The organism is Clostridium sp. AM34-9AC, from assembly GCF_003480225.1.
In the GTDB taxonomy this organism is placed as follows: Bacteria; Bacillota; Clostridia; order Lachnospirales; family Lachnospiraceae; genus Acetatifactor; species Acetatifactor acetigignens.
Genome location: NZ_QUIU01000003.1, coordinates 145781 through 203451, shown reverse-complemented (window position 1 = coordinate 203451; position 57671 = coordinate 145781). Strand labels below are relative to the sequence as shown.

Genomic DNA, 57671 nt, shown 5'->3' with positions numbered 1-57671 from the left:
CCAGTTTCATTACTTCCTCTTTTTCAATATCATTGAGTCTGGAAGTATAAACACTCTCCAGGAATAACACAGCCTTCTCACCTGCGGCAGACTTTCCGGTAGCCGTGTTCTCCTGCGACAAATCAGCAAAAGAAAAATCGATGGCAGGTGGTTTTTGAAATGCACCTTTTGTCAGACGGAGGCAGGCGCGAGCCACCACTGTTTCATCCTTTTTCACAAGAATAATCTTCTTGTTAGAGTCAAAGGCGGCTAACAGGCACTCTCTCTGGCTTCCAGTACGGTAAGACAGGCAGGTACCATGAGGAAGCTCCCCAAGCCGCAGAGTGTGGTAAAAATCATCCACCTCTTCTGCCAGAAATGCACCTCGGGCCAAAGAAAGATTTTTCTTCCAGAGGCTCTCCTGCATCTCGCTGACAGGGTAGCGGATCTCACGCTGCAGGTCACCGGCAAAATATTTGAGTTTATAGAACTGGCCCATCAATTCAGCCTGTACGATCCGTCGCAGCGCTTCAACAGCCAACTCCTGCCCGTCCAGTTCCCCATAGAGAGCGCGTACCATAGCCGCGTCACCCCGCAGTAAAAACTCCGTGACAGTCTCCCTGTTCTGCTCCACAAAATCATCCGAGAAGACCAGCTTGTCTTTTAGTTCCAGCCAGTCTGCATCTGTTGTCAGAATATCTTTGCGTACCTGCTTCCAATCCGTCCTTTCCAAAAGAGCCGTCATATTGTTGAGGGCAAATACCGCATCCGGCTCCGCAGTGAAAGCCGGTATGAATGTCTGCAGCTTCGTATAGTGTTGTAACAGTTCCATGGCAGTCCTCCGGGTCAGTCCACGGATATGTCCAAATGAACTCCGGTACCATTCGCTAAATGGCCTTTCCAACAGACATTTTCCAAGCTGCTCCAGCTCTGTATCTCCTGTATACTGGCTGACCAGCTCCCGCTTTATCAGCTGCCGAAGTGTCAGCAAACGCTGATCCACAGGAAGAGGTGTCAGCATGGTGTATAGCCGAACGTAAACCTCTTTCTGATGCCAGAGCTGATACATTTCCTCGAAGGTGTACTGCTGCCCTTCTTCCAGAAGCGTAAAAAAGCTGTCATTGCGGTTCACAGAATCGCTGGCTTTCAAATTCTTCAGCGTCAGAGAATTGATGTTGCAATGCTCACAAAAGCCTGGCTCAAACAAAAGTGAGTATCTCCCCAAGGACAGGAACACTTCACTGTTCTGATCCACCAAATCCAGAAAATGCTTTTTTCTATGCTCCACTGCATAAATGAGAATTGAAAACTGGAATTGTCGGATTGCATTAAAATCCAAATGGAGCCTGCCGGCATACAGAGCATTCAAATAACTCAGTTGGTTGCATAAAATTTCTTTCCTTCGTTCCTTGCTTAAAGGATGTGGCTGGGAGATAAACCAGTTGAGGTCGTATTGTCCGGCATGGTTGTCCAGCCAGAGGTCAAAAAAAGCAGACAAATCCTCTGCATCATATTCAAATACAGCCAACAGCCGGCGGAATTTTCCCACATCGGTCATTTTCATCCACCGGAGATCTTTCAGGCGCTCTACTGACAGAAACAGCCGCACACCTTGCCGATAAAGCAAGATGCAGACTCTCTGGAGCGGACGATTCTGTTCCAACAGTTCCAGAGCTTTCCGCTCATTTTGATGCCAGCAAAACAGATACGAACCAAGAAACGGCTGCCGCATCATATCCCGCTGGTGCTCCGTCAGCATGGAAAGTCCCTTCCACTCCGCAATGGGAAAAGTCTGCAGGTTATCCAATATGACCTGCTCCTCTTCTTCATACATCACAAAGGGAAAATAGTATTTCAGGTATTCAAACCGCAGGGAAGGCAACAGTTCCAATTCCATGACTGCCAGCACCTGCTCTTGGGGATACGCTGTCAGTCTCTCTCCATACCCGTCTGCCGACTCTAAGACCGAAGCAATTTCTTCATCACCAATCTCCTGCCTGCACAACGCACCATAGAGTGCTGCAAAGTTCGGCACCCGAACCAGTTCTTCCTGTATCCGCTTTGTCTTTCGGATGTGCAGCCGTTCCTGTAATTGAAGTGTCTCCACCTGTCCACATGCCTGCGCTATGGCATCCTCTGAAAAGCTGCCTGTAAGCGCCGGGAGCAATCCGTCATCTTTCATTCTGGTCAATAGGGTCAGATGTTTTAATGTATTTCTCATGCTGCTTCACCTCCGATCAGTGTCAGTACCATATTCAAAATCTCATGCCTTGGCCGGGGTTCAGACTTTACCAGTTCACCACACAGTTCAAAAAAGGCATGTGCGCCTTTGGCTTCCATCGTCCGTACACAACCGACAGGCCATTCCACCAGCTTGTCAAACGCCATATTCAGCACCTCGTTCTTCTCGTCCTGATGATAATATCCCCCAATGAATTTAACCAGAGATTCGGCGCTGCCGTTATAAAGCTGCTGCAGTTTTTCCCGTTTCTGTATGGTTCGTTTTTCCTGCTCCAGTCGTTTTTCCTGCTCCTTTCTCTCAGCTTCGACTCTGCGCTCATCCTCCAACTCTTCCTTGGAATAGAATGTTTCCTTCAGCCGGTTGATTTCATAGCCGTTATACTCGCTGTGGAGAAAAAACTGCCGCAACACCGCTGCCAGCGCTTTTTTATCATAAAGGCGTTGGATCTCCGGTGCTTTTAAGGCACTTAAAACGAAGTCCTCATATTTTTCCGGCTCAGTTTGGAAAAATGAAAGCTCCACCCAGTCATAAAGCTGTCGCTGCTGCTCTGCAGTTAGGAATGGCCGGCTGATGTATGTTTTATATTCTCTTCTGCTGTAATACCCCTCACTTCTGACAAAGCATTCGTGAAAGTAAAACCGCTCACCAAAAATCGTTTGAAGATGGGGAAAAGTATACTCAGCCAGCAACCTCTCTACAAACCGGAAACATCTCCAGCTCGAAATTCTTAGGGCATACTCCCGCAGCAGTTTCAGTTGTGGCGCGTATTCGCCACCATCCCTGTGCTGCTCAAAAAACTCCCATAAATCGATTTCTTTCCTTTCCACCAGAAAGGCAAACGCCCGCCCACTGTTCTTATGGCAACTTCTGAAATATTCTCCATAATCGGCTCCGGTTAGTTCTTGGTATCTGGAAAGCCACTGTTTCAAAGGGATCGCCTGCCTGGAATGCAGCATTTGCAAGGTAAACAACTCCATATAGTTATCCCGCTCCAGTTCCTTCGCGAGATCATCGTACTGAGGATCAAACACATCAAATCGGTACGGAAAATCTTTCTGTATCGTTTGATTCATCCATAACAGTGTTTTCGGCGCTGTGGGGTTCAAACCATATTGAACCGCTTCCCAGAGTCCCTGAAATCCTTCGTACTTGACCGTAAAGCTGTCATAGAACCGAAACAGCCAGCCAAGATACTCATAAAATTCTTCCGAAAGATCCTTTGGAGCATTCAGAAGCATCCGCCCACACGCCGCTGCGATTTTCTCGGCAGTGATGCTCTTGGAACTCAACCGATCCGGCAGCCTGTCCGCCCATACAGCGAGAGAGTTTGCCAAAATGATTTCATCGCAGCGATACCCTGCTTTAGTCAAAACCGAAAATTCGCGGCTGTCGGGCTTCACATTCATATACGGCAGTTTCATCAGCGTGCGCAGCACCAGGTCGGCTTTCCCGCGGTATTTCTTTGCCTGCTCTGCATAGAACCGGATGAACCATTCCAGCACACCAAAATCATATACCAGAGAAAGTGTTCGATTTTGTGTAAACAGGCGGCTCAGCTGGGTATGCATCGCCTCATAGCCGCGTTCCGTATCATCAAATAGCGACAGTACAAACAGGGCTTCTTCCGTTCTCATATACTCTCTTTCTGCCAGTTTCTCCAACAGGGCATGGCGCTGTGCCGCATCTGTTTCCAAAAGATACAGAGCGCCCTGCAGGTACACATCTTCTCCGGCAGACCGTCGCAATTTCTGGAGGAATGCTCCACGCTGGTTACCCACAAACATATTGTCAGACTGGATCGCACAGGTATTTCCCAGCGCCAGGGCCAGAGCGCGGAACACCTGGACATCATCGCCCAGTTTTTCCTCAAACCGCTCCAACACCTCGCCAGGGTAACGCAAATGGTATGGTTCAAAATAGCCGGACACATCCGTTTCCACCTGCCATATCTGCATCGCCCTTGTTTGTCGGTAAGTCCTTCTCGCCGTATCGTCCTGAGAAGTCTGTACTACCAATTCGGCAAAGGAATGGTAAAGCTCCAAATCAATAGCCCTCTGATATACCCGGTAAACCGGTATCCTGTCGATATGCATTAAAATCCCTCCTACTTGAAATCTTCCATAAAAGATATGGGGAGAGAGCCCTGTTTCGGCTCTCTCCCCATTGATTAACTGACAGCACACCGATGGTATGCTATATTATCTTACTCAGCACCAGCCATACTGAAAAACTCCGCAGGCGACAGCACTGTAACGCCCAAATCCCTGGCCTTGGATAACTTGCTGCCGGCATTTTCGCCGCAGACCAGATAATCCGTCTTCTTGGACACCGAGCTGCCGGCATGGGCGCCCAGTGATTCGATCAGGTCATTGATTCCGTCCCGGGTGTAGGGTTCCACCTTGCCGGTAACTACGATAGTCTTTCCTACAAAGGGATTATCCTGCACCCTGTCTTCGCTGTGTTCTGCCACAGCAGGCTTTTGAATATTCATCATAGTCTGTAACTCCTCCCAAATACAAAAATTATCTTCTACACAGAACCAGTCGTGGATATTGTTATGCAATGTCTCCCCGAAATCCGGAAGCTGCCGGAAATCATAGCCGCCATAGACCGCATCCCGAAACTCATCCAAATCATAGTGGAACACACGACCCAATACCTTGCTGGCAGTGTTGCCGATCATAGGAATATCCATAGAAATCAGATACCGCTCAAAGGTGGTGTTTCGGCTCTGTTGGATAGCGTCCCAAAGGCGCTGCCAGGACTTTTCACCAAACCCATCCATGCGGACGATTTCAGCCCGGTAACGATCCAGACGGTAAATATCCAGATAACTATGGATAAATCCCTGACCGATGAATTTTTCCAATGCAGCCTCCGACAGCCCTTCAATGTCCATTGCCTTCTGGCTGACAAAATGGACGAACTTTTTCAGCCGACGTGTCTCGCAGTCAGGGTTATCACAGTACAGCGTCTTGATGATGCGATCCTCGCCATTTTCGCCCTTTCCACTTGATTCATGGATGCGGGTAGGCTGTCCACAGCAGGGACAAACACGGGGAATCGTATCCACCATAGAGAAGCCGCCTCTGTCCAGATTTTCTTCCACGTGGGGAATGATCATGTTTCGTTTGCTTACCAGAATCCGATTTCCAGCCATCAGTTCCAGATCCTCAATAAAGGACAGGTTGTGCAGACTGGCCCTGCTGACCTCACAGCCATCGATTTCCACCGGCGTAAACACTGCTACCGGAGCAATCTCTCCAGTTCTGCCCGGCGTCCATTCGATGTACTGCAGCAGGCTCTCATGCAGGTCATCTTCAAACTTATAGGCCAGACCGTCCTTATAGTGATGTCCGGTGCGGCCGCAGCTCTGGGCATAGGCGATGTCGTTAAACGAAACCACGATACCGTCAATGGGGATATCTTTGTCAGTGGCATATTGCCTCAGCTGATAAATACCGGCTTCCACATTTTCCAATGTCAGTTTCTGCTTTGTGACCAGATACTTGCAGGGCTGGAACCCCAGCGCACGCAATTCCCGCAGCTTATCTGATTTCCGGGTCAGGTGCGGAAAGCCCTCCAGCACACCAAACGGCATGAAAACCAGCCGACGCTCCTGGCATGTCTTGGCATCCATCAGACGGATGGAACCAGCAGCCAGATTGCGGCCGTTTTTATAGGGCTTACCGCTGCTGTCCTGCAGGCTGGTCTTCAGTTCCTCAAAATCACTGGGTCTGATAAAGCCCTCACCCGTCACAACCAGTCTCTCTTTGTAGGTAATGTGGGAAGGAATACCGCTGATGGCTCGGGTGTTATGGGTAATGATCTCCCCTTCGTCACCATCGCCACGGGTAGCCGCCTCCAGAAGTTCTCCATTCTCATAGGTCAGCTTTACAGTCAGGCCATCCAGTTTGAGCATCAGCATCACCTGCTGCTCACCCATGAAATTCAGAAGAACCATACTGCTCTTAGTCTTATCCAAAGACAACAGCGGGATCTCATGTCTGGTTTTCTCCAGTCTGCTTACCGCAGGATAGCCTACTGTCTGGGTTGGCGAATTTGCCATTTGGATTCCCGTTTCCTGTTCCAGCTCTTTCAACTCGTCAAAGAGTCTGTCATAGACCTCATCTGACACACTGGGCGCATTGCGGTTATAATACTCATCCCGATAACGGTTGAGCCGGTCATTCAATTCTCTCTGCTTTTCAAAAATATTCCGTTCCATTATGCTGCCTCCTTTTCAAGTACCCGGAAGGACATAACCAGTTCTTCTTCCGTATGCTTCTGTTCACTGTCGAAAACACTGCAAACACCGTCTGTAAACTGCCAGTGGGCGGCTCTGCCCCACCAAAGGATTGGGCCGCGGCCGCCGTTCCCTCTGTTGGCAGACGCATCTGGCTGATTCGCTACGGTACTATAAAAGCCCTGCGTGTTTACCAGCGTAATGTTCCGTATCTGTCCAATACATTCCGGCCGGCAGTGATCCAATATCTCCAACTGCGTCCCTTCCCGAAGTGTCCTGCGCAGCTGATTCAGGTTTTTGATCATGCGCTTTTCTCCTTTCCCCGCCCCACAGGGCAATCCTGCTGTGCGGTATGCAGCCCATTTCTGCCGGCTGCATACCTGCCAAAATTCAATTCATGGACAATACGCTGAATGGCGTCATCATCGTCCCACGCTGCGTGAAGCGTATTCCGCTCTGGTCCGGCTCCCACATGGACACATACCTTTTCACTGCCAACCTGCAGCAGCACATCCTGTCGCCTGGCGCAAACCACTGCCAGATTTCCAATTTGTTTCATGCTCTGCTCCTTCCTTGTTCATCAATAGCCGGACACCCAAAGGATGCCCGGCCATTCTCATTTGTCACGCTGCAGCAGCCAGCGCCGGAGACTGGATGCTATCCGTGTTCTCCATCAGATCTGCCATCAGCACATCCACCAAAAGTTTTCCTGCCAAATGGCCGGTATGGATGATGACCCGATCCTTCTTCAACTGGATAAACTCCTTCTCACGAAGGACACGGCTCTCTGCAGCCAGCGCCTTGTCGCTTTCTGTCAGCCTGGCGGTAACCACCCGCTGCCACTTCTGCAGGAACTCTGTTGCCTGCTCAATGTCCTTCTTCTGCCGGTCATATTCCGTCCGTTTCTGCCGCACTGTTCCATCCGGCTCCACTTCCAGCGTGTAATAGGCATGGAAAGGATCATCCGTTTTACGCAGAAACATCACAAAGCTTTCTCGCCGCTCAATCCGATCCCAGTAGCGGTCGCTGCTTCCTACACAGTGATGGAGCGCACGCCCCTCGGTAATAATATCCAGAATACCGCTTGGCACCACTACCATATAATCCGCATCGGCGTACTCATATTTCGTTTTGATTTCCTGACAGATGGCATTAACATGGGGGAATTTCTCCTCCATCTCCTCGGCCTGCAGTTCAATATCCTTCTCCTGGCATTTGAGCACCAGATCATCATGGCGCCGCCGCAGCTTTCTGGTGCGATATACGATCTCATCATAAACATCCATGTGCAGTTTCTTTGCCATGGAAAGATAATCCTCCCATGTACGCAGTACCTCATGGCTGTTTCGCCGGAAAGATGGCATCTGACGCCGCACATAGTTATAGACCTGCACCATGCTCATGCGGTCGGCAATGAACTGGACATCCCTGGGCTTAATATCCTGCTGATACATCCACAAAAGGACATTATCCGGGATTTCCCTGCCGGTGCCCTTTTCATATTGCAGCCACCGCAGCAGATCACAGCCTCCATTATGGAGCCGAAGGCGCTGAAACCTTCTGCTGTCAAGTCCCAAGGCTTTGATCAGGCTCCCTGTACTACGGTTTTTGATAAGTTCACTGACCGTTCCGCAGGAACTGAAACATTCTCTGGTAAGCTTCGGCAGGCTCGCCTTGCTGATCTGTTCCATTTGCGGTATCCGTTCGAGCACAGCCAGATATTTTTCCGGATCAACGCTTTTCTGCTTCCGAATCCAGTTGACCAGCCCTGTGCATCGAAGTTCCTTCTGTTCCAGAGTTGGCAGCGTTTTGCCATAGACCCGTCCATTATGCGAACCAGACCAGTTGTAAGAACAGGGGGATCCGGAAATCCAACGCATATTGCGCTGCTTATACAACCCCCAATAGTAGGTTCTTGGCTTCCTTTCCTTGTCATAAATCGTGCGCCGGATTTCCTGGCAATAAAGTCTGGAGTTTGGAAGGCTTTCTTTTCTGTATGTCCGGTCAGCCTGAAATTCACGAACTACAAAGCCAACTTTGCATCGCTGGATCAGGTAGGCAAAATGTTTTTCTGTCTGCATATACCCCGCTCGTCCATAGGCTTTGAATACCACCGAATGGCGGCAACAACTACAGCGGCCTTTTTGATTGTGATGTGGATGTACCTTGATCGGTACTTCCTTTTCGCAGTAGGTACAATAACCTGTTTTGGCGCCGCCCTTTTTGTAGTGGTAGTAAATGTAATTTTGCCGGATGGCAACCTTATCCACCCATCGACTCCAGTCCTTCGGAAGTTCCGGCACCTGTTCCATATCTTTATCCCATGGATCAGTTTCCCGCCGGTGCCGCTGTTCGAGCTGTTCATCGCGCACATCCCGCTGAAACTGCAGGATGGCCTCTACCGCTTTTTTATCAATGTTCAGATATGTCTGTATAGATGTCTCATCTTCCTCGCTGATCCAGTAGGCTTTGGTATACCAGTATTGCCGCTTCCAGTCCAGTCTGTCCAACTTGGATTCGCACCATTTCTGTATCAGGCTGTTATAGGTAATAAACTGCCGCTTTTCTTTATCCAGATACACTTCATAGGCCGGATTACTCCCATCCAAGCGAAGATGCTCTGGGAAAAAGAAAGCCACCTTCAATATTCCATCCTGTTTGATACATCTCAGATAGGTATAATACTCACAGACTTCCCGAACATATCCGTAGTCAGTTTTTTCCTTTCTTGGCAGGTCTGAAGTCGCGATTTTCTTCATTTCATCCGTCGCTGTCAGATTGGGAAGTGCCATCAGGGCTCTTTTTTTCATCTCAATTCACCATCCTCTTTGTCAAATCTACGCCATACCACACATCAGGCAGTAATGTAACGCCGTCAATCCGGCCCACTGCAACCTGTACGATACTTTCCGAATCCGGAGCTTCCTTCGCAAAAGCAAGGATGTCTCCCAGTCTTCCGGTAGCAACGGGGTCTTTGCCCCGTACCACCGCATAACCGCAGTTCGCCATTGCCCGGTTGGCTGCCACATGGGAGCTCCACACCCTGCGCGGATGATCTACCATGTATGCCAAACCATGTAAAAACAACTCCTCTTTGGTTAGCCGCTTAATCACAGTCAGCTCCGTACAGGCGATTTTGGAGTCATGCTCATCTTCATCGATGTCGCCGCCGGCGTTGACGATATAATATTCCGAATGCTCCAGGCTGGAATAATAACTAAGGCAGTCAAGCGGGTCCTCCGCGCAGTGAAATCCATTTTCCCTGCAATTTGCTTTTTCAGTCGTATTGAGCCCCATCACAAACTGATAGCCACGGCATATCAGCCCGGGGCGAAAGCCCTTATAAGCAATCATTCTGCATTTTTCCTCCTTTGCCGGTTCAGCCTGCCTTTGCCATACCAAAATCCAGCAGCGACATCTGCCCATCCTGAGAAGGCTTTTTTTCCTCCTGCTTGGGTGCCGACTTGGGTTCCGTCTTTTTCTTCTCTGCCGCCTTCTTGGGTTTGTTCTTTGCAGAGGACTTCCCAGCATACGGCTTGGGAACAAACTTTTCCTCATCCTCATGGTCTTCCTTGGCATCAGGGTCACGGAAATAATCTTCCGCCCACTGATAGCACAGATCATCCGGCACATCGCAGCCATACGCCTGCTGTCCGGGACCAGGGCGGGTTCCGCTTGCTTTTAGTTCATCCTGTACATAATCCCAGGCTCTCCGGTTGATGTACTGGAAACAGCGAATCATGTTCTTTTTCGGATGCATTGTCAGACGGGCAAACGCCGTATCTTCCATACAGAGCATCTGAATATGCTCGGACACACACTCCTTCATATTGCGCCGCGTCAGTTTTTCCACATCAGTACTTACCCGCTGGGTAGAGGCCGCGATTACTTCTTCATCACTCATCGCTTCCAGACGGGCGATCTGCTCCTGCTCTGCGGCTTTCTTCGCCTGCTGTTTGGCGTCAAATTCCGCTTTGCGCTGGGCTTCAGCCGCCTCATGCTCCGCACGCTTTTTTTCTTCATCTTCTGCGGCGGGCGGTTGTGCCGAATTCCCCTCCTCAGCAGACTTCTCTTCCCCAGCAGGCGCTACTTCATCCGTAGGTTCCTCCTCTGCATCAGCCAAAGCAGTCTCACCGGCACAAACCGAAGCCGCCGATACTGGGACAGTGTCTGTACCTACAGGCGGCACAGGCAAAGATTCCATCTCCTCCAGCTCAAAGGCTTCATCATCCTCAAAGGCTGCAGACGAATCGAACATACCGTTTTGCTGCTCCATTGCTATTTCTGAAAAAACACCCATTGTAAAATCTCCTTTCGCAAAAAAGGCATGGAGCAGGCCGTTATGATCCTTTCCATGCCATTGTGTGTTGCTCACAGCACATATAAAAGTGTGCTGAAGCTGTCAAAACAGTAGCAGACCACGCCAGTATACTGCCTTGACCATTCCTTGATTTTGTCCTGCACCTCCTGCGCAACCTTTTGATTGCTCATATTCCATGGCGGAGGTACCGTTACGGTAAAGTAGCCATTCTCCAGACAACTTCTGACATCTGCCGGAAGGCCGGAACACTGCTCATACAGTGCTGCAATCTGACTTTTCTTCTTTTCTGCAATACGCATCTGACCCCTATCCCTTCATTCCTGTTTTTGAGCAGGCTCCGGAAGTCTTTTACACAAGAATGGGGAGAAGCGTACCGGTGCAAAATCCCGGCAGTCATTCACATAGAAGTATGTGCGTTTGCCTTGGCAGTCCAGTTCCACCACATCAGATGGAGCCAACGGACGACCTCTGTAATCTTCCGGCAAATGTTCATTGTAGTCCAGGAACAGACGCCCCAGCACTTCCATGTCATTCTGACCCTTTGGGCAACAGACCTCTGCGCTCCATACCGTCTGATAGGCGGCGGCAGGCGGCTGTTCATATCCAGCCTTACGCAGTGCATCCAGTTGCTTGAACGCGAAAGGTACCGTCTGTGTCTCACCCAGGCAAAGCTGGTAAATGCAAAATCTCCGGAAAACTCTCTGGCTGTCCAGAATATCCTTCAGCGCCTGATTGCCTTGAGCAAGAAATATCTGATACTCTTCCTTTGTCAGCCCCAGATACTCTGTCAGGTCCAAATCTTTCTCCGCTCTGGTGTGCCAAAGCTCGACGCAGCCATCTATATAGGTAAAATCACACTTACCGCACAGATATTGCTGCTTAAAATTCATTCTCTGCACCTCCTTTTCCTTCTGTTCTTTCTCCCGAAGGGCAAGCTGCCAATCATCAAACCCTTTATAATTCGGATTCCAGGTCAGCCGACGACATGCCATTCCATTTTTTCGGGCCATCAGATAGATCTTAGATGCCCCATTAGAGGTCATTTGGTTACTGTACTTATCCATATCATGAGCCTCAATGATCTCCTCAGTGCCATTCTGTGCCAACAGTGCAAACAGCGTATCCAACTGGCTGGTGTTGTTTGCACCGGCAATCGCCACAAAAGTCCGGTTTGTCAGGCAGTGTGAGATGTCTGCTTTCAGCAGTCCTTCAATGACATAGACCACCCGGGCAGATGGATCTCCTATAAAATGTACCGGACTCCCGGATGTAACACCCATATTTTTGGACGAGGACGAAAACCAGATGTATTTGGCTCCTGCCTTATTCGGCGGATCATCTTTTTGCTTGAGCGGAATATCCAAAAGGATCTGCAGGCCGTGTATCATACCGTCGTATCCCACAGCCGGAATCAAAATCCCTGCGTTTTTTCGGTAGAAGTTCATGGTCCAGCGCCCGCTGTCATCCAGATAAAAGCCGGGCACTCCCTCCACCTTGCATCCCTGTTTCATCAGCCGCTCGGTAATGGAGCGGCAAAGGAATGGGGGTGGAGTGCTCTTGAACCCGATCCTATCAATCTGTTCATCCGACAGTCCCCGTTTTGGGGAGTGCAGATGGTTGCGGTGGGCAGGCTGAAGAGGCAGCATAGCGAGCAGCAGCGAAAGCGTTTGATGGATTTCCTGTCCGCTGGCCCGTTCTGCTTGCTGCACTGTTTTTAGTTCGCCCCTCCTCTCATATCCGGCAAGGTCGGTCTGAGTCCCCGAAACCGGGGACCCAGTACCAGCCTGCTGGTTTCCTGCCATCTCATATCCAGAGTTCGGCCGTTCCCTGTGAAAATCGTTGCACAGGGCTTCTCCTATCTCCCAATACGCATCGGATGTAGTCGTATTGTTTAGCCGCGCATAAAGCGCAAGCATACCGCCATGCTCATCACAATAATTGCACCGCCAGACATTTTTGACGAAATTCACATTCATCTTGCCGCGGCGGTCACCACAAAACGGGCAATCCACATATACACTGTTTGCCTGTCGGCGTCTGATTCGCAGATGTAGAAGTTCCACTACATCCATAATACCGAACGGAAAATCTCCTGGATATGAGTCCATCTGTTCTCCCTCCCTTCTTGGCCCCATAGATGGGGCTGCTTATCATCCGGCTTTCTGTGCGGCCATACCATCGAGCATGATCTGCGCCGCAGCACGAACGATATTGTTGGTACTCTTGTTACCAGGGGTGAGATAGAATTTCAGACTCACCGGACGCTCCTTGGCAACTGTTGCCATGGTTTTTCCTTTGCTCAGACCGCTATCCACCACCACATTCTGCGCTTCTTCAAAGGTCATTACCTTCAAGATATCTTCTACCGGAGTGCTCTCCGTATAAGAAGGCGCCAGGGGCTGATTAGGTGCTTCCTGCTGAACAACAGGCGCCACAGGCAGTTCTTCCGGTTCATCCGATTGGAATACGGGTGCGGCCGGCTGCTCAGACACATCATCCTGTTTTGGACTGCTATCCAATGTAACCTCACGGTTGGGTACCGGCAGCTCCATATTGGGAGCATTCTCCTCTACCTTGCCGACAGGCAGCGTATCCATATTCTCCTTCTCTTCTGCAGCCATCTGCTGGACAGTGGGCTGTACCGGAGAAACCGGGGACTGTTCATTCTGAACCGGCTTTGCCGCAGGTTTCTGAATAGGCGCCGGACGAGCAGGCGCATTACGGCGCTCTACGGCGTTCTGAGGCGTTCTCTCCAGCTGGGCATGAACTTCCCCACCAGATTGCCGCAGCGCCGCTCCAGGGGCTTCTACGGGCCTCTGCGCCGCATTTGGCATCGGTTGCTGGATATGAGCTGTCCCGGAAAGCGGAATACTGCTTCCAAACACCTTGCCCGTACTGTCAACAGCAACATCGGCAAACTGCAGACCAAAACCGGCATCCGACAGCGCAGCACTCAATGCCTCATCCTGGGCAGCCTGCACATAGTCGGTACCTTCTTCCGCACTGTGCTGCGAGATGTAACTGCTAATGGGCTCTGCATCACTGCGGTCCAGATAGACTCTGGCCTCCATAATCGCAAGCTGTTCCGTGATCCGCAGGGTAGTCAGTTTCATGCGGCCCTGGGGGTGGCGCAGACGGAACCACAGTTTCTGATAAGGCAATTCCAACTGCAGCATTTCCTCATTTGTCTTTCTGGACACCTTATGGCGCAGAAATTTGAGCGGGTCAAAGCCCGGCACCTTGTTCAGTTCTGCCACTGCCGGAATTGTTTTGTACATCATAGGCATCGGATTACTTTTTTCGTTCATGTTGGAAACTCCTTTCTGACATAAAAATAGGAGACGCCAAGTGCTATTTCTGCATCTGACCTCTCTTTTTTAACTTGCGTTCTTCAATTGTTCTTCCAATGCAGCTGGAATGGGGATACCGGCTTTCTTTGCGTAGGCTTTGAAATACATCTGGATACGCATACCCAGCAGCGTATTTCGCTTTCCAATCTCATTACGATGGATTGCCATAAACAATACCTGTTTCTGCCCAATCAGCACCACCCGCTTTTTAGCGCGCGTGATTCCAGTGTAGAGCAGATTACGATACATCATGATAGTGTGCGCTTTGAGCAGCGGCATAATGACTGTTTCATACTCAGAGCCCATAGCCTTGTGGATCGTAGTAGCATAAGCCAGATCCACATTGCTCAAATCATCTACGCCATATTCCAGCGTCCTGCCAGCACCAAAATCCATGCCGATCTTTTTGCCCTGGTCAGTGTCCTTAATATACCGGATGAAACCCAAATCACCATTAGATACCTTTTCTGTGTTCTTGGTCTGCATGATGCGGTCATTGATCCGGAATATCTTGGGGCCAAACTTGATTTCCTCCTCCGCAGAGCGGAATGGGTTGACCAATTCACGAATGGTCTCATTCAGCTGTTCCGACGACGCGGCGCCTTCTGAACGGAAAGGTGAAAGAATCTGCACATTCTCAATGCCACTCTCCTGTATCTCCAAACAATACCGTTCTGTAATCTTTTCAGCGGTGTCTTCCTGACTATCACCAGACACGAAAACAAAGTCCGGTCCGTAAAACAGTTTGGTATTGCCCTCGTTGATAAATTTGGCATTATAGGCAATCAGACTATCCTTCGACTGACGGAAAATCTGATCCAGCACCGTTACTGGGACGATTTTGGTTTCGATGATTTCACGAAACACATTTCCGGCTCCTACGCTCGGAAGCTGATCTGGGTCGCCTACCAGCACGATTCTGGCATTTATCTTCATGCGTTCAAAAAATTTCTCAGCAAGCCACATATCCACCATGGAAAACTCATCCACAATGATTAAATCGGCCGACAGTGGCTCTGACTTTCTGTTCCGGCTACCCTCATCCTCTTCACTGGTCAGTCCCAGACCACTGTGTAATGTTCGGGCATCCTCAAAGCCGGTACTCTCCGACATCCTGCGGCTTGCCCGACCGGTAGGTGCCATAAGAGCAATTTTGCCATCAGGGTACAGCCGCCGGTAAACCTCAAGTATCGTCCGCAGCACTGTTGTTTTACCAGTACCAGGAGAACCCGTAATCACTGACAAGCCATGCCTAAATGCTGCATAGACCGCAGCCTCCTGCTGTGCAGACAAGCGCAGTCCCATTTCAACCTTGACCTGTTCCAGTACCGGCGCAATATGCTCTACTGGCATCTGGGCGACCAGACGCTGGGCGATCCGGCGCGCCGTTTCGTCCTCTTGGGCAAACACTCTGGGAAGATAGATATTATCCTTCACGGAAACGATTGCTCCATTCAGGATCATTTCCTGCATCATATCCCTGACTTCCTGCTGATGCAGGCGAAGCTCCGGTACAGGTATCTTCTCATTGAGCAGTTTCAGCGCTGATTTCTCCAGTTCTTCAGAACTGATGTACAGATGGCCTCGTTTACTCTTGCCCTCATCCAGCGCACAAAAGACAGCCCCTTTGATACGCATAGGGTCATGGAGATTGCCCCCGCTCTTTTGTACGATTGCATCTACCCGCCGAAATCCAAAGCCGGAGATCTGGCAAAGCTCAAATGGGCTCTTTTCCAAAATCTCTACGCTGGTCGGGCCGAAATATTGATATATTTTCAATGCCGTCTTGGGAGTAATCTTAAACGGTGCCAGCAAGGTCATAATTCCTTGGAGCATACGGTTTTCTGCATAAGAAGCTTTGATGTCCTCCAATTTATTTTCCGTAATGCCCCGGATCTCCAACAGCCGCTCCGGCTGGTGTTCCAGAATATCCAGTGTGTCCACACCGAACCGCTCCACAATGTCTGCGGCGGTTTTGGGACCAATCCCTTTGATAAGCCCGGAGGCAAGATAGCCCTCTACGCCGTTTTTTGTTCTGGGCACAATTTCACGCCACTGCTCCACCTGGAGCTGGACACCATACTTGCCTTTTGCCCATTCCCCATCCAGTTCCAACTCTACCGCATCTGTCCGTGGAATCTCATACCCCACAGCTGTAAAGCGGATCAAATGGTCTTTGTACCGCCTGTTTGACCTGGCCTCAGCTGGCACGCTCTGGTCTGCGGTTTTTACACTGACGATACAAAACTTATTGGCAGGATTATAAAAAATCGTCCCGTCGTAGGTACCAATACAATTCATCCTTTTTCACCTCACTAAGCGGCCTCCATAATCGAGGCTCTAACACTGAACCGTCTGGATTCGGATACTGTAACAAACTGTTCGTAAATATCCGGATGCTCCAGTTTCAACCGAAGCAGGTTATCCTTGTCGATGATGGACTTGCGAACAGGGGTATAGGTAACCGTATAGTTCACTCCCTCCTGCTCACAGACTGCAGTACAGCTGGTACCCATTTCCGCAATCAACAGCGCCTTCAGACGCTGAATATCCTTGTCGATTTCTTTGGAGTACACCTCTGCATTTTTCTTTTCATCCAGAAGCCGCAAATACTGCATGAGTTTTGCAGTCATATCCAGGTCGAGTGCAACGGCCGGGGCATTTTTATCTGCCGGGCCAAAGTGTTTGCGTGCGCTCTCAATAATCAAGGCCCCACTTTCTGTATAGGGCGGCGGCACATGGCGCTGCACATGGTTTTCCCAGAAATACTGCTCCAAAAAGACCATCTCAGCCTCATACTCGAAATCACGCTTGACCTCCCGGATAATAACTTCCTCCTCGTTGTTACCATACAGGCAGCAAAAGAAACATCGGTCAAGATCCGTTACTGCCATATAATGACGCCCCTGAGATTCATAGTAGACTGGAACAGTCTCCTTCCCATTCATCCACCAGTTATCTCTGGCATTATAGTTTGTGGTCTTGATCTCAAGGATCGCTGTGGTGCCATCCGGCAGTTCCACAAAGTAGTCCACATCAGCCAGCATCCAAGGATACTGTGGGTGCTGGAACATCTTTTTGATTTGGTAGACCCGATATCCGGTTTTCCGCTCGAATATCTTTGCTACCAGAGGCTCCAGCAAATGCCCCATTTCCATGGCAACCCAGTTGCCCTCATCATCTTCCACTGACGCTATGTTCAGTTTGTCGTAGTACAGATCCCTGGCTGTCCGGAATGGAGAAGTGCCAAAGATCGCCGATACATCGCTGCCGCCGATTCCACGGCGCCGGTAATCCAGCCAGTCTTCTTCTGAAATATCTGCCGTTTCTACCAGCACCAGCGGTTCATGCCGCTTTCGTTCAGCACTATTGCTGCCGGACATATCAAATCCCCCTTCGTGATCTTCGGGGCAAAATAACTGCCCTCGCCATTGGTGCAACATTTCGGGGCCGGAGCGAAGATACTGCCTGTCTCTTCATCTTCCAGTCCGTGGAATGTGCCGGCTTGACCCGCCGACCATTCTGCTTTCTTTTCTGCTTCACATTCATGTACATGACCTGCCTTTCTCAGTTTTGATTTATCCATAAAGCCCTTTCAGGCTTACAGGCAATAAAAAAGCGAGAATGACAGACGGCATAAAGCCTGGCGCCCATAGTTGCCTATGAACCGATGTCATTCTCGCAATGGTGGGTAAATCCCATAAAATAAAAAAGCCAGCAATATACCGGCCTGAAAAGGCGCAGTGATACTACTGACACAAGTACAAAATTAACAGCGTGTGCAATGCAGTCATTACTCCGCAACACAAGCCCTAAAGCCTGTGTACCCTGACGGGCAACGCACAAAAATCAATTACATTGCAATTCTAACACAATATATAGTGCTTGTCAATTCAAATATTCTATATATTGATTTTTGGATTTTCTTTAAATTTTCTTTCCTCTTTGCAGAAGTTCTTTCTTCCCTGCCTATTTATAGGATGTATCGGATCATTTGGTAATACCGGATGATCCCTACACTCTTTTAGTACCTTGACAAGTTCATAACCTCTATGGGGAGTTATACAGGAATTCTGGACAGTGTGCGATGACCACAGAAGCGCGCCCATAATCGAAGTGCTGCACAGCAGCAGCCTGAAATACACGGCAGAACCGTTCTGGCGTAGGAAATGGCCCCATTAGAGTTCTTTTGTTATTTCAATACCTCCTGACCTCAAGACCGTTTTCATTGTTTTTGTTGAAAACCTTCTTCTACAAATCGTAAGGGATCATTGTAATCGAAAAAAGGAGGACGATTATGGAGAAAAGAAAACCGAATGACCTACCGCCGGAGCAGTGCTTGGCTGTTGATACCGATACCCTTTGCAAACTGTTGTGCTGTGGAAGGCACACTGCAGTACAGATTGGGGATCTTGCCAATGCACGCATTACCATGAACACCCGTGTCCTATGGAGTGTCCAGCGTATCAAAGAATATCTTTATGATATTTCCGGCTAAATAACCATGCCAGTAAGGCGCACTACACTTTTATAATCAGGAGGTACCAGTAATGGCAAAAGTGAGAAAAGACAACAAAGGACGAAATCTTCGGCCTGGAGAAACACAACGGGCAGATGGCAGCTATATGTATGTCTACAAATTAGGCACTAAAAAGAAATATCTTTACGACTCCGATCTCGCAAGTCTTCGTGTCAAAGAAAAGCAGATCAACAAAGATAAGGATGATGGCATCCGTACTCAGGAAGCCATGAAGCTTACCCTGAATGATATGTTCAAGGTCTACATGAATAACAACATCAAACTGAAGCCCTCTACCAGAGCAAATTATCTTTACCTGTGGGACTTCTATGTGAAAGAAGAGCCTTTCGCTAACATGCCTCTGCCACAAATCCACAGAAGTGATATTCTCGCGTTTTATACCAAACTGCTGAAACACGGTTTTGCTATCAACTCACTGGAGAGCATCAACACCATTGTTCACCCTACGCTTGAAATGGCCGTGGACGACGATTACATCCGCAAAAATCCCAGCAAGGGCATTTACCGCAAGCTCAAGACGGACGGCAGCGCTCCAAAGCCTAAACGGCGGATCGCACTCACTAAAACGCAACAGCAGAATTTCCTGCGTTTTATTGCCAAGTCCCCTACATACAGCCATTGGCTCCCCATCATGACTGTGCTCCTTGGAACAGGAATGCGTGTAGCAGAATGTACCGGCATTACCAAAAGCGATATTAACTTGAGCGAAAACACAATCTCGGTCAACCACAACTTAATCTACCGGGTCATTGACGGAAAAGCCGGATTTCACATTACCACTCCCAAAACTGAGAGCGGTACACGAATTATCCCTATCCTCTATCCAGAGGTGGCCGAGCAGCTTCGCCTCCAGATTGAAACCATCGACGCATTGTATCCAGACGATCAACTGGTGTTAGGAGGAGTTCACGGTTTTGTTTTCCGCAACCGAACCGGCTCATTCATGAGCGCCCACAATATCAATCGGGCGATTGAGAGAATCAGCGTAACTTACAACATGGAGGAAATGGATCAGGCTGAACTGGAAGACCGTGAACCGGATCTGCTCCCTCATTTTAGTGTTCACAACTTGCGGCACACCTTCTGTACCCGGCTCTGCGAAAGCACCAACGATGTTAAATTCATTCAGCAAGTCATGGGGCATGCCGATTTCTCTACTACAATGGACATCTACACCCATATCACACAAGAGAATATGCAGGAGAAGGCAAAAAACATTAGTGTGAACATGAAGCTGATGTAAAAAGAAAGGCGAATCTGCATTTTATAAGCAGATCCGCCTTTCATATTGCTTCATCCGGTTTCGTAGGGTCTCGCGCAAAAGTTGTAGAAAAGTTGTAGTAACGCGATTTTTTGTAGTAAATGACCTCTTTAGTACAGCTTTGCTCCTGCCGGAATACTGTCATCCAGCATCAAAAGATTTAAGCCTTCCCGTCCGTCATACTCGTACACTGCGGAAATCAGCATACCCTCGGAATCAATACCCATCATCTTTCTCGGCGGCAGGTTTGTGATTGCCACACAGGTCTTACCAACCAGCTCTTCCGGCTCGTAATACTCGTGAATACCGCTTAAAATGGTGCGTTTCCGGTCTGTTCCGTCATTCAGTGTGAATTTCAGGAGCTTCTTGGACTTCGGCACTGCCTCACAGGCTTCGATCTTAACCACTCTGAAATCAGACTTGCTGAATGTCTCAAAGTCTACATCATCTGCAAACAAAGGCTCGATTTTCACCTTGGAAAGATCAATCTGTACGCTTGGCGCGGACACGGTTGCAGCCTCTGCAGAACCATTTACCGCTGCTTTTTCGGCTTTGTTTTCAGCCCGCTTTGGTTCCAGGGTCTTCATTGTCGGGAACAGCAGAACATCACGGATGGCAGGGGAGTTGGTCAGCAGCATTACCAGACGGTCGATACCGTATCCGATACCGCCGGTAGGAGGCATACCGATCTCCAGTGCGTTCATGAAATCTTCATCGGTGGTGTTGGCTTCCTCATCGCCGGCTGCCAGTGCAGCTTCCTGCGCCTTGAAACGCTCTCTCTGGTCGATGGGATCATTTAATTCGGAATAAGCGTTACACATCTCACGTCCATAGATGAACAGTTCGAAACGCTCTACATAATCGGGCTTATCCGGCTTTCTCTTGGTCAGAGGAGATATCTCTACCGGATGATCCATGATGAATACAGGCTGGATCAGATGCTCTTCTACGAACTCCTCGAAGAACAGGTTCAGGATATCGCCCTTGGCATGACGCTCTTCGTAGTGTACACCCTTCTCGTCTGCCAGCTTCTTCGCTGCTGCGGTGTCGGGGATCTGGTCGAAGTCAACGCCTGCGTATTTTTTGACAGCATCTACCATGGTCAGTCTCTCGAAAGGCTTGCCCAGGTCGATGGTCTCTTCTGCGTAAGGAATCACGGTGGTACCGCATACTTCCTGTGCCACATAGCGGAACATGTTCTCAGTCAGATCCATCATTCCGTAATAGTCGGTGTATGCCTGGTACAGCTCCATCAGTGTGAATTCCGGATTGTGTCTGGTGTCCAGACCTTCGTTACGGAATACACGGCCGATCTCGAAGACACGCTCCATGCCGCCGACGATCAGTCTCTTCAGGTACAGCTCCAAGGAGATACGCAGCTTCACGTCCTCATCCAGCGCATTGTAATGGGTCTCGAAAGGTCTTGCAGCTGCACCGCCGGCATTGGATACCAGCATGGGAGTCTCTACTTCCAGGAAACCCTGTCCGTCCAGATAACGGCGGATGGCACTGATAATTCTGGAACGCTTTACGAAAGTATCCTTAACGTCCTGATTCATGATCAGGTCGGTATAACGCTGACGATAACGGATATCGGTATTGGTCAGGCCGTGGAACTTCTCAGGCAGGATCTGTAAGCTCTTGGACAGCAGTGTTACCTTTGCCGCATGTATGGAGGTCTCGCCGGTCTTGGTCTTGAAGACTTCACCCTCGATACCTACGATATCGCCCACATCGTACTTCTTGAAATCCGCATAGGACTCTTCACCGATGCTGTCTCTAGCCACATATACCTGGATATTGCCGGGCAGATCCTGTACATTACAGAAGGATGCCTTACCCATGACACGTTTGGACATCACACGTCCGGCGATGCGGACGGTCTTGCCTTCCAGTTCCTCGAAATTGTTCTTGATATCGGTGCTGTGATGGGTCACATCATATTTGGTGATCTGAAAAGGATCCTTGCCTGCTTCCTGCAGGTTCGCCAGCTTCTCACGCTTTACCTTCAACAGTTGGTGAATGTCCTGTTCCTGTACCTTTGTGTTCTGTGTATCTGCCACTTTTTTCCACTCCTTACTCTATCTTACTTAGTCAACATTACTTCTCTGGATCTCCAGAATTTTATATGCGAATACACCTGCGGGTGTCTCTACTTCTACGGTATCGCCGACCTTATGACCGATCAGTGCCTTACCTACGGGGCTTTCGTTGGAAATCTTACCCTTTAAGCTGTTGGCCTCGGTGGAACCTACGATCTTGTAATCCAGTTCTTCACTATACTCCACATCCAGAATCTTAACGATACATCCGATGTTGATCTTGTCCAGATCTACCTCATCCTCTACAACGACTTCTGCGTTCTTCAGGATCTTCTCCAGTTCTTCGATACGGGCTTCGATGTCTCTCTGCTCATCCTTCGCTGCATCGTACTCAGCATTCTCGGACAGGTCTCCCTGCTCTCTTGCTTCCTTGATCTTCTGGGCTACTTCCTGACGCTTTACCACCTTCAGATCGTGTAACTCTTCCTCATATTTTCTGAGGCCTTCGTAGGTCAAAATGTTTTTCTTTTCCTGCATGATACCGCACCTTCCTGTTTTCTATATTTTGTACTGCCGACACTCCCGGCAACTATACTAGCCTAATCAACCGAGTTATTATACCCATTTTTGCTGATGGTGTCAAGGTATTCCCGGGCTTTTCGAGGGTCTTTCCACTCTTTTTTCATGGAAAAATAACGGATCTGCGGACATTGTACCAGGGCCCGGTGCTCCTTGTACTCCGATGCCGGAAAATCCAGCCAGATACTGCCTGCTGCCAGTCCGCCGCCGTAGACCTTTTCATTGTCGCAAAAATCCAGTACCACGCAGGGTTTCGTCCCCTGCAGACGTACTCGTCCGTAGTCCGCATTTTCCGCAAGCAGCCGGATCTCCGGGATCAGACCGTACTCATCCTCCAGTTCCCCGGTCAGCCACTCTTCCTCCTCCCGGTATTCTCTTTCCGTAAGATACCATTTCATGCTCTGCAATCTGGCAGCATAGCGGAGCACGACATAAGGCAGATACGGATTTCTCCCCAGCAGGACCAGATCCGGCCACGCCGGATAGCCGCCCGCTCTCTCCCCGTAGCGCAGCAGATGTTCGATCCACTCCTGTTGCAGATAATCCCGGAATTCCCTTCCGAAATAAAAAGAAAGAGGCTCACGGCACACCACATAGGTGTGATCCGGATCCTCTGTCAGTTCCTGTAATTGTTCCCGGAGCTTTAGCTCCGTGAGCTTTAGCTCCGTGAGTGCCAGTTCCGCCTGTTTTTCTTCCATGCCTTCCGTTCTGGCTACCGACACTCTGACCAGATGATAGTCCGGGAAAAAATATTCCGTCCGGCTCACAGTCACCACAGGGCGCCGGTCTTCTCCCTTTTTCCACAGGAAGGGCAAAAATTTCTTCAGTTTTCCCCGGCGCAGTTCCGCTTTTTCCTCCGGCGGTGTCCCGCACATCGCTGTCCGTCGCGCCGGATAGAGATACAAAATAGTGTCCATGCTTCATTGTATGCAGTCATCCCAATTATATGCACCACACCGCGCACAACATCATATCATGCAAGGTCTGCCTCATAATGCATTGCTGTATCCAAAATCCGCACTACACTTCGTCCGGAAAGATTTCCTGCACTCCCCGGATCAGTTCGTCCATTTTCTCCATGGTATTGATGGTCTGGCGGAAATGAGCGGAATGGGGCATTCCCACCGTATACCAGGACAGGTGCTTGCGCATCTCCCGGACACCGGTGTATTCTCCCTTGTATTCCAGCTGCAATGCCGCATGGCGCAGGATCATTTCCCGCTTCTCCCGGTTCGTGGGTCTTGCCGGGATCGTGCCGTTTTCCAGATAGGATACCACCTCCCGGAAAATCCAGGGATTTCCTTCTGCCGCCCGGCCGATCATGACACCATCGCAGCCGGTCTGTTCCAGAATGGCTTTTGCTTTTTCCGGGCTGTCCACATCCCCGTTGCCGATCACTGGAATCTTCACTGCATCCTTCACCTGTGCGATGATATCCCAGTCTGCCTGTCCGCTGTAGTACTGGGCTCTGGTCCGTCCGTGCACCGCCACCGCTGCCACACCACAGGCTTCCGCAATCTTCGCGATCTCCACGGCATTGACATGGTCATCATCAAAGCCCTTGCGGATCTTCACTGTCACCGGCTTATCGATGGCTTTTACCAGTGCGGTCAGAATCTGCTCCACCAGCTTCGGATCCTTCATCAGCGCGGAGCCTTCGCCGTTGTTCACGACCTTCGGCACCGGGCAGCCCATATTCAGATCCAGTATGGAAAAAGGACGTTCCTCGATCCGTTTTGCTATCTCCGCAAGGATCTGGGGATCTGAGCCGAACAGCTGCAGGGAAGCCGGCACTTCCTCGGGATGGATTTCCATGAGACTGTCCGTATTTTTATTGTTATAATATATGGCTTTGGCACTGACCATTTCCATGCACACCAGCGCCGCTCCCATCTCCCTGCAAAGCAGGCGGAACGGCAGGTCGGATACTCCCGCCATGGGTGCCAGGATCACCGGGTTGTCCAGGGTCACATTACCAATCTGTAATTTTTTCATGCTGTCCTTCCTATTTCTTTTTGTTTCTGTTTCCTTTCCCTACTACTCACAATACCCCCTGCGATCCTCCCGATGCCACCCGCCAGCAGACGGCCGTAATACTCCATACTGCATGCCGCGCTGGGAAGGATCATGACGATATAGGGATACACATAACGGCTCTTGGCCTCCCAGAGGATCGTAATGAAAAAGCCGCCCAGAAAAATAATCCCCGGAAGTACCTGTACACCTTTCAGTTTTCCCAGCAGGATCCTCAAATAATATCCGAAAACCGCCAGATATACCATTCCCTGAAAACGGTTCAGGAATGCCAGTGCTCTTTCATTGGCCTGTCCGGTATAGAGGTCTTCCACCCAGCCTTGCGGCCGGTACTGGTATCTGGTCTGGTTAAAGCTGCAATAAGTAGGCTCAATCCACTGGATCAGCAGTTTCTCCTTGAGAAACGTAACGGCTGCCACGGGATCCTCCTGCCATTTTGCCAGACACTGCCTGATATCTCCTTTGGCCACTTCTGCTGCCTCTATGCTGTCATACCCGGCCTGCAGATAAGTGTCCAGATTATAGTCATTGTAGGTTCCCGGCCCCTTCAGGGCGTCGGGATTCTCCTGCATTCCCATGGCAACCCACAGAACATACGGAGCACCGGAACCATATTCCCGGTCAAGCTGTCCTTCCGCCATGTGACAGAGAGTCGTTTTCCCCAGCAGCATAACTACCAGTACCACACAGAGAGCCGGCAGCCCCTGCCATTTTTTACTGCGAAGCAGCACCAGGATCTGCATGATGACCATGGCGATCCATACCACCAGCAATACATTTCTGGTCGCATACGCCAGTCCCATGAACAACGCGACGGCACTCCACAGCAGTCCCTTCTGCCACACCTTTCCCTCCGGCCGGTTGGCCATCAGGTAACACCAGATGGCACACAGGACGCTGCAGGTTCCGATACTCTCACCATAGATAAACAAAGCATAGCAATACACCGGCAGGAACAAAAGCTCCGCCACAAGATACAGCAGTTCCGCTGCCCGGCTTCCCGACAGTTCCCGCACGATCCTGAATCCCACATACAGCGTGATGCCTCCGCAGACCGCCTGTACCTGTTGGATCACGAGCCGTTCCGTGGAGCCTGCCACACGGAAGATTAAGGCGAAGATCTCCGCCAATCCCAGCTGGAACGGATAGATACCATAGTAATCCTGTGCCAGCACCCATTCCGCATCACCGTCCGCCAGTGCCATAGCTGCTCTTTGCACATAATACTGGTCCGCAATGCTCTCCGCTCCGGCGGCCCTCGCAAGCCTTATCCCTAGAATCACTGCTGTCACAGCTCCCAGAACTGCCAGCAGATGCAGTGCCCACGCCGGGATCTTTTTCATCACTCCGGACAGAGCCCCGCATACCGCCACCAGCACTACGCCGACAAGAGCATTCCAGAGGATACTGTCTTTTTCATCCAGATAATATTCCGGTTCCACCAGCCTCTTCGTATATTTCCAGGAATAAAACAGCAGGAACAGCATTACTGCTGTTCCGATGGCTGCCATAATCTTTGTTGCTGCTTTTTCCAGCTTTATCATGTCATTCCCCTATCAACGTCTGTTCTTGTCGTAGATGATCCGCAGTCCATCCAGTGTCAGAGAACTGTCATAGATATCAATGCTGTCGGTCTCGTCCGCAATGGCACGGCCTAAGCCTCCGGTGGCCACGACCTTCAGCTCCGCAAGCCCGCTCTCTTCCTTTACCTTGCGGATAATGTATTCCGTCTGGCCGATCTGACCGTACATGAGTCCTGCCTGCATACTGGTAATGGTCTCCTGTGCCAGGATGGTCTTCGGCTTACGGATTTCAATATTCGGCAGCTTCGCCGTCTCTTTCCACAGAGCCTCCGAACTGATCCGGATACCGGGAGCAGTGATTCCTGCAGTAAAACGTCCGTCCTCCGTGATCAGATCATAGGTGGTCGCCGTACCGAAATCCAGTACCAGCACCGGTCCGCCGTATTTCACATAAGCTGCCACCGCATCCACGATACGGTCTGCACCGATGGCCCGGGGATCCTCGGTAGCGACCTTGATGCCGCTCTTCACACCGGGACCCACGATCAATGGCTTTAGCTTGAGATAACGGATGATGGAACTGGTCAGGGAATGCATCACATCCGGCACTACGCTGGCAATGATGGTTCCCTCGATGTCCGTCACTTCGATACCGTTATTTTTTAGCAGCTGGGTGATCATGATCCCGTATTCATCTGAGGTTCTGGGGGTCTTCGTCATGATCCGGAAGGTGGCTTCCATCTTTTTCCCCTGAAAGACACCCATGGTCATATTCGTGTTGCCTACATCAATGACAAAAATCATTCATCGTCCTCCTCATCCAGCAATGCGGATACATCTTCTTTTTTGATAAACACACGGTAATACAGACTCAGGGACTCGAAAAGCTCCTGTCTGCTCCTACGGATCTCAGAGATCAACAGTCCGGAAGAGATCTCATCATAATAGATGTCATCATCATCCGCATTGGTCTCCATGACCACATTTCCATCCTCCTCAAAGGCAATGGTAAAGACACCGCCCACTTCCTCGGTGAAGAGCACGCAGATCACATGCAGCTCCTGCTTGATGGAATCCGGAATCATCTTAAATTGTTCTTCGTTAAAATAATATTTCTTCTCATAGGCGTTGGCGCCGCAGAGTACGATCTTGTTCTCGTCCATAGTTCTATATCCTGTTCTGTCTCAATTCTGTCACGGACTATCTGTTCCGGTCTTTTTATTCCGGTCTTTCCATCCGGCTGTCCGTCCTGCCTTCTGCCATCCCGGAAAATGCTATACCTGCCTACACATACCCATAGATTCCGCGGACCGATACCTCTCCGGCATAGACTTCCTCCACGGTGCCGTCCGGTCTCTCCACCAGAAGCTCTCCCTGGTCGTTGATGCCTCTGGCAATGCCACGGTATTCGCCCTTGGGATCCAGCACGCAGACTTCCCTGTCCTGATTTACCAGAAGTTCCGCATAGGAGGCCCGCAGACCTTTCAGGTCATGGGTCTGTAAAAAGATCTCATAATCTTCCTCGAAGGCTTCCATAATATCCGCAATCAGCTGACTGCGGGAAATGCGGAAGCCGCATTGTTCATCAATGGCTGCCGCCCGGTCCCGGATCTCCTCGGGAAATTCCTGCTTACGCACATTGATGCCCACACCGATGACGATGTGCTGGATGTACCCCTGCTCCATGCTCATCTCCGTGAGAATGCCGCAAACCTTTTTACCATCCACTACAATATCGTTGGGCCACTTGATGCCGACCTTGGCCGCTACCTCTTCGCTGTCGCGGCGCAGTGTCTGCCGGATGCCCTTCGCCACCGCCAGTGCCATGACTAACGTCAGCATCGGTGCACAGTCCGATGAAAAATCCGGTTTTAACATCAGGGTGTAATAAATATTTATCCCTGCGGGGCTCTCCCAGCCCCGGCCTCTTCTGCCGCGTCCGGCGCTCTGCATATCCGACACCACCAACAGGCCGCTCTCCGCGCCCTGTTCCGCTTCCAGTTTGGCACGGATATTGGTGGAATCGATACTGTCAAAAAACAGTAAAGGATGTGCCACCCATTTCGTCTTTAATCTGCTCTGGATATCCGCCTGGTTGTAGACTTCCTCCGCCTGATCCAGCAGACGGTAGCCGCGGTTCTGTACCGCTTCAATGACATAGCCTTCTTTTTTCAGTTGTCCGATGGCTTTCCATACCGCAGTTCTCGATACACCGAACTGCTCGCAGAGCTCCTGCCCGGAGACATAGGCCTCGCTTTCCGGTGCTCCTGCTGCCACCCGATCCTTCTTTTCCCGAAGAAGCTCTAAAATCTTTGCTTTCATACTCATAAAGTCGCCGCCATCACTGCCTTGATCGTATGCATACGGTTCTCAGCCTCTTCAAACACCAGAGACTGGCCGGATTCAAATACTTCATCGGTCACTTCCATCTCGGTGATGCCGAAACGCTCACCCATCTGGGCACCGATCTTGGTCTTCAGATCATGGAATGCAGGAAGACAGTGCATGAAAATGGCCTGCTCGCCGGCATTGTCCATGACTGCTTTATTCACCTGATAAGGAGACAGCTCCTTAATACGCTCGGTCCATACTTCGTCGGGCTCGCCCATGGATACCCACACGTCAGTGTAGATCACATCCACATCCTTCGTGCCCGCCTTCACATCCTCGGTCAGGGTAATACTGCCGCCGGTCTGTGCCGCAATGGCCTCACACTCCGCTACCAGCTCCTTCGCCGGGAAATATTTTGCGGTGGTACATGCGGTAAAGTGCATGCCCATCTTCGCGCAGGCTACCATCAGAGAGTTACCCATGTTGTAACGGGCGTCTCCCATGTAAGTCATACGGATTCCCTTCAGATGTCCGAAATGTTCACGGATGGTCAGAAGGTCTGCCAGCATCTGGGTGGGATGGAATTCGTTGGTCAGGCCGTTCCATACGGGCACCTTGGAATATTTTGCCAGTTCCTCCACAATATCCTGTCCGAAGCCACGATATTCGATACCCTCGAACATGCCTGCCAGTACTCTGGCAGTATCGGCAATGCTTTCCTTTTTGCCGATCTGGGATCCGGTGGGATCCAGATAAGTCGTTCCCATTCCCAGATCATGGGCTGCCACTTCAAAAGCACATCTGGTACGGGTACTGGTCTTCTCAAAGATCAGCGCTACATTCTTGCCTCGGAGAGTATCTACGGGGATTCCTTTTTTCTTCTTATCTTTCAGGTCTGCCGCCAGATCCAGCAGATATTCGATCTCTTCCGGTGTAAAGTCCAGTAATTTCAAAAAATCGCGTCCCTTTAAATCCATAATACTCCTCTTTTCCGAAGCTTTCCGGCCTTGCGCCCGCAGCCTCTGTTTTCTGATTTTGTCCATTGATATCCCTGTTACGAACGTTGCCTGTAACAAGCTATATGTAATCAATATACTTCATTATTCTGTGTTTTTCAACCCCTCGCGTTTATCCCCCGTCATTGTTTTTTGTGAATCCGACATAAAAAAGCCACCCTCCTTATTTCCCGGAAAGTGGCTTTGGTTTATCGTTTTTTAGTTTACTTATTCTGCCTTTTTGCCTGCGGCTGCCTTGAAGGTCTCTGCCACGCTGGCAATGCCCTGCAGCTCTGCGGGCAGCAGGATGGTGGTGGCCTGGCCGTCAGCTACCTTTTCGAAAGCTTCCAGGCTCTTTAACTTCAGGACTGCTGCATCTGCGCCTGCTTCCTTCAGCATCTTGATACCGTCGGCATTTGCCTGCTGTACCTTGAGGATGGCTTCGGCTTCACCTTCTGCCTCGCGGATCATCTTCTCCTTCTCAGCTTCCGCACGAAGGATGGCTGCCTGCTTATCTGCTTCTGCACGAAGAATTGCGGACTCCTTGGCACCTTCTGCCTCCAGGATCTTAGCCTTCTTCTCACCTTCTGCACGGGTAACGGCTTCACGTCTCTCGCGCTCTGCCTTCATCTGCTTCTCCATGGCATTCTGGATCTCTGCGGGAGGGATGATGTTCTTCAGCTCCACACGGTTGACCTTGATACCCCAGGGATCGGTGGCGATATCCAGTGCCGCACGCATCTTGGTGTTGATGGTCTCACGGGAAGTCAGGGTCTGGTCCAGTTCCAGGTCACCGATGATATTACGCAGGGTGGTGGCGGTCAGATTCTCAATAGCCATCATGGGATTCTCTACACCGTAGGTGAACAGCTTGGGATCTGTGATCTGGTAAAAGACTACGGTATCGATCCGCATGGTTACGTTATCCTTGGTGATTACGGGCTGGGGTGGGAAATCCGCTACCTGCTCTTTTAAATTGACTTTTCTGGCTACCTTATCGATGAACGGGATCTTCAGATTGAATCCTACATTCCAGGTGGACTGATAAGCACCCAGACGTTCGATCACGTAGGCCTGTGCCTGAGGCACGATCTTGATACAGGATACACAGATCCATAATACTAAAACGACAATAATGATTAATGCTACCATTTTTCCTCCTTCTGCGTACATTCGTGTACGCTGCGTACCTCTGTACGCGCTTTTCCCTCATGTATCCGTGTTACACGATTCTTAATTCTGTGACTGCGGTACTTCCCCGATGACCTTCGTCATCTGCGGATCCACCTTGACGATCAGCTTGACACCACTGACTGCCACGATGTCTACCACCGTTCCGGGCTGTAGATTCAGTCCGTCTTTTTCGGTTCTGGCGCTCCACTCCTGGCCGCCCACCGTTACCTGTCCGATGCCCTGCAGATTGTCGATCTCACTGGTCACAATCGCCTGTCTGCCGATCATACTTTCCACATTTGTCCTTACGCGGTCTTTGTTGAAATATCTGACTGCGACAGGTCTGGTGAAAAATAACAGCAGCAGAGACACTGCAAAAAATAACAGGATCTGCAACCAGATCGGTGCCTGCAATGCGGCGGCAATCACTGCCACAACGGCGCCTCCGGCGAACCAGATGCTCGTCAGTCCCAGAGTGGCGACCTCCACACCGATCGATACGATCAATACCACAAGCCACAAGGTTACCATTTCACTCATGTGATCACTCCTTTGGTTTTGTAGTTGTATCCAGTGTACTACAAATATTCTTCTGTGACAACAGCTATTGGTGCACGATACGGGATTCTATTGTGCTCTTCTCATTCCTCATTTCATCCGGCGGATCGGCTCCTGCCTGTACGTTAAAAGACGGTACCCCTGTTCCGGGATACCGTCTCTGTTGTATGCGCTGTTCTTTTGTGTGCCACTTAGTAGAAGACGTGGTTACCGATGACCAGTCCGTCACGGCCGTTGTTACGTCTGAAGTGGGTCATGTCTCCTACATTGGAGACACCGGAGATGGCTTCCTGGGCTGCCTGAACACAGCTTGCGGAGATCCTGCCGGATTCGTATACGGTATTTACCTTACCGTTCAGTGCTGGAGTAAACTGTCCGGAGGCGTAGATAACACCGTGGATACTATTGGGATATGCTCCGCTTCTTACACGGTTCATAACTACGGACGCTACCGCCAGCTGGCCTTCGTAGCTTTCACAGCCTGCTTCACACTGTACCAGTGCGGCCAGCAGCTGCGTGGTATCCGCATCGGTGGTATATTCGCCGTAGTTGACGTGACGCTTTGCTTCACGCTCTGCGGCTTCTCTTGCCTTGATCTCCTCCAGTGTCTCACCGGAGTCGATCTGGAAATCTACAGTTACATATTCCGCAGCCACATAACCGTCTGCGCCTTCGTAGTCAATACAGACCCATTCCGGGTTGCTGTTGTCTACTACATCTGCGATGTCTCCCTTGGGAAGAAGTCCCAGGACACCGGCTTCCTGATCCGCTTCCGTTCTCACACGGAGGGTCTCCGTATTGATCTGTGCGATCATCCTGCCTACATCGTTGGCCAGTGCTCTGGCGTCATCTCCGAACAGGAGATATTCGTCCTTTGCCCAGCCGATCAGAGTGCCGGACTGGATCTTGGTCCAGCCGTCCTTACGCTCCAGGATGGTACCTCCACAGTCCTTGTAGAGTTTACCGACCTTGGATGCTTCCTCGCTAGCATCGCTTCTTACATTCACGGCATCCCTTACGTTCGCCATGACCAGACCGGAACTGATCTCTTCCTCTGCCGGGAAGGTCAGGTTCAGTTCCTTCACCGTAGCGTTGATCACCTCAGTGCTGTTCCTGGAACCGGGATCCAGGATGGATGCAATACCACCGTTCAGATCATTTACATAATTTTTTGTATTGCCCGCCTGTGCGGTCATGCTCATCTGCATGCTCAGGAAGAGAGAACAGAGCAGTCCTACGCATACAACCAGCATTCTTCTGCTTTTTGTCATCTTGATACACGCCTTTCCCACAGGAAGATTCCCCGATGGGTGTGATACCTGTGGATCTCACCAGTGAATAGTATATGCTGAAATTATTAAGATTTTCACCGGTTTGTTACAAAAATATTAAATTTGTTACGCGAGATATCATAACAGATGACAAAATTTTTGTCAAGTTTTGGGACTTTGGGCGCTATTTAGCCATAACAGCTCGGCTTGCGCCATTCGCAAAATCATGTTAACATGACTTTTGCTCTCGACTCTGTTCATGGTCGATCTGTCACTACATGCTTTTGGACTTCTCAATGCAGGCATCCATGGCATCCATGACAGCGGCGCGCATGCCTTTTTCCTCCAGTACCTTGACTGCCTGGATCGTGGTTCCACCGGGGGAGCACACCATGTCCTTCAGTTCTCCGGGATGTCTGCCGGTCTCCAGCACCATCCTGGCACTGCCAAGGACGGATTGTGCCGCGAATTCATAAGCCTGTTTTCTGGGCATTCCGGCGGCTACTGCCTCGTCTGCCATGGCTTCAATGAACATGAACACATAGGCCGGGGAGCTACCGCTGACACCTACGACTACATCCATCAGCCGTTCCGGTACCACACTGGCAATGCCGAAGGAACGTAACAGTGCCAGTACCTGCTCCATGTCTTCCTCCGTGACGTTTTCTTCCGCACAGACGCCGGTGCAGCCTTCCAGTACCAGTGCCGGAGTATTGGGCATGCAGCGGATCAGCTTCAATTCCGGTCTGCCGAAAGCCTCTTTCAGATAGTCCAGAGTTCTTCCTGCCGCAATGCTGACGATCAGGGTATCCTCTGCCACGACATCTTTGATCTGGTCGATCACCTCCGGGAAAAAGATGGGTTTCACTGCCAGGAACAGAATGTCTGCCTGTACCGCTACGATTTTGTTATCCGTTGTTGTGTTAATATTAAATTTTGTTTTAACTTTTTCTACTGTTGTTTCCGTTCTGGCTGAACCAATGATGTCCTCCGGAGCTGCAATTCCTTTTTGCAACATTCCTCCGATCATGGCAGTGGCCATATTTCCCAGTCCGATAAATCCGATCTTCATGATACCTTTCCTCCTGTTCTGTCTTTCTTCTATTATTATGATGTCGGGGTCAAAAGCCCCCGACTTTGATGCCTACGGATTGTTCCGTGCTACGCACTCCCACAATCCTACCCAATATTCGCATATCGTGGGATTATCATCCCACTTTTATGCTCATATCGGGGCGGGTCCTAAGGTCTTTCACCCACCTATGAGCAAGCTCATGTGGGCTTAGACCTTTTGACCCTGGCATCATTATTATATAATTATTCAAAGCCATGTAAATATTATCGGCTGCGCATCGAATGCCTGGCATTTGATAATATCTATAAGGCAAATGAGTCCGGGATAGTTACAGTCTTGCGCTTCGCTGTCTGTGGGCCTCGTACATCAGAAGGGCCGCTGCAATGGAGGCATTCAGGGATTCCACCCTGCCCTCCATGGGGATCTTGAGATACTGTCCTGCCTGGTCGGAGATTTCCTTGGATAAGCCGTTTCCTTCGTTGCCGATGAGGAACGCCGTAGGCTCCCGGAAAGAAAAGGAATCGTAGTATTCCTGTCCTTTCAAGTGTGCCGCATAGGTGTAGATACCTTTTGCATGCATCTGTTCCAGCACCGGTGCCAGATCCGGCACGTAGACAAAAGGCACCCGGAAAATAGACCCCATGGTGGCACGGATGGTCTTGGGATTAAAGATATCAACCGTCTGGTTGTTCATGATAACACCCGTTATCCCTGCTCCTTCTCCGGTACGGATCATGGTTCCCAGATTGCCCGGATCCTGCAGATTTTCCAGCATCAGAAATAAAGGATCCGGCTGTTCCAACAGCTGTGTCAGATCATAGACCGGCTGTTCCAGCACTGTCAGAATGCCCTGGGGGGTCTGGGTATCCGCCATTTTGGCAAAGACTTCCGTGGAGACGGTCTCGTAACCGGTCTGCTGCAGCTTGTCCCAGAATGCTGTGTCTCCGTTCTGGGCATTCTGCCGGATCTTTTGCTCCAGTTCTTCCGTAAGGTAGACCTCCCGCACGTTTTTTACCGGAGCCTCCTCACACATTCTGATACCTTCTGCCAGAAATACGTGATCCTTGCGGCGCTCCTTTGCCTTGGTCTGCCACTGCACCACCTGTTTTACTTTTGCATTGTTGTTGCTTGTGATCATATCTGTCTGCTAACCGCTCCTAAACATCATAATAATATGGTTTCTCCGTTCTGCGAACTCTCGAAACCATAACAAACATGCGTAATCCGGGCTAATCGCCCTACTTACTTATGTTTGTTTACTCCTCTCATAGAATGATCCCCTGCCTGCAAGCAGTCGGGATGCATTCTATGGATGAGTTTATTATAGTCAAAAAGGCGTTTCCACGCAATGGGAAACGCCTTTGTCTTCATATCCGTTCAGACACTCTTATTTATAAAAGTGCCTGCTTCGCAGTCTGAACTGTTAAATTAAATTAGATGGACAGCAGATGAGATACCTCGAACTGGTACTCATTGATGCCCTTCTGCATCTGCAAAGCCTCTTCGATATCGAAATCGATGAACTCACCGTGCTGATAACCTACGACACGGTTGGTCTTGCCTTCCAGCATGATATCTACTGCGTAAGCACCCATGATAGATGCATAGTAACGATCCTTGGCAGTAGGGCTTCCGCCACGCTGCATGTAACCTAAGATCGTAGCACGGGTCTCAATACCGGTAGCAGCCTCGATACGACGGGCCATGGAAGTGGAATGTCCGATTCCCTCGGCATTGATGATGATATGATGGGTCTTACCATGCTTACGGTTGGTAATGATATTATTGATAATATTCTGTTCGTTGTAATCGTACTTCTCGGGAAGCAGGATATCCTCGGCACCGTTGGCAATACCGCACCACAGAGCGATATAACCGGCATTTCTGCCCATTACCTCGATGATACTGCATCTCTCATGAGAGGAAGAGGTATCCTTAACCTTGTCGATTGCCTGCATTGCTGTGTTGACAGCAGTATCGAAACCGATGGTGTACTCGGTACATGCAATATCCAGGTCGATGGTTCCGGGAAGACCGATGGTATTAATACCAAGTCTGGACAGTGCCTGTGCACCACGGTAAGAACCGTCACCGCCGATGACAACGATACCGTCGATACCGTGCTTTCTGCAGATCTCAGCACCCTTCTTCTGTCCTTCCGCTTCCTTGAACTCCAGACAACGTGCGGTTCCTAAGATCGTACCACCGCGCTGAATGATATCGGATACGTCCTTGGCTTCCATATCTATGATCTCTTCATTCAAAAGACCCTGATAGCCTTTTTTGATTCCCTTAACCTTCAGTCCTCTTGCAATGGCTGTACGAACAACTGCACGAATAGCAGCGTTCATTCCCGGTGCATCACCGCCGCTGGTCAATACGCCGATCGTCTTAATCTCTTTTGCCATGACTGTTACCTCCTAAGTAAACGAACGAATAATTTTCTCTTCTCGATTCCTTATTTTAATCTATTTTTGAGCGGTTTTCAATAGGTTTCGTTATAAATTTAACATTTTCTTTTCCGAACAGCAATGTAAGCTTTTCCATTAATGCCCCGTCGGCTTTTACCTGGAGATTTTGGGGCAGGATCTTAATATTTTTAATGTCCCGCAGATAGATCACCACATCGTCATCCCCGTCGGAATCCGCAATGGCCTGCAGCAGTTCCTGCTCTCTGGTCTTATAGGCCTCCATATTGGGGAACTGGATCCAGGCTCCCGCCGGCATGCCTTTTTTCTGAGGGGTTCCATTTGCCTGTGTACGCTGCCCGGACTGCATTTGTCCTGCTGCCTGACCGGTCTGTCCCACCGACATACTGCTGCTGTTCATACCGTCATTTTGGTATTGTCCGTAGCCGTTCCCGGCATTCCGGTATCCACCGGCACCGCCATTTCCACTTCCGTTTCCGTAGGATCCGCCGCGGCTGCTGCCGCCCCGGCCTCCGTAATTTCTGGGGAACAGGGGCTGGTTCGCCGCTCTCGCAGCCTGCGCATCCTCGAAACTGATGATCTGGTCGCAGATCAGCTTGCCGTCCTTGTCTTCTTCCAGGGATACTCTGCCCCGGATAAACACCTTCGCATCCTCCACAAGCAAGGTACTGTAGCGCTCGTACACCTGTGGAAATACCACGACTTCCACATTACCGATCAGATCCTCCACATTCAAAAATGCCATGATCTTGTCATTCTTGGTGTATTTTACTGTCTTGTCCGCGATCAATCCTCCGATGACTGCATTGGCCTGGTCCCTGACTAACTGCACCTCTCCGGTCTCTTCATCCAGGGCAAAATCCCCGGCAGTATTGCTGATGCAGTTCTGCCACAGCTCCTGATATTCCTCCAGGGGATGACCGCTGACGTAGACACCCAGCACCTCTTTTTCGAAGCCCAACAGCATCTCCTTATTGTATTCGCCCACATCCGGCATCCGGATATCGAATTCTTCCTTATCTTCTTCCCCTGCAATGTCAAACAGGGAGATCTGTCCGGCCAGATTGTTCTTTTTATCATGGGCAATATGGTCCGCGATCTGCACATAGACACTCATGAACTGTTTTCTCGTACCGCCCAGTCCGTCCATGGCTCCTGCTTTGATCAGGTTCTCAATAGCCCGCTTATTCATCTCTTTTTTATCGGACATGCGGGTAATAAAGTCCTTCAGATTCGTGAAAGGGCCTCTTTCCTTACGCTCCTGTACCAGGCTGTCAATGATGGGACGTCCCACACCCTTGATAGCTGTCAGGGCATAGCGGATCTTGCCGTCTGTCACAGAGAATCCGGCTTCTCCCGCATTTACATCCGGCGGCAGAATGGCGATATTCATGTTCCGGCAGTTCAAAATATACTCCGATACTTTTTTCGGGTTATCGATGACGGAAGTCATCAACGCCGCCATGAATTCTACGGGATAATAGTATTTCAAATACGCTGTCTGGTAAGCCACTACCGCATAACAGGCCGCATGGGACTTGTTGAACGCATATTTGGCAAAATCCATCATCATATCGTAGATCTGTCCGGCTGTCTGCTCGTCAATGCCGTTGGCAATACAGCCGGGGACATTTTCCTCCGGGTTGCCGTAGATGAAGTTGGCCCGCTCTTTTTCCATGACGGACTGTTTCTTCTTACTCATGGCACGGCGCACCAGATCGCTTCGTCCCAGTGTATAGCCCGCCAGATCACGAACGATCTGCATTACCTGTTCCTGATATACAATACAGCCGTAGGTGGGCTTTAAGATCGGCTCCAGCTGGGGACAGGCATAAGTTACCGCATCCGGATGATTTTTACCCTGAATATACTTCGGGATAAAATCCATAGGACCTGGACGATACAGGGAAATACCAGCCACCACATCTTCCAGATTCTGGGGACGCAATTCCTTCATGAAGCTCTTCATTCCGGCACTTTCCAGCTGGAACACTCCTTCCGTTCTGCCGGTGCCGATCGATGCCAGCACCTTCGGATCGTTGTAGTCAATCGCATCCACATCAATATGTCTGCCGGTGGTATTTTCAATGAATTTTACCGCATCATGGATCACTGTCAGCGTGCGCAGCCCAAGGAAATCCATTTTCAGAAGCCCCAGTTCCTCCAATGTCGTCATGGTAAACTGGGTAACGATGGAACCGTCGGAGCCTCTGGACAGAGGAACAAATTCATCCGCCGACTTCTGGCAGATGACTACACCCGCTGCATGCATGGAGGTATGTCTGGGCAGTCCTTCCAGACGCTTGCACATATCAATCAGATGATGTACCTGTTCGTCCTCCTGGTACAGCTTACGGAACTCCGGATTCATTTCCAGAGCCTTATTCAGGGTAATATTCAACTCGTTGGGAACCATCTTCGCAATGGAATCCACAAAAGCATAGGGCAGATCCATCACACGTCCCACATCACGGATGACACCCTTGGCTGCCAGGGTACCGAACGTAACGATCTGCACCACCTTGTCGTTGCCGTATTTTCTGCCCACATAATCAATGACTTCCTGTCTCCGTTCGAAGCAGAAGTCCACATCAATATCGGGCATGGACACACGTTCCGGATTCAGGAAACGTTCAAACAGCAGATTATAATGAATGGGATCAATGTTGGTGATCTTCAGGCAATATGCCACGATACTTCCCGCAGCGGAACCTCGTCCCGGTCCCACCGGAATCCCGTGCTCTTTCGCATAGTTGATGAAATCCCATACGATCAGGAAATAGTCCACATATCCCATTCTGCGGATGACACCCAGCTCGTAATCCAGACGTTCCCGCAGGGTCTGTCCGGTCTCCCCGGCAGGCTGGTCACCGTCACCGTAACGCTCTGCCAGTCCGTCATTACAAAGCTTGTTCAGATAGCTCCAGGAATCGTACCCCTCCGGCACATCGTATTTCGGCAGCTTCGTCACGCCAAACTCTATCTCCACATTACAACGGTCTGCAATCCTCTGGGTATTCTCCACGGCCTCCCATGCATAGGGGAACAGTCCCTTCATTTCCTCTTCGCTCTTGACGTAATACTGACCGCCCTCATAACGCATGCGATCCTCGTCCGCCAGCTTTTTGCCGGTCTGCAGACACAGCAGAATATCGTGGGGAATCGCATCCTCAGCATAGGTGTAATGCACATCGTTGGTGGTTACCAGCGGAATGTCCAGTTCTCTGCTCATCTGGAGCAGTTCCATGTTCACCGTACGCTGCTCCGGGATACCGTGATCCTGCAGTTCCAGAAAATAATTGCCCTTGCCGAAGCAGGCCTCGTATTTGCGAGCCGCTTTTCTCGCTTCGTCCTTCATTCCCTTCAGAATAAACCGGGGCACTTCACCTGCAAGGCAGGCTGACAATGCGATAATTCCCTCGTGGAACTCCTGCAGCACTTCCATGTCCACACGGGGTTTATAATAATATCCTTCCGTAAAGCCACGGCTGACGATTTTCATCAGATTCGCATAACCGGTATTATTCTCTGCCAGCAGCACCAGATGATGATAGCGATCCTCTCCGCCGGTCAGTTCTTTGTCAAAACGGGAATTCGGCGCCACATACACCTCGCAGCCCAGGATTGGCTTGATGCCGGCTTCCCTCGCGGCACGGTAAAAATCGATTACACCGTACATGACACCATGGTCGGTAATTGCCGCACTGTTCATTCCCAGCTCTTTGACTCTGGCCACATACTCTTTGATCTTATTGGATCCATCCAGCAGCGAATATTCTGTATGAACATGAAGATGTGTAAATGCCATTTTGTCGTTCCCTTTCTAGTGCAGTTCTTTTGCTCTTCTGACGCATTCCTCGTAGACCGGTCCCACCTGTTCTCTATGATAACCGGGGGCCAGCATTGCCGCAAAATGCAATGTCTCCAACGTCTCTTCCTGTGCCGGTGTCGGGTGTGACGGCACCACTACACGGGTACTCCATATTAACATACAGCCGGTATACTCCACCATGAAAAATATAGGCTCCATATTTTTCTCCATACGGCTGTTCAGTGTCAGTTTATCTTCGCCGGAGATTTCCTCCAGCTTTTTGATATGAGAAGGCTGTGGCTCTTCCACACTGCCGTCCGGCAGGATCACACACTCACAGGGTTCCATATCCTCCCTGTGTGCATTGATAAATTCCATAACAGTCATTCCCACACCTCCTTTGTTCCATCTGTCAGTCTATGCTTCTGCCCGGATTGCCCAGCGCATCTTCGTGGAACGGGCCCTGCCGTTCTGTACGCATTCTTCCGCAGAAGGGCGGATCACGTCTTTCGCATAATCGGCATAAATGCCGTTCCGGTAGCCTTCCTTCAATGCCTGCTTCACCAGCTTGTCTTCGCCGGAATGGAAAGTCAGGATAGCTACTCTTCCGCCGGGTTTCAAGGCTCCCGGCAGCTTTTCCATGAACTCATACAATACTTCAAATTCACGGTTCACATCAATACGCAGAGCCTGGAACGTCCTCTGACAGGTCTTCTTGATGGTATCTTTTTTCTCCTTTTCCGGGAGAAAATCCAGAGTCTTCTCAATGACTTCCCGCAGTTTCGTCGTGGTATCGATCCGATGTCCCTTACGTATCTCATCGGTAATGGCCCTCGCTAGCTCCTCGCAGTAGGGCTCGTCGGAATTCTCATAAAGCATTCCCGCCAGTTCTTCTCTTGTGATGGTATCCAGTCGTTCTGCCGCACTGATGCCCTGCTGTTGGTTCAGTCTGAGGTCTAACGGTCCGTCCACCTTGAAGGAAAAACCTCTGCTGGGGTTATCGATCTGCATGGAGGATACTCCCAGATCTGCCAGAATAAAATCAAATCCTCCGACCTCTTTTGCAATCTCATCTATAGTGCAGAAATTCTGTAATTTGATGGTCAGAATCTCTTCTCCGTAACCGGCCTCTGCCAGTCGTTTCTTCGTCTTGGCAGACTCCTCCGGATCTACGTCTGTGGCATAGATATGCCCACGCCCCTGCAGCTGATCCAACATGGCTTTCGTATGCCCACCGTAGCCCAGTGTTGCATCAAATCCGGTCTCTCCCGGCTGGATCTTCAGGAAATCCAGAATCTCCTTTACCATAATGGAGATATGCATGCCTGCGGGAGTGTTTCCCTTCTGAATCACATGGGCTATGGTATCCCCGTATTTTTCCGGCTGTAATTCTTTATATTTTTCCTCGAATTTTCTGGGATATTTTCCTTTATAACGCACCCGGCGCTTGTGGGGTGTCTGCTCCTGATCCATTCCTATGCTTACCTCATTTCATTATTTCATTCTCTGTGTCCGCAATTCTGTTTCCCTGTAATTATATCCCATTCCGGGCAGCCTTGTCCACTTCCTGTCAGAGAAAAAAAGCAGGCATCGTTGCCGATACCTGCTTTTCCAGCTGTACTATATTTTTCTCAATGTCTCAGCCGTTCTTATTCCTGAGGAAGAATAAACTTGCTGATCAGCTCATCCAGAGAGATTGCCTGTGCAGACAATTCCTGGCTGGTAGCGGAAGATTCTTCTGCGGTAGCGGAGTTGGACTGTACTACCTCGGAGATCTGGTTGACACCCTGCTCTGCCTGATCCATGGCATTGGCCTGGTCCTTGGAGATCTCGCTGATACTGCGGGAAGACTCTGCAATCTTGCCGATACCGTCTACTACGATCTCGATGGAAGCAGCAGCGCTGTCTGCAGCCTGGTTGCCTTCCTTGATCTCCTGCATGGAACCTTCAATCAGGTCTCTGGTATCTACAGCAGACTTGGTACTCTGCTCTGCCAGCTGACGGATCTGGTCAGCAACCACAGCGAATCCACGGCCTGCCTCACCTGCTCTGGCTGCCTCGATGGAAGCATTCAGGGACAACAGGTTGGTCTGGGATGCAATATCCTCGATTTCAGAAATGATATTGCCGATCTTGTTGGAAGTATCACTGATTCTGGCCATAGCATCCACCATAGCCTTCATCTCTGCTCTGCTGTTATCTGCTTCGTTCGCATATTTTCTGGCCTGCTCATAGGACTCCTGTGCCTGTTCAGCAGCCTGCTCAATATTGGAAGTAATGTTGGTAATGGTAGCCTGCAGTTCTTCTACGGCACCTGCCTGCTCGGTAGCGCCCTCTGCCAGATTCTGGGAAGCATCTGCCAGGTTAGCTGCACCTGCGGATACCTGCCTGGAAGACTCCTCGATGGAACGCAGTGTCTGAACCATCTGTGTCTTCATGTTACGGATAGACAGAAACAACTGTTCAAAATCACCCTGATACATATCCGGGTTCTTGGAAGTGATGTTGTAATTGCCGTTTGCCATCTGGCTCATAACTTCTCCGGTGTCGGCAATGACAAAACTCAGCTTTTCTGCCATTTCATTTGCAGAATGAATCATGTCAGCGATCTCATCCTTACTGTTCAGTGTCGGGAACGGATCGGACAGGTTACCCTGTGCAAAAGTCTCCAGACGCTTTGCCAATGCATCCAGCGGTGCTGCGATTCCCTGAGAGATTGCATGTTCCATTCTCGTTGCAATGATAATTGCTAGCACGATCACACCAACAATGATAAGCAGGAAGATAAATCCCATGATATTCAGTATGGAAGAAAGGGAATCTCCTTCACGGACATTCTCGTTCATAAGTTCACGCATGGTATCATAAATTTCATTATAAAGCGGTGCTACCTGATTCTGCATCAGCTCCTGTGCCTGCATACGCTTCTCTTCCATATCCACCTTACCGGTATTAATGGCCTGCTGATCCAGCTCCCAGTACTGCTGAATCTGCTCATTTACCTGATCATACAGTTCCTTCTCCTTTGAAGAAACAACAGTCTCGCCGACAACTTCCCAGTATTCAAGAAAAGCCTGCTTCTTCTCATCGTGAGTCGTGATCAGACCGTCCACCAGATCCGGGTCGTTATATCCTATGATTCCACGGGTTGCGGATCTTACATCCGTGAATACAGTCATGGCCTTACCGATATCTCCCTGTGAAAAACCGTAATTGGTCAATGCATGCTGATAGCGGTTCATGGTAACGATCATTGCCAGTGCTCCGAGCACTCCTGCAATAGATGATATAACTACAATAATGGCAAAAGCTTTTTTCAGGCGCTGCCTGATTTTCAAATTTTCGAACATTTTCCTCTCCTTACTATTGGTGATAACAAGTCATATTATAATATTGTAACATTTTGTAAAAATATGTAAATAACTTTTTTAATTTCGATTATATTTTTATATTTTATTTGTCTTTTCCCTGTTTTCCGTGTGTGGCGGATCAATATTCTCCATTAAACGCATTCACTGTATACACAGAAAACTCTCCTCAACAGAATAACATCTGTCCGGAGAGTTTTTCATAGTAATAGTAATATAGGAGATTATAATGCTTTTTTGATGGCTGCCATCAGTTCGTCATAGGTCTCATAGGCTGGAAGCTCCGGATGATCTTTTTTGATCTGTTCGGTACTCTTGAACAGGAACCCTGCCTTGCTGGCCTGGATCATGCCCAGATCGTTGTGGCTGTCACCGCTGGCGATGGTCTGGAAGCCGATGGACTGCAGCGCCTTCACCGTAGTATACTTGGAATTCTCCACACGCATCTTAAATCCGGTGATTTCACCGTTGTCAGCTACCTCCAGGGAATTACAGAAGATGGTGGGGTAACCCAGTTTCTTCATCAGAGGACCGGCAAACTGTGAAAAGGTGTCACTGATAATGATGACCTGGGTAATGGAACGCAGCTCATCCAGAAACTCCTTCGCCCCGGGGATGGGGTCGATCTTTGCGATAGTCTCCTGAATCTCCTTCAGTCCCAGACCGTGTTCCTTCAGAATACCAAGTCTCCATTTCATTAATTTATCGTAATCCGGCTCGTCTCTGGTGGTTCTCTTCAGTTCCGGGATTCCGCTGGCCTCCGCAAAAGCGATCCAGATCTCCGGCACCAGTACTCCCTCCAGATCCAGGCATACAATATTCATATCCATCCTTATGTCCTCCCAGTAAATTCAAATGTATTTGTGACAAGTATACCCCATTTTACCTTTTTACGCAACCTTTTACTTTATTGTTGTAACGTGTTCTTGTAATGCAGTTGTAAATTTTTCTCAGATATATCATCATACGCACACAATTTTGAAACGAATATTTCCATGTGTTTTACATATTTTCGTTTCATGTCGTAGATGCCAAAGAGTGCCGCTTCACATTGTTTTCTGAAATTTGCTTGTAAATCCCACTTTTTTTCTGTTATTTTTGTGACATTTTAACTGTTTACTTTGTTCTATATGTGTTATAATAACCATAGTGCAAAAAGAACTTCTAAAAGCTCTCATCTACACGAAACAAACGTAGAGATCGAGGAGGTCATCATTATGTTGACATTAAAAGCTGAAAAAAGAAATCCAGACGAAAAAGCAAAGAAATTAAGAAGAGACGGTTATATCACCGGTGTTTTGTACGGAAAAGAAATGAAAGAGAATGTTTCCCTGAAATTCACAGAGAAGGATGCATCCGCTTTTATCAAGAATGCAAAAGAAGGCACCCAGGCTTATCTGGAACTGGATGGTAAGAATGTAGATGTTCTGGTAAAAAATATTGATTTTGATCCTCTGACCAAGAAATATATGGCTCTGGACTTTCAGGCTCTGGTAGCCGGCGAAATCGTATCCGCTACTGTTCCCATTGTCTATGTGAACGAAGACAAGGTACAGGGTATCTTCGAAGCGGAATTGTCGGAAGTACATTACAAAGCAGACCCCGCACATCTGTTGGATCCCATTGAGATTGATCTGGCTGCTCTGCCTCAGACAACGAAGACCATGTATGTCAAGGATCTGAAACTGGAAGAAAAAGGTGTGCATATCACCACCTCCGGAGAACAACAGCTGTTCCATATCGGCGAGTACGGTCAGGAAGAGCCTGCGGATACCGAAGAAGCAACCGAAACCAAATAATTCTGTCTATCCATAAAAAACCGGTGTCTGAAGTCTTTCTTCAGACACCGGTTTTTATTATTCAGCAATATTCTTACAGATATTTCTTCAACAGTTCTACCTTATCCAGCTTCTCCCAAGGCAGATCCACATCGGTACGTCCGAAGTGACCATAGGAGGAGGTCTGCTTGTAGATAGGTCTGCGCAGGTCCAGCATCTTGATGATGCCTGCAGGTCTTAAATCGAAGTTCTCACGGATGATCTCCACCAGCTTATCATCATGCAGTTTGCCCGTACCGAAAGTATCTACCATGATGGAAGTAGGATGTGCCACACCGATAGCGTAAGACAGCTGGATCTCACACTTTTCAGCCAGTCCTGCCGCTACGATATTCTTGGCAACGTAACGTGCTGCGTAAGCGGCACTTCTGTCCACTTTGGTACAGTCCTTGCCGGAGAATGCTCCGCCGCCGTGACGCGCATATCCGCCGTAGGTGTCTACGATGATCTTACGTCCGGTCAGTCCGCTGTCGCCGTTAGGTCCACCGATTACGAAACGTCCGGTTGGATTGATGAAGAATTTGGTGTCTGCATCGATCATGTCTACCGGCAGAACGGGATCAAATACATACTTCCTGATATCCTCATGGATCTGCTCCTGGGATACATGCTCGTCATGCTGGGTAGACAGAACAACCGCTTCCAGACGGAAAGGCTTGCCATTCTCGTCATACTCTACGGATACCTGGCTCTTTCCGTCGGGTCTTAAATAAGAAAGAGTACCGTCCTTACGAACCTTGGTCAGCTGTCTGGTCAGCTTGTGTGCCAGAGAGATGGGATACGGCATCAGTTCGGGAGTCTCGTTGGTCGCATAACCGAACATCATACCCTGATCTCCGGCACCGATGGCATCCAGCTGCTCATCGGTCATATGGCTCTCACGTGCTTCCAGCGCCTTGTCAACGCCCATGGCGATATCTGCGGACTGCTTGTCCAGAGATACCATAACCGCACAGGTATTGCCGTCGAATCCTTTTTCGGAAGAATCGTAGCCGATCTCGGTTACGGTCTTACGAACGATAGCGGGAATATCAATATTTGCCTTGGTGGTGATCTCACCCATAACCAGTACGAAACCGGTATTGGTGCAGGTCTCACATGCTACACGGCTGAAGGGATCCTGCTCCATCAGCGCATCCAGTACCGCATCAGATACGGCATCACAGATTTTGTCGGGATGTCCTTCGGTTACGGACTCCGATGTAAATAAACGTTTTTCCATTTGTCCTCCATTCTGCTTCCTTGCGGGAAGAGGGTCTATTGGTGTATAAGTTACTGTTACTGAATTTTAGGGAATAGAAAAGTCCGCTTTCATAAGCGGACTGATTTATTATCTGATCAAATCCTCTTATTGTTCGACAGTTGCTCGCTCAGGTGGGCACCTTCCGCATTCTGCGGGGTTGCCGTGGCTTCATCGATCCTATGTATCTCCACCACTCTGAATAAGGGAAAGTCTATATGAACTTTTCTACGCTAATTAACTTACTATGAGTTACCTGTTTTGTCAACAGACATTTTTTTCAAAATGTCATTCTGTTGTGGTTTATGAGAAATCCACTCATTAACCGATCTTCAGCTTGAACTTCTGCAGGTCCCGCTCCGTCTCGATCAACTCGATCTGGGCTCCCAGTCCCTGTAATTTCAGGTGGAAATCCTCATAACCTCTCTCAATATAGCGGATATCATCCACAGTAGAGAATCCTTCTGCAGACATGGCAGCCAGTACCAGTGCTGCTCCCGCCCGCAGATCCGGTGCGGAAATATTGGCTCCGGTATATCTGGATACACCGTCGATGATAGCGGTGTTGCCTTCTACTTTGATGCTGGCGCCCATACGGGTCAGCTCATCCACATATTTGAAACGGTTCTCGAAAATACTCTCCGTCACGATGCTGGTTCCTTTGGAAAGTCCCAGCGCCACTGTGATCTGGGGCTGCATATCCGTAGGAAATCCGGGATAAGGCAGGGTCTTCACCTGGGTATGCTTCAGAGGCTTGGACGCTACCACACGGATACAGTCATCCGCCTCCTCTACTTCACAGCCAATCTCCAGAAGTTTTGCCGTAATAGACTCCAGGTGCTTCGGAATCACATTTTTCACCGTCACATCGCCCTTGGTCACTGCCGCTGCGAACATAAACGTACCGGCTTCGATCTGATCGGGAATCACGGCATACTCTGTGCCATGCAGATGGGAAACACCCTTGATACGGATCACATCCGTACCGGCACCCTTGATATTTGCTCCCATGCTGTTCAGGAAGTTCGCCAGATCCACCACATGAGGCTCCTTGGCAGAGTTCTCGATAATCGTGGTGCCTTCCGCCATTACCGCAGCCATCATGATATTGATGGTAGCGCCGACACTGACCACATCCATATAAATATGGCTGCCGCGCAGATGCTCCGCCTGTGTCTTGATCAGGCCATGCTCGATCTTCACGTCCGCGCCCAGAGCACGGAAGCCTTTAATATGCTGGTCGATGGCACGGCAGCCGATATCACATCCACCGGGAAGTGCCACTTCCGCATGCTTGTATTTACCTAACAAAGCACCGATCAGATAGTAGGACGCTCTGATCTTCTTGATATTTTCATCTTCTACTACAAGTTCACTGATGTTGGATGCATTGAGAGTCACTTTGTGACGGTCGGTTCTCTTTACGATCACGCCGATGTTCTCCATGGCGCTCAAAAGGACATTCGTATCTCTTACATCCGGCATATTTTCTATATAAACAGTCTCATCCGTCATCACGGAAGCAGCAAGAATAGGAAGTGCCGCATTCTTGGCACCTCCTATTTCAACTTCACCGACTAATGGATTACCGCCTTTAATTGCGTATTGTTCCATTGTTTCTTACCTCTGTCATTCTCAGATCAGAAAAACCTTCTTATGCACTTATACCACATTTTCGCACATTTGTAAATACAACGCCCTAATTCAGGTACTTCAACGGGTTCACCTGGCTGCCATTAATGAGGATCTCAAAGTGAAGATGAGGTCCCGTACTTACGCCGGTATTACCGCTCAGTGCAATACGTTCTCCCTGTTTTACCGTCTGGCCGACCTTGACGAGCACCTTGCTCAGATGTCCGTATCGGGTCTGTCTGCCGTCTTCATGGTTGATATAGACACAATAACCGTATCCACTTCCCCATCCGGCTCTGGCCACTGTACCGCCGCAGGATGCAAATACCGCAGTTCCGGTAGGAACCGACCAGTCCACACCCTTATGGTAGCTGCTGGCACCCTTGGTAGGTGACTTTCTGCGTCCGAAATTGGAACTCAGACGTCCACCGGAAATAGGCTTGATATAGGTCGGAGGAATCTTGGTGCCTCGTTCCACAATCTTGGGAACTGCCTCCATGACCACTTCTTCCTTCAGAATATCCCTGGTGACCTCTCTGTCATTCAGATAAGATACATCCGCCACTACCCGACGGAAACCGGCGGAGGGCTGCTGCAAAATCTTGGTCTGGGTCGTATACCAGGAATCGTTGTCCACATAAATTACATCTGCATCATAGATTTCTTCATAATAATTCTGCTCCATGCGCTCCACGGACAGCTCCGGCTGCGGCACGGTAATGATCAGCTTGTCCCCTACGCGGATCGTAGAATTTTCATCGGTCAGTGTCTCGCTGTTCATGGCAATGATCTGATCCATCGGAATATTTACTTTAATCGAAATCTCCGACAGGGTATCTCCGCTGACTACTTCATATTCTCCGGGGGTCTCCTGATCCTTGATCACATCCTCGATTGCCTGATCCAGCGGAGTCAGCATGCTTTCCGGAAGATAGGTCTCTACGATTTCCACCTTTTCCGCAAAGTCCATGGTCATCAGCCCAAGATCATAGTCTTCGAAATCTTTTTCCCCCTGCTGGTCTGCCTGGGAGCCCGCCTGATCCAGTACGGACTGTACACCGCCTGCATAGATGGATTCTTCCTTCTGTTCTTCCTGAGCGGTCAGTTCCTGTTTATTGACTACCTCGGTGGTAAGAACATTGAATTCCTTCTGTGCATCGTGAGTCAGTTCCACGCTGAATTTGTCTTCACTGTCGTATTTGTCCACTGCTGCCTGCAGCAGAGACTCCACATCCTCCACGCTGGACAGGTTGACCATATATTCATTTACTTTCATTGTATAGGATCTGTGGGAAGTCTCACGAATACTGCTCTCCAGTTCCCGTTCCATGGCCGCCAGCAGATTGTCCTCATTGTCCAGTGTTCCCCACAGCACTTCTTCACCGACCAGCTTTAAATCTGCGTCCATAAAGATCATATCATCACTCTGGGAAGCGATATTCCTTCTGGCTTCCTGCAGAAGCTGCTCCGCTCTGTCTGCTTCGCCCACCGTTCCGATCTCATTGCCGTTCAAGAACACGTGGAAGTAATTCTCTCCGGTCTTTTCAAACGCTGCATACCCTTTGAGGAAAAAGAGGCTCACAAAAAGAGTGGCCAGCGTTGTTTTCACATATGTATATTTTACTCTTTTCGAGTAAGATGTCAGTTTCTTCATGAATTCCTTCTCGATCTATCGTATCTGAAAACAGTATGCCCCCTTCGGGCATTCTGTATACCTGTCTTACTGTAATAACTTTGTAACATATAGATTCTATCAGCATTTATATGCCTTGTAAAGAAAGAATGTCTGTTCGATTTTTTTGTTTTCTCCCGAACCGATCTATGCTATACTGGAGGTAAATAAAACGGTCTGATCCGGAAAGGAGACGCCATGAGGGAACCGGTCATTTTTCATATTGATGTCAATTCCGCTTTTTTAAGCTGGACGGCGCTGGCCCGTCTGGAACAGGGGGATCCTGTGGATCTGCGCACGATCCCTTCCATCGTAGGCGGTGATACCTCCACCAGACACGGTGTGGTGCTGGCCAAATCCATTCCCGCCAAGGCTTTCGGCATCACTACCGGTGAACCGGTGGTCAATGCCCTGCGCAAATGTCCGCATCTGGTCATGGCTTCTCCGGATCATAATATGTACCGTCTGAAAAGCCAGATGCTTATGGAACATCTGGCGGGTATCTGCCCCGACATCGAACAGGTCAGCATCGATGAATGTTATATGGACTATACGCCCATTGCGGCGAACTACGTCTCTCCCGAGGAAGCCGCTGCTTTCATTCGTCACTCTGTTTTTGAAAAATTTAAATTTACGGTAAATGTGGGAATTTCGGATCGAAAGGTTCTGGCCAAGATGGCCTCTGATTTTGAGAAACCGGATAAGACTCACACCTTGTATCAGCGGGAAATAGCGCAGAAAATGTGGCCGCTGCCTGTTTCCGCCCTGTTCACCTGCGGACATTCCAGTGCGGAGACTCTCCACAAATTAGGTATTCTCACGATCGGGGATCTGGCAAAGACGGATCCTGCGATCCTGGAAGCACATTTAAAAAGTCACGGTCGTTGTCTGTGGCAGTATGCCAACGGCATCGACGATTCCACAGTAGTCCTGGCTCCTTCCAAGGCAAAAGGGATCGGCAACTCCACCACTTTAAGCAGCGATGCCACCACCAAAGAGGAAGCCTGTAAAGTATTGCTGTCTCTGTGTGAATCCGTGGGCAGGCGTCTACGGGCCTCCCACCAGTTGGCAGGACAGATCTGCACGGAGATCCGGTACAGTGATTTCCGGAACGTTTCTCACCAAATGCCGATAGACATTCCCACGGCTTCCGTGAATCTCCTGTACGAAGATGCCTGTGCATTATTCGACGAATTATGGGATTCCACTCCCATACGGCTTCTGGGGATCCGCACTTCCAAGCTGGTGCCGGAAGACGAACCGGTTCAGCTCAGCCTGTTTGATTTTCCGGCTCCCCGTTCCGAGAAACAGCAGAAGCTGGATGCCGCACTGGATAATATCCGGGCAAAATATGGCAAGGATGCCATCAAGCGGGGGCGTTTTCTCTAACGCTGCGTGGTAATGATCATGTTGAGTACCGCCTTGGTCTCACCCACATTGTGATAGACATGTTTCCTGTCACAGGCAAAATAGAGAGAACCACCTGTCTTCACCAGAAAACTGGAATCTTCCAGAATCAGTTCGACCTCCCCGGATACCACCGTCAGGTATTCCCAGGTCTGCTCCCCGTGGGATTCGCTTTCCATCCGGGCATTTCTGGTCAGCTCGCCCTGATATATCTCGAAATTTCTTCCGGCATCGTAGGGCAGCATCACATAGATCCGGTATTCCCCTTCCTTTGCCTTGCATACCGGAGCCTCTTCCGGAGACGGCACCACCATGATTTCTTTCCTATTATAAATCAACTGTTCAAAAGGTACCTTCAATCCCTCCACGATCTTCCCGATAGTGGACACCGTGGGATTGGATTCTCCTCTCTCGATCTGTCCCAGCATGCTTTTGCTGACACCGGTACGCTCCGCCAGCATATCCAGACTCATATTTTTGGATTTGCGGATTCTTTTCAGATTGAATGCTATGTTTTTATCGATCTGTGTCATATGCTTCACCCGGACTTTCCCATGATTGCGGTACCCGGCAGATATTTTCCCGCCACCGCATAAAAAAAGCATCAGACTCCCGTCTGATGCTACTTCTTCGTAGTAAAATTTACCATGTTCTTATTTATGACTTATGATACCGAAACGGAGGGCAAACGTCAAGTAATTTTTTACCTGTGTTACTCATCGCTTCTTTACACTATATCCGAAGGTTCCCAGCAATTCGCCACAGCCGAAATAGGAACCGTGGGAATAGATGATGGGTTCCGCCTGCTCCAGGTGGAATTTGTGCTTCTCATCCATATATTTTTCATCGGCATGTACTGCCACCACATCCGCCAGGAACATATCATGGGATCCCAGCGGCAGGATCTGTCGCACCTTACATTCAATGTTCACCGGACTCTCTTTTATCATCGGTGCTTTCACCTCAGATGCCGGAATGGGAGTCAGTCCCATTTCTTTGAATTTATCCACGTCCCGTCCGCTTTTCACGCCACAGTAATCTGTGGCAAATGCCAGCTCCTTCGTGGTCAGATTGATCACGAATTCTCCGCTCTCCTTTAGGATCGGATAGGAATATCTCTCGGGGCGTACGGAGATCGACACCATGGGCGGATTGGTACATACGGTTCCTACCCAGGCCAGCGTGATAATATTGGGGCGGCCGTCCCGGTCAGCCAGGCTCACCATGACCACCGGCAGGGGATACAGCATATTTCCCGGCTTCCAAAGTTGTTTTCCCATTTCCGTAAAACCTCATTTCCGTTACTTTCTTATCAATTTCAGCATTCTTAAATGAATACTTTATCTGCCTTTTTAGAAAATGTGCAAAATGCTCAATACATGAAGAACAATATCCGCAACCGTCAGAACTACTGCCGCAATGGATACTCCCAGCACACCGTTCAATTTACCGCCAAGGTTTTCCTTTACTTTTGCTGCGATGGCTTCGGTCTGCTTCTCGTTCTCTTCTACCACAACCGCCTGTACATTACGGTATACCTTTACGCATTCCTTATGTACATTCTCTTCCGTAGTGCTCAGTTTCTCATCCACATGCTTCTGAAGCTCGTCCAACACCTCGGTACTCTGCTGCAGTTCTTCCAGTTTGGCAGTATACTGCTGTCCCAGAGCTTCCAGCTTCTCTGTGTTCTCCTGCTGCAGCTTCTGCAGGGCAGCCACGCCTTCCTCGGAAAGCTTCGTCACTTCCGGAGCAATGGTCTCGGACATCAGCTTCTCCATCTCCTGATTGATCGCTTTCAGTTCCTTATTGACCTGCTGCATCTGTGCCAGGCACTCGTCGTATTCCCGCAGCTGGCTTTTCAGCTGATCCATCTCTTCGGCATCAGCCGCGGAATTCGCCTTGATCATTTCCTGGGCATTCAGCTTTTGTGCAAGTTTATCCATAAAAGTATCCATCCATCTTCCTCCAAACATATTTCGTCCCTCATGTGAACAGTTTCCCTTTTCAACTGTCCCTATTTTACCATGTTTATTCCCCGGTTACAACCAAAACCCCATGAATACTGTGTTTTCATGGTTTGCACATTTTTATGCAATTTGTACAGTTTCTTTTTTGGTTTCTGTACTTTTTCGTAAAATTCACCAAGTTTTCACATCGTGTTCATAATTTGTTCATAATTGGTTGGTATACTTTAAATACAGTCAAGGAAGAGATAAGACTTCCGGATAACAAAGCATATAAGATAAATTTTTTCATAATAGCCCAGGCGCCGAAAGGTGTCTGGGCACTCCTCATTTTATGGGGATTTTCCTGTCATCCCATTACTGTTTTGACCATAAAAAAGAATCTCGCTTGCGAGATTCTCCGCCTGCGGCGGGTCGCTTTTGCGACATATTTCATAACCGCCGCAGTGCGATCCCTGCGGAGCATTTTTAATTCATAGGAAGAAATTTCCTATGAATTAAAAATGCTTCTGTCGTTTGTACTACACCGGCAGAAGCTTTTGGATTATTTGGATGTTACGCTATTTAATTGTTTTTCCTCTTCTCTCTTTTGGCTGATGGCTAGTATCTCTTCGTTCAGAGACAGCATCCTCGCATCCAGATCAGACACCATTCTCGCACACTCCACCAGTTCATTTTTAATGCTCTCCGGAGCATCGCCCTCGAATTTGTAATGGATTTTATGCTCCAGGCTGGCCCAGAAGTCCATGGCAACCGTCCGGATCTGTATCTCCACCTTCGTATCCACCGTGCGGTCCGACAGATAGACCGGAATACTGACGATCATATGATAGCTTTTATAGCCACTGGCTTTGGGATACGTAATGTAATCCTTCACCGCGATCACCTGAATATCCTTCTGATCCCGGATCATATCCGCAATGCGGTAAATGTCCGATGTAAAGGAACAGATGATGCGGATGCCAGCAATATCGTTTATGTATTTTACCATGTTATCTATGGTGGATTCCTGCCCGTAGCGTTTGAGCTTTTTCACAATGCTTTCCGGGGTCTTGATCCGTGCCTTGATGTGTTCGATGGGATTGTACTGGTGTACATGCTGAAACTCGTCGTTCAGAATCTGCATCTTTGTCTCCATCTGACGCAGTGCGGCGCTGTATACCAGCGTGACCTCCTTCCAGCTGTCGATTCCATCCCCGTTTTCTACCTTAAACTCCATATTACCTCTCAATCTCTTCTGTCACAGAAGGCTCTGCGACCATTTTTCATATTTGTTACTTCCGTAGACGCTTTTTCGTTACGGAAATTCTGCATTCGTACGTTGATATTTATGATAATTATAGCATACCTCCTTTTAAAAATGTATAATTTTAACAAAACCTTTATTATTTTTTAAGATTGATTGGGCAGTTTTATAGTACGCTTTCGCAAACGTGCCGATTCGGCGGACGAAAGCTATCCCATATACAATGTAAGATGGATCTGATGGTTGTGTGACTTTTTTTGCTTGCAGGGGAAACCTCTTCCTATTATAATTTATTATTAACGACCAATATGTCTGATTTTTTGCGTAAGGAGATTTTCTATGTTCCGTATGTGGGCCAAAATTTTTAAAAATAATCATATGCTGAAAGACACCTGCATCGAGGACGGCAGTGACGATACCCGTACCCATAAAGTTTTTCACTCTCTGGACGAAGTCTGCCATCAGTTTGATCTCGGTACGCCCATCTGGCTGGATATGAATATTGCAGACTTTAAACGTCACAACAAGACCCGTTTTACCCAGGACAGTTTTGTAGAGTCCATCGATTTTGACTATCTGGAGATCCAGATCATTGAGGAGGATTAAGATGAACAGCAATTATTCCGCACAAGAGAAAAATTTTGCAACCGCATTGCTGCATAATCTGTGGAAATATCTGTTGCTTGCCGCATCTATAGTTGCTACCGTCAAGATTATTTTCTTCGGATTCGACATTGACGAGCAGTATGCCGTATCTATGGCTTACCGTCTGGTACAGGGAGACAGAATGTTTCTGGAAATGTGGGAGCCTCATCAGACTTCCGCGTTCTTTTCTGCTGCCTTTTTATGGCTGTATATGCAGTTGTTTCACACCTTAAAATACTCCGTCTCTTTCTGCGAATCGTAGGTGTCGTTACACAGTTGCTCATCAGTATTCTGACCTACCGGACTTTCCGTAAGTTTGTAACTGAGAATACTGCTTTTGTCATTGCTGTTTTTTACTACAATATCATTCCCAAGAACAGTACCGTTCCCGATTTTTCCAATATGCTTCTGTGGTTCAGTACTCTGGTCTTCTTAAGCTTTCTGGAATTTAGTCTGAATCGCGGTACCTCTGCACGCCGTCCTGCCTTTTTCCTGATTGCCGCCGGAGTAAGCACTTCCCTTCTTGTGCTTTCTTATCCCACCTGTATTTTCGTGGTACTTCCCGGATGTATCGGTATCTGGCTGTTATCTGCTGCCGGAAACCGTCTGAAAAATCTTCTGATTTATCTCGGGACCTGTGGTGTCTGCGGTCTGGGTTGGTTGGCCTACTTTTTGTTTCATATGTCTTTCCGGCAGTTTCTGGATGGCTTGTCAGAAATGCTGACCGACGGCTCCCACGATGTCGGACTGCTTGGGAAATTAAAAGATAACCTTTCCTGCCTCGGCGAAACCTTTCCTTATCTGCTGGTCGCTCTGGTGATTGCTTTGGTATTCTGGTGTTTTTTCCGATTCATATGCCGGAAAAACTACCGTTTCTTCCTGTTGTTGATTATTTTCCTGATTCTGGAACAGCTTTTTGTATGGTATCGGTTGCAAAAGCATATCGAGTATCCCGGGTTCGTCTATCTTCTGTTCCCGCTGTGGGGCATTTATTGTTATTTCCGCCGTAAAAAGTCTTCTGGCAAATTGGCCCCTGTTTATAAGGCATTGTTCTGGTTTGGAAGTATTACTTCTCTGTTTTTGCTCCTTGCCGCTTTTACAGCCAGCAATACAATGCTCTACGAGTCTGCCGATTATATGGCTATCGGTATGTTGGTTTCTTTATGCTATGCAGAGCGGGAAACATCGGAATCTCCCGTTTTCTGGAAATCTTTTGTCCTGCTGTTTGTGGGACTTGCCGTCATTCACAAAGGATTTCTGTTGTATAATATTTACGGTCACGACACCATTTTCGTCACACGGCAGAAAGCGGAAGAGGGCCCCATGGCAGGAATCTACGGCCGGTATTCCGATGGCTACGAGTATAATATCCGAGGACGTCTGTTAGACGAATTCATTCCCCGGGGCAGCAAAGTACTGATTGCCAGCCATAAGAGCATTATGTATCTTCAGGAGGATTACGTGATCTGCAACTATTCCACCATCAGCACTCCGACCATCGATGAGCGCTTATTCCAATACTGGACGCTCTATCCGGACAAAGTGCCTGAATATATTGTATGGGATAAAGGTTCTGAAGGCTACATTGCAACAAATCCGGAAGTAAATGCCCGTCTGGTAGAGAATGCGGAGTTACTGGTTGATGATGAAGGCCTGTTGATCTACAGACTTCCTGCCAATCCTTATTGATACTTTTCTCCCAAATATCTGAATGACTATTGACTTTTCCTTTTTTGTGCAGTAGTATTTGCATTGTCAGATGTAGTTTTGAAAACTACATATAAAAGCATTTCAGAATACGTGTTGTTATTTGGAATAGTAAATACTATTGTCGGATAAAATGATCTTAAATAGATTCGATTTGCAGACGGCAGCTGCTGTCGGGAAAAGGAGGAGTTATTATGCAGATTACCATAAGAGAGCCGGGAAGTGCCATTACCCATTTCATTGCCATGATGATGGCAGTGTTCGCAGCTGTGCCACTGTTAGTGAAAGCCGGTGTACAGTCCGGGCAGGAGAATTTCCTGGCCATGGCCATTTTCATGGGCAGCATGATCCTGTTATACGGTGCCAGCGCCACTTATCATTCCGTGGACCTCACCGGTAAAAGTCTCCGGGTCTTCCGGAAGCTGGATCATATGATGATCTTTGTATTGATCGCCGGTTCTTACACACCGGTGTGTCTCATTGTGTTGGGCGGTAAGCTGGGATATACACTGCTGGCTCTTGTCTGGGGCATTGCCGCTGTCGGCATGATCGTAAAAGCCTGCTGGATCACCTGTCCCAAGTGGTTTTCCTCTGTGATCTACATTGCCATGGGCTGGGTATGTGTCCTGGTATTCGGGCCTCTGCTGAAAACTCTGTCCACGCCCGCTTTTCTCTGGCTGTTGGCCGGCGGCATCATCTACACCGTGGGCGGTGTCATCTATGCCCTGAAGCTGCCGATCTTCAATGCGAAACATAAGTTCTTCGGCTCCCACGAAGTGTTCCACCTCTTCGTCATGGGCGGAAGCGTATGTCATTTCATTTTTATGTATTTATATGTAGCATAGCTACGAGCCATGCAAAAATAGAGTGGAACACCTCGCTTGTGCGCAAGCGAGGCTGGTTCACTCTATTTTTATACCGTGCGTCCCGCCTTATCGGACGCACTCCCAGAGCGGCAGAAGGCCCTCAGGCAGATATCGGTCTCCGAGTGTGAATTTTCTAAACCCGTGGATCAAGTATTTCTCATCCAAACGGGCACGGCTCCAGGCGACATCCATGTCGCCGACCGCCTGTCGCAAACATCGTGTTTGTTCCACCCTGACTTTTTACCACAGGTTAAGAAAATATCAACACTCTCCGACAGACATCTGCCTGAGGGCGTTCTGTTTGTATTCAAAACGCCAATTTCTAA

50 protein-coding genes and 1 riboswitch (1 of these 51 cut by a window edge) are annotated in these 57671 nt (G+C 49.2%); of the genes, 9 read left to right on the top strand and 41 right to left on the bottom strand.

Annotated elements, in window-relative coordinates:
- The 14 genes from DW835_RS03125 to DW835_RS03060 all read right to left on the bottom strand — a co-directional run.
- Positions 1-2200, bottom strand: partial view of a hypothetical protein gene (locus tag DW835_RS03125; RefSeq protein ID WP_118730672.1) — the 5' portion only. 275 nt of this gene lie to the left of the window's left edge; only the first 2200 of its 2475 coding nucleotides appear in the window; the start codon lies at positions 2198-2200; its stop codon lies beyond the left edge, outside the window.
- Positions 2197-4314 (bottom strand): hypothetical protein, encoded by a 2118-nt coding sequence (locus DW835_RS03120; protein ID WP_118730671.1) that lies wholly within the window; start codon positions 4312-4314, stop codon positions 2197-2199. The genes DW835_RS03125 and DW835_RS03120 overlap by 4 nt, the downstream gene beginning before the upstream one ends.
- A gap of 110 nt (positions 4315-4424) precedes the next feature.
- Positions 4425-6449, bottom strand: coding sequence for an NAD-dependent DNA ligase LigA (gene ligA, locus DW835_RS03115; RefSeq protein WP_118730670.1), 2025 nt, complete (start codon positions 6447-6449; stop codon positions 4425-4427).
- Positions 6449-6772: a hypothetical protein gene (locus tag DW835_RS03110; protein WP_118501955.1), complete on the bottom strand. Its 324-nt coding sequence runs from the start codon at positions 6770-6772 to the stop codon at positions 6449-6451. The genes ligA and DW835_RS03110 overlap by 1 nt, the downstream gene beginning before the upstream one ends.
- Entirely contained in the window at positions 6769-7026 is a 258-nt protein-coding gene (locus DW835_RS03105; RefSeq protein WP_118501954.1) for a hypothetical protein, read from the bottom strand. The genes DW835_RS03110 and DW835_RS03105 overlap by 4 nt, the downstream gene beginning before the upstream one ends.
- A 64-nt stretch (positions 7027-7090) precedes the next feature.
- Positions 7091-9277 (bottom strand): PcfJ domain-containing protein, encoded by a 2187-nt coding sequence (locus tag DW835_RS03100; protein WP_118730669.1) that lies wholly within the window; start codon positions 9275-9277, stop codon positions 7091-7093.
- 1 nt (position 9278) lies between these two features.
- Positions 9279-9821: a hypothetical protein gene (locus DW835_RS03095; RefSeq protein ID WP_003501924.1), complete on the bottom strand. Its 543-nt coding sequence runs from the start codon at positions 9819-9821 to the stop codon at positions 9279-9281.
- Between the two features lie 25 nt (positions 9822-9846).
- Entirely contained in the window at positions 9847-10767 is a 921-nt protein-coding gene (locus DW835_RS03090; protein ID WP_118730668.1) for a Cas9 inhibitor AcrIIA9 family protein, read from the bottom strand.
- Positions 10768-10838: 71 nt separating this feature from the next.
- On the bottom strand, positions 10839-11087 hold the full coding sequence (locus DW835_RS03085) for a hypothetical protein (RefSeq protein WP_003501922.1): 249 nt from the start codon (positions 11085-11087) through the stop codon (positions 10839-10841).
- 15 nt (positions 11088-11102) lie between these two features.
- The gene (locus DW835_RS03080; protein WP_118730667.1) at positions 11103-12896 is read right to left on the bottom strand and encodes a YodL domain-containing protein; all 1794 of its coding nucleotides are present in this window, start codon (positions 12894-12896) and stop codon (positions 11103-11105) included.
- A 42-nt stretch (positions 12897-12938) separates the two neighbouring features.
- On the bottom strand, positions 12939-14096 hold the full coding sequence (locus DW835_RS03075; protein ID WP_118730666.1) for a hypothetical protein: 1158 nt from the start codon (positions 14094-14096) through the stop codon (positions 12939-12941).
- A gap of 69 nt (positions 14097-14165) precedes the next feature.
- Entirely contained in the window at positions 14166-16439 is a 2274-nt protein-coding gene (locus tag DW835_RS03070; RefSeq protein ID WP_118668485.1) for an ATP-dependent RecD-like DNA helicase, read from the bottom strand.
- A 14-nt stretch (positions 16440-16453) separates the two neighbouring features.
- The gene (locus DW835_RS03065) at positions 16454-17521 is read right to left on the bottom strand and encodes a lambda-exonuclease family protein (RefSeq protein ID WP_118668484.1); all 1068 of its coding nucleotides are present in this window, start codon (positions 17519-17521) and stop codon (positions 16454-16456) included.
- Positions 17467-17724, bottom strand: coding sequence for a hypothetical protein (locus DW835_RS03060; RefSeq protein ID WP_118668483.1), 258 nt, complete (start codon positions 17722-17724; stop codon positions 17467-17469). Before DW835_RS03060 ends, DW835_RS03065 begins: the two co-directional genes overlap by 55 nt.
- Positions 17725-18435: 711 nt before the next feature.
- Between DW835_RS03060 and DW835_RS03055 the strand changes: the two genes are divergently transcribed.
- Positions 18436-18636 carry a hypothetical protein gene (locus tag DW835_RS03055; RefSeq protein WP_003501914.1) on the top strand — a complete coding sequence of 67 codons (201 nt, stop codon included), beginning with the start codon at positions 18436-18438 and terminating at the stop codon, positions 18634-18636.
- A 52-nt stretch (positions 18637-18688) separates the two neighbouring features.
- Entirely contained in the window at positions 18689-19921 is a 1233-nt protein-coding gene (locus DW835_RS03050) for a site-specific integrase (RefSeq protein WP_006874387.1), read from the top strand.
- 128 nt (positions 19922-20049) lie between these two features.
- On the opposite strand, the gene lysS is transcribed toward DW835_RS03050, so the two are convergent.
- From lysS to thrH, 20 genes are all read right to left on the bottom strand, one after another.
- Positions 20050-22002, bottom strand: coding sequence for a lysine--tRNA ligase (gene lysS, locus DW835_RS03045; protein WP_118730665.1), 1953 nt, complete (start codon positions 22000-22002; stop codon positions 20050-20052).
- Between the two features lie 27 nt (positions 22003-22029).
- Positions 22030-22518: a transcription elongation factor GreA gene (gene greA, locus DW835_RS03040; RefSeq protein WP_118730664.1), complete on the bottom strand. Its 489-nt coding sequence runs from the start codon at positions 22516-22518 to the stop codon at positions 22030-22032.
- 62 nt (positions 22519-22580) lie between these two features.
- Positions 22581-23477: a hypothetical protein gene (locus DW835_RS03035; RefSeq protein ID WP_147353697.1), complete on the bottom strand. Its 897-nt coding sequence runs from the start codon at positions 23475-23477 to the stop codon at positions 22581-22583.
- Positions 23478-23580: 103 nt separating this feature from the next.
- Entirely contained in the window at positions 23581-24555 is a 975-nt protein-coding gene (gene dusB, locus DW835_RS03030; RefSeq protein WP_118730662.1) for a tRNA dihydrouridine synthase DusB, read from the bottom strand.
- Entirely contained in the window at positions 24552-26138 is a 1587-nt protein-coding gene (locus DW835_RS03025; RefSeq protein WP_118730661.1) for a hypothetical protein, read from the bottom strand. The genes dusB and DW835_RS03025 overlap by 4 nt, the downstream gene beginning before the upstream one ends.
- A 12-nt stretch (positions 26139-26150) precedes the next feature.
- On the bottom strand, positions 26151-26921 hold the full coding sequence (locus tag DW835_RS03020) for a type III pantothenate kinase (RefSeq protein WP_118730660.1): 771 nt from the start codon (positions 26919-26921) through the stop codon (positions 26151-26153).
- A complete protein-coding gene (locus tag DW835_RS03015; protein ID WP_118538514.1) occupies positions 26918-27280 on the bottom strand; it encodes a DUF6145 family protein in 363 nt (120 codons plus the stop codon). Before DW835_RS03015 ends, DW835_RS03020 begins: the two co-directional genes overlap by 4 nt.
- A gap of 121 nt (positions 27281-27401) precedes the next feature.
- Entirely contained in the window at positions 27402-28445 is a 1044-nt protein-coding gene (locus DW835_RS03010; RefSeq protein WP_347559348.1) for a biotin--[acetyl-CoA-carboxylase] ligase, read from the bottom strand.
- Positions 28442-29425 (bottom strand): ornithine carbamoyltransferase, encoded by a 984-nt coding sequence (gene argF / locus DW835_RS03005; protein WP_022311895.1) that lies wholly within the window; start codon positions 29423-29425, stop codon positions 28442-28444. Before argF ends, DW835_RS03010 begins: the two co-directional genes overlap by 4 nt.
- Before the next feature lie 246 nt (positions 29426-29671).
- Positions 29672-30595 (bottom strand): SPFH domain-containing protein, encoded by a 924-nt coding sequence (locus DW835_RS03000; RefSeq protein ID WP_022311896.1) that lies wholly within the window; start codon positions 30593-30595, stop codon positions 29672-29674.
- An 81-nt stretch (positions 30596-30676) separates the two neighbouring features.
- Positions 30677-31156 carry an NfeD family protein gene (locus DW835_RS02995; RefSeq protein ID WP_242993304.1) on the bottom strand — a complete coding sequence of 160 codons (480 nt, stop codon included), beginning with the start codon at positions 31154-31156 and terminating at the stop codon, positions 30677-30679.
- A 209-nt stretch (positions 31157-31365) separates the two neighbouring features.
- Positions 31366-32445, bottom strand: a complete 1080-nt coding sequence (locus DW835_RS02990) for a cell wall hydrolase (RefSeq protein ID WP_118730659.1) — start codon at positions 32443-32445, stop codon at positions 31366-31368.
- Between the two features lie 274 nt (positions 32446-32719).
- Positions 32720-33520 carry a pyrroline-5-carboxylate reductase gene (gene proC, locus DW835_RS02985; protein WP_347559350.1) on the bottom strand — a complete coding sequence of 267 codons (801 nt, stop codon included), beginning with the start codon at positions 33518-33520 and terminating at the stop codon, positions 32720-32722.
- A 328-nt stretch (positions 33521-33848) separates the two neighbouring features.
- The gene (locus DW835_RS02975; protein ID WP_118730656.1) at positions 33849-34658 is read right to left on the bottom strand and encodes an RNA methyltransferase; all 810 of its coding nucleotides are present in this window, start codon (positions 34656-34658) and stop codon (positions 33849-33851) included.
- A 295-nt stretch (positions 34659-34953) separates the two neighbouring features.
- On the bottom strand, positions 34954-35928 hold the full coding sequence (gene pfkA / locus DW835_RS02970) for a 6-phosphofructokinase (RefSeq protein WP_117464717.1): 975 nt from the start codon (positions 35926-35928) through the stop codon (positions 34954-34956).
- A 55-nt stretch (positions 35929-35983) separates the two neighbouring features.
- Positions 35984-39757, bottom strand: coding sequence for a DNA polymerase III subunit alpha (locus DW835_RS02965; RefSeq protein ID WP_118730655.1), 3774 nt, complete (start codon positions 39755-39757; stop codon positions 35984-35986).
- Positions 39758-39772: 15 nt separating this feature from the next.
- Complete coding sequence (locus tag DW835_RS02960) at positions 39773-40147, bottom strand: hypothetical protein (protein ID WP_117464718.1); 375 nt, start codon at positions 40145-40147, stop codon at positions 39773-39775.
- 30 nt (positions 40148-40177) lie between these two features.
- Entirely contained in the window at positions 40178-41233 is a 1056-nt protein-coding gene (gene rsmH, locus DW835_RS02955) for a 16S rRNA (cytosine(1402)-N(4))-methyltransferase RsmH (protein WP_117464719.1), read from the bottom strand.
- Between the two features lie 176 nt (positions 41234-41409).
- Positions 41410-43110 carry a methyl-accepting chemotaxis protein gene (locus DW835_RS02950; protein ID WP_022312264.1) on the bottom strand — a complete coding sequence of 567 codons (1701 nt, stop codon included), beginning with the start codon at positions 43108-43110 and terminating at the stop codon, positions 41410-41412.
- A 242-nt stretch (positions 43111-43352) separates the two neighbouring features.
- Positions 43353-43952, bottom strand: coding sequence for a bifunctional phosphoserine phosphatase/homoserine phosphotransferase ThrH (thrH, locus tag DW835_RS02945; RefSeq protein ID WP_117464803.1), 600 nt, complete (start codon positions 43950-43952; stop codon positions 43353-43355).
- A gap of 393 nt (positions 43953-44345) precedes the next feature.
- Here thrH and DW835_RS02940 point away from each other — a divergent pair, with 393 nt between their 5' ends.
- Positions 44346-44927, top strand: coding sequence for a 50S ribosomal protein L25 (locus DW835_RS02940; RefSeq protein WP_118668478.1), 582 nt, complete (start codon positions 44346-44348; stop codon positions 44925-44927).
- 73 nt (positions 44928-45000) lie between these two features.
- On the opposite strand, the gene metK is transcribed toward DW835_RS02940, so the two are convergent.
- The 3 genes from metK to DW835_RS02925 form a co-directional block, all read right to left on the bottom strand.
- A complete protein-coding gene (gene metK / locus DW835_RS02935; protein ID WP_118668477.1) occupies positions 45001-46188 on the bottom strand; it encodes a methionine adenosyltransferase in 1188 nt (395 codons plus the stop codon).
- A gap of 123 nt (positions 46189-46311) precedes the next feature.
- Positions 46312-46415, bottom strand: a riboswitch (SAM riboswitch).
- A 112-nt stretch (positions 46416-46527) separates the two neighbouring features.
- Positions 46528-47820, bottom strand: a complete 1293-nt coding sequence (locus DW835_RS02930) for a UDP-N-acetylglucosamine 1-carboxyvinyltransferase (RefSeq protein WP_118501932.1) — start codon at positions 47818-47820, stop codon at positions 46528-46530.
- A gap of 85 nt (positions 47821-47905) precedes the next feature.
- The gene (locus DW835_RS02925) at positions 47906-49492 is read right to left on the bottom strand and encodes a M23 family metallopeptidase (protein WP_022312269.1); all 1587 of its coding nucleotides are present in this window, start codon (positions 49490-49492) and stop codon (positions 47906-47908) included.
- 216 nt (positions 49493-49708) lie between these two features.
- On the opposite strand from DW835_RS02925, the gene DW835_RS02920 reads away from it, so the two are divergent.
- The gene (locus DW835_RS02920; RefSeq protein ID WP_117568715.1) at positions 49709-50899 is read left to right on the top strand and encodes a DNA polymerase IV; all 1191 of its coding nucleotides are present in this window, start codon (positions 49709-49711) and stop codon (positions 50897-50899) included.
- On the opposite strand, the gene DW835_RS02915 is transcribed toward DW835_RS02920, so the two are convergent.
- The 4 genes from DW835_RS02915 to DW835_RS02900 all read right to left on the bottom strand — a co-directional run bounded on the left by DW835_RS02915 (position 50896) and on the right by DW835_RS02900 (position 54100).
- Positions 50896-51522 carry an XRE family transcriptional regulator gene (locus tag DW835_RS02915; protein WP_022312271.1) on the bottom strand — a complete coding sequence of 209 codons (627 nt, stop codon included), beginning with the start codon at positions 51520-51522 and terminating at the stop codon, positions 50896-50898. The two genes, DW835_RS02920 and DW835_RS02915, sit on opposite strands and share 4 nt — an antisense overlap.
- A 111-nt stretch (positions 51523-51633) precedes the next feature.
- Entirely contained in the window at positions 51634-52197 is a 564-nt protein-coding gene (locus DW835_RS02910) for a flavin reductase family protein (protein WP_117464725.1), read from the bottom strand.
- Between the two features lie 72 nt (positions 52198-52269).
- The gene (locus tag DW835_RS02905; RefSeq protein WP_022312273.1) at positions 52270-52872 is read right to left on the bottom strand and encodes a hypothetical protein; all 603 of its coding nucleotides are present in this window, start codon (positions 52870-52872) and stop codon (positions 52270-52272) included.
- A gap of 553 nt (positions 52873-53425) precedes the next feature.
- Positions 53426-54100, bottom strand: coding sequence for a GTP pyrophosphokinase family protein (locus DW835_RS02900; protein WP_022312527.1), 675 nt, complete (start codon positions 54098-54100; stop codon positions 53426-53428).
- Positions 54101-54466: 366 nt separating this feature from the next.
- Between DW835_RS02900 and DW835_RS02895 the strand changes: the two genes are divergently transcribed.
- From DW835_RS02895 to DW835_RS18180, 5 genes are all read left to right on the top strand, one after another.
- Positions 54467-54733, top strand: a complete 267-nt coding sequence (locus tag DW835_RS02895; RefSeq protein ID WP_022312526.1) for a hypothetical protein — start codon at positions 54467-54469, stop codon at positions 54731-54733.
- 1 nt (position 54734) lies between these two features.
- Positions 54735-55034, top strand: a complete 300-nt coding sequence (locus DW835_RS02890) for a hypothetical protein (RefSeq protein ID WP_117464726.1) — start codon at positions 54735-54737, stop codon at positions 55032-55034.
- Positions 55035-55048: 14 nt separating this feature from the next.
- The gene (locus DW835_RS02885; RefSeq protein WP_118730654.1) at positions 55049-56461 is read left to right on the top strand and encodes a hypothetical protein; all 1413 of its coding nucleotides are present in this window, start codon (positions 55049-55051) and stop codon (positions 56459-56461) included.
- Between the two features lie 212 nt (positions 56462-56673).
- On the top strand, positions 56674-57324 hold the full coding sequence (locus tag DW835_RS02880; protein ID WP_172594694.1) for a hemolysin III family protein: 651 nt from the start codon (positions 56674-56676) through the stop codon (positions 57322-57324).
- Positions 57325-57486: 162 nt separating this feature from the next.
- A partial coding sequence (locus DW835_RS18180; RefSeq protein ID WP_207665407.1) for a hypothetical protein occupies positions 57487-57671 on the top strand: 185 nt, incomplete at its 3' end.

Bases quoted from the DNA above. Each gene is read 5' to 3' on its own strand.
- DW835_RS03100 (WP_118730669.1), bottom strand. From the start codon at position 9,277: ATGAAAAAAAGAGCCCTGATGGCACTTCCCAATCTGACAGCGACGGAT.
- DW835_RS03090 (WP_118730668.1), bottom strand. From the start codon at position 10,767: ATGGGTGTTTTTTCAGAAATAGCAATGGAGCAGCAAAACGGTATGTTC.
- argF (WP_022311895.1), bottom strand. From the start codon at position 29,425: ATGGATTTAAAGGGACGCGATTTTTTGAAATTACTGGACTTTACACCG.
- DW835_RS03015 (WP_118538514.1), bottom strand. From the start codon at position 27,280: ATGGACGAGAACAAGATCGTACTCTGCGGCGCCAACGCCTATGAGAAG.
- DW835_RS02975 (WP_118730656.1), bottom strand. From the start codon at position 34,658: ATGATCACAAGCAACAACAATGCAAAAGTAAAACAGGTGGTGCAGTGG.
- DW835_RS02925 (WP_022312269.1), bottom strand. From the start codon at position 49,492: ATGAAGAAACTGACATCTTACTCGAAAAGAGTAAAATATACATATGTG.
- DW835_RS03070 (WP_118668485.1), bottom strand. From the start codon at position 16,439: ATGAATTGTATTGGTACCTACGACGGGACGATTTTTTATAATCCTGCC.
- DW835_RS02910 (WP_117464725.1), bottom strand. From the start codon at position 52,197: ATGGGAAAACAACTTTGGAAGCCGGGAAATATGCTGTATCCCCTGCCG.
- DW835_RS02995 (WP_242993304.1), bottom strand. From the start codon at position 31,156: ATGAGTGAAATGGTAACCTTGTGGCTTGTGGTATTGATCGTATCGATC.
- DW835_RS02960 (WP_117464718.1), bottom strand. From the start codon at position 40,147: ATGACTGTTATGGAATTTATCAATGCACACAGGGAGGATATGGAACCC.
- DW835_RS02900 (WP_022312527.1), bottom strand. From the start codon at position 54,100: ATGGAGTTTAAGGTAGAAAACGGGGATGGAATCGACAGCTGGAAGGAG.
- DW835_RS03060 (WP_118668483.1), bottom strand. From the start codon at position 17,724: ATGGATAAATCAAAACTGAGAAAGGCAGGTCATGTACATGAATGTGAA.
- DW835_RS03035 (WP_147353697.1), bottom strand. From the start codon at position 23,477: ATGGACACTATTTTGTATCTCTATCCGGCGCGACGGACAGCGATGTGC.
- DW835_RS03080 (WP_118730667.1), bottom strand. From the start codon at position 12,896: ATGGACTCATATCCAGGAGATTTTCCGTTCGGTATTATGGATGTAGTG.
- DW835_RS02930 (WP_118501932.1), bottom strand. From the start codon at position 47,820: ATGGAACAATACGCAATTAAAGGCGGTAATCCATTAGTCGGTGAAGTT.
- DW835_RS03085 (WP_003501922.1), bottom strand. From the start codon at position 11,087: ATGCGTATTGCAGAAAAGAAGAAAAGTCAGATTGCAGCACTGTATGAG.
- DW835_RS03120 (WP_118730671.1), bottom strand. From the start codon at position 4,314: ATGCATATCGACAGGATACCGGTTTACCGGGTATATCAGAGGGCTATT.
- DW835_RS03065 (WP_118668484.1), bottom strand. From the start codon at position 17,521: ATGTCCGGCAGCAATAGTGCTGAACGAAAGCGGCATGAACCGCTGGTG.
- DW835_RS03010 (WP_347559348.1), bottom strand. From the start codon at position 28,445: ATGAGTATGAAAGCAAAGATTTTAGAGCTTCTTCGGGAAAAGAAGGAT.
- DW835_RS03110 (WP_118501955.1), bottom strand. From the start codon at position 6,772: ATGATCAAAAACCTGAATCAGCTGCGCAGGACACTTCGGGAAGGGACG.
- DW835_RS02940 (WP_118668478.1), top strand. From the start codon at position 44,346: ATGTTGACATTAAAAGCTGAAAAAAGAAATCCAGACGAAAAAGCAAAG.
- DW835_RS03050 (WP_006874387.1), top strand. From the start codon at position 18,689: ATGGCAAAAGTGAGAAAAGACAACAAAGGACGAAATCTTCGGCCTGGA.
- ligA (WP_118730670.1), bottom strand. From the start codon at position 6,449: ATGGAACGGAATATTTTTGAAAAGCAGAGAGAATTGAATGACCGGCTC.
- DW835_RS03025 (WP_118730661.1), bottom strand. From the start codon at position 26,138: ATGATAAAGCTGGAAAAAGCAGCAACAAAGATTATGGCAGCCATCGGA.
- DW835_RS03075 (WP_118730666.1), bottom strand. From the start codon at position 14,096: ATGAACGAAAAAAGTAATCCGATGCCTATGATGTACAAAACAATTCCG.
- DW835_RS02895 (WP_022312526.1), top strand. From the start codon at position 54,467: ATGTTCCGTATGTGGGCCAAAATTTTTAAAAATAATCATATGCTGAAA.
- metK (WP_118668477.1), bottom strand. From the start codon at position 46,188: ATGGAAAAACGTTTATTTACATCGGAGTCCGTAACCGAAGGACATCCC.
- rsmH (WP_117464719.1), bottom strand. From the start codon at position 41,233: ATGGATCAGGAGCAGACACCCCACAAGCGCCGGGTGCGTTATAAAGGA.
- DW835_RS02890 (WP_117464726.1), top strand. From the start codon at position 54,735: ATGAACAGCAATTATTCCGCACAAGAGAAAAATTTTGCAACCGCATTG.
- DW835_RS03095 (WP_003501924.1), bottom strand. From the start codon at position 9,821: ATGATTGCTTATAAGGGCTTTCGCCCCGGGCTGATATGCCGTGGCTAT.
- DW835_RS02880 (WP_172594694.1), top strand. From the start codon at position 56,674: ATGCAGATTACCATAAGAGAGCCGGGAAGTGCCATTACCCATTTCATT.
- DW835_RS03000 (WP_022311896.1), bottom strand. From the start codon at position 30,595: ATGGTAGCATTAATCATTATTGTCGTTTTAGTATTATGGATCTGTGTA.
- DW835_RS02950 (WP_022312264.1), bottom strand. From the start codon at position 43,110: ATGTTCGAAAATTTGAAAATCAGGCAGCGCCTGAAAAAAGCTTTTGCC.
- dusB (WP_118730662.1), bottom strand. From the start codon at position 24,555: ATGAAAAAATTACAGATTGGTAATGTGACCCTGGACAACCCGGTGATC.
- DW835_RS02905 (WP_022312273.1), bottom strand. From the start codon at position 52,872: ATGGATACTTTTATGGATAAACTTGCACAAAAGCTGAATGCCCAGGAA.
- DW835_RS02920 (WP_117568715.1), top strand. From the start codon at position 49,709: ATGAGGGAACCGGTCATTTTTCATATTGATGTCAATTCCGCTTTTTTA.
- greA (WP_118730664.1), bottom strand. From the start codon at position 22,518: ATGCAGGAAAAGAAAAACATTTTGACCTACGAAGGCCTCAGAAAATAT.
- DW835_RS02965 (WP_118730655.1), bottom strand. From the start codon at position 39,757: ATGGCATTTACACATCTTCATGTTCATACAGAATATTCGCTGCTGGAT.
- DW835_RS02990 (WP_118730659.1), bottom strand. From the start codon at position 32,445: ATGACAAAAAGCAGAAGAATGCTGGTTGTATGCGTAGGACTGCTCTGT.
- pfkA (WP_117464717.1), bottom strand. From the start codon at position 35,928: ATGGCAAAAGAGATTAAGACGATCGGCGTATTGACCAGCGGCGGTGAT.
- DW835_RS03020 (WP_118730660.1), bottom strand. From the start codon at position 26,921: ATGATTTTTGTCATTGATGTAGGCAACACGAATATGACCATGGGTGTC.
- DW835_RS02915 (WP_022312271.1), bottom strand. From the start codon at position 51,522: ATGCTTTTTTTATGCGGTGGCGGGAAAATATCTGCCGGGTACCGCAAT.
- DW835_RS03055 (WP_003501914.1), top strand. From the start codon at position 18,436: ATGGAGAAAAGAAAACCGAATGACCTACCGCCGGAGCAGTGCTTGGCT.
- thrH (WP_117464803.1), bottom strand. From the start codon at position 43,952: ATGAATATTGTATGCCTGGATCTGGAGGGAGTACTGGTGCCGGAGATC.
- DW835_RS03105 (WP_118501954.1), bottom strand. From the start codon at position 7,026: ATGAAACAAATTGGAAATCTGGCAGTGGTTTGCGCCAGGCGACAGGAT.